This window comes from Klebsiella sp. YJ, assembly GCF_002108615.1.
Lineage (GTDB): Bacteria > Pseudomonadota > Gammaproteobacteria > Enterobacterales > Enterobacteriaceae > Klebsiella > Klebsiella planticola.
The window spans coordinates 171,936-228,835 of sequence record NZ_MTEG01000001.1; the positions used below are offsets into that span (position 1 = coordinate 171,936).

At 53.4% G+C, this 56,900-nt stretch carries 55 protein-coding genes and 5 tRNA genes (1 of these 60 only partly in view); 17 read left to right on the plus strand and 43 right to left on the minus strand.

All coding sequences use genetic code 11. From position 1 onward, the window contains the following. Nucleotides 1–917: the 3' portion of a tRNA 5-methoxyuridine(34)/uridine 5-oxyacetic acid(34) synthase CmoB gene (gene cmoB, locus BV390_RS00805; protein ID WP_032686914.1), read on the plus strand. It extends 97 nt beyond the left edge of the window; only the last 917 of its 1,014 coding nucleotides appear in the window; the start codon falls outside the window, past its left edge; the stop codon is at nucleotides 915–917. Nucleotides 918–1,005: 88 nt separating this feature from the next. On the opposite strand, the gene cutC is transcribed toward cmoB, so the two are convergent. Together cutC and BV390_RS00815 are read right to left on the minus strand one after the other, a co-directional pair. Continuing rightward, on the minus strand, nucleotides 1,006–1,749 hold the full coding sequence (gene cutC / locus BV390_RS00810) for a copper homeostasis protein CutC (protein WP_085396364.1): 744 nt from the start codon (nucleotides 1,747–1,749) through the stop codon (nucleotides 1,006–1,008). Between the two features lie 75 nt (nucleotides 1,750–1,824). Continuing rightward, entirely contained in the window at nucleotides 1,825–2,394 is a 570-nt protein-coding gene (locus BV390_RS00815; RefSeq protein WP_032686912.1) for a VOC family protein, read from the minus strand. A 231-nt stretch (nucleotides 2,395–2,625) separates the two neighbouring features. Between BV390_RS00815 and argS the strand changes: the two genes are divergently transcribed. Continuing rightward, nucleotides 2,626–4,359 (plus strand): arginine--tRNA ligase, encoded by a 1,734-nt coding sequence (gene argS, locus BV390_RS00820; RefSeq protein WP_064384317.1) that lies wholly within the window; start codon nucleotides 2,626–2,628, stop codon nucleotides 4,357–4,359. A gap of 245 nt (nucleotides 4,360–4,604) precedes the next feature. Here argS and bglB read toward each other — a convergent pair whose 3' ends face one another. Together bglB and BV390_RS00830 are read right to left on the minus strand one after the other, a co-directional pair. Beyond that, nucleotides 4,605–5,744, minus strand: a complete 1,140-nt coding sequence (bglB, locus tag BV390_RS00825) for a beta-galactosidase BglB (protein WP_032686909.1) — start codon at nucleotides 5,742–5,744, stop codon at nucleotides 4,605–4,607. A 4-nt stretch (nucleotides 5,745–5,748) separates the two neighbouring features. Then, complete coding sequence (locus BV390_RS00830; RefSeq protein WP_032686908.1) at nucleotides 5,749–7,332, minus strand: MFS transporter; 1,584 nt, start codon at nucleotides 7,330–7,332, stop codon at nucleotides 5,749–5,751. Nucleotides 7,333–7,692: 360 nt separating this feature from the next. On the opposite strand from BV390_RS00830, the gene uspC reads away from it, so the two are divergent. Continuing rightward, nucleotides 7,693–8,121, plus strand: a complete 429-nt coding sequence (gene uspC, locus BV390_RS00835; protein WP_032699333.1) for a universal stress protein UspC — start codon at nucleotides 7,693–7,695, stop codon at nucleotides 8,119–8,121. 34 nt (nucleotides 8,122–8,155) lie between these two features. Here the strand turns inward: uspC and otsA are convergent, their stop codons facing one another. From otsA to BV390_RS00860, 5 genes are all read right to left on the minus strand, one after another. After that, nucleotides 8,156–9,580 (minus strand): alpha,alpha-trehalose-phosphate synthase, encoded by a 1,425-nt coding sequence (otsA, locus tag BV390_RS00840; protein ID WP_032686906.1) that lies wholly within the window; start codon nucleotides 9,578–9,580, stop codon nucleotides 8,156–8,158. Then, entirely contained in the window at nucleotides 9,555–10,358 is an 804-nt protein-coding gene (otsB, locus tag BV390_RS00845) for a trehalose-phosphatase (RefSeq protein WP_032686905.1), read from the minus strand. Before otsB ends, otsA begins: the two co-directional genes overlap by 26 nt. Nucleotides 10,359–10,519: 161 nt before the next feature. Further along, complete coding sequence (gene araH / locus BV390_RS00850) at nucleotides 10,520–11,500, minus strand: L-arabinose ABC transporter permease AraH (protein ID WP_032686903.1); 981 nt, start codon at nucleotides 11,498–11,500, stop codon at nucleotides 10,520–10,522. A gap of 14 nt (nucleotides 11,501–11,514) precedes the next feature. Then, nucleotides 11,515–13,029: an L-arabinose ABC transporter ATP-binding protein AraG gene (gene araG / locus BV390_RS00855; RefSeq protein WP_085396365.1), complete on the minus strand. Its 1,515-nt coding sequence runs from the start codon at nucleotides 13,027–13,029 to the stop codon at nucleotides 11,515–11,517. Between the two features lie 62 nt (nucleotides 13,030–13,091). Further along, nucleotides 13,092–14,072, minus strand: coding sequence for an arabinose ABC transporter substrate-binding protein (locus BV390_RS00860; protein WP_032686901.1), 981 nt, complete (start codon nucleotides 14,070–14,072; stop codon nucleotides 13,092–13,094). Nucleotides 14,073–14,965: 893 nt separating this feature from the next. Between BV390_RS00860 and BV390_RS00870 the strand changes: the two genes are divergently transcribed. Continuing rightward, entirely contained in the window at nucleotides 14,966–15,469 is a 504-nt protein-coding gene (locus BV390_RS00870) for a non-heme ferritin-like protein (protein ID WP_032686900.1), read from the plus strand. Nucleotides 15,470–15,959: 490 nt separating this feature from the next. After that, nucleotides 15,960–17,471 (plus strand): MFS transporter, encoded by a 1,512-nt coding sequence (locus tag BV390_RS00875; protein WP_032686899.1) that lies wholly within the window; start codon nucleotides 15,960–15,962, stop codon nucleotides 17,469–17,471. Between the two features lie 48 nt (nucleotides 17,472–17,519). Here the strand turns inward: BV390_RS00875 and BV390_RS00880 are convergent, their stop codons facing one another. Then, nucleotides 17,520–17,771: a DUF2766 family protein gene (locus BV390_RS00880; protein ID WP_004864113.1), complete on the minus strand. Its 252-nt coding sequence runs from the start codon at nucleotides 17,769–17,771 to the stop codon at nucleotides 17,520–17,522. Nucleotides 17,772–17,850: 79 nt separating this feature from the next. After that, nucleotides 17,851–17,934: a stress response protein AzuC gene (azuC, locus tag BV390_RS30485; RefSeq protein WP_015583995.1), complete on the minus strand. Its 84-nt coding sequence runs from the start codon at nucleotides 17,932–17,934 to the stop codon at nucleotides 17,851–17,853. Nucleotides 17,935–18,141: 207 nt separating this feature from the next. Between azuC and BV390_RS00885 the strand changes: the two genes are divergently transcribed. Next, the gene (locus tag BV390_RS00885; RefSeq protein ID WP_032686898.1) at nucleotides 18,142–19,563 is read left to right on the plus strand and encodes an MFS transporter; all 1,422 of its coding nucleotides are present in this window, start codon (nucleotides 18,142–18,144) and stop codon (nucleotides 19,561–19,563) included. Between the two features lie 50 nt (nucleotides 19,564–19,613). Here the strand turns inward: BV390_RS00885 and BV390_RS00890 are convergent, their stop codons facing one another. Beyond that, complete coding sequence (locus BV390_RS00890; RefSeq protein WP_004864120.1) at nucleotides 19,614–20,252, minus strand: RpiB/LacA/LacB family sugar-phosphate isomerase; 639 nt, start codon at nucleotides 20,250–20,252, stop codon at nucleotides 19,614–19,616. Nucleotides 20,253–20,687: 435 nt separating this feature from the next. Here BV390_RS00890 and ftnA point away from each other — a divergent pair, with 435 nt between their 5' ends. Then, a complete protein-coding gene (gene ftnA / locus BV390_RS00895) occupies nucleotides 20,688–21,185 on the plus strand; it encodes a non-heme ferritin (RefSeq protein WP_004864122.1) in 498 nt (165 codons plus the stop codon). Between the two features lie 36 nt (nucleotides 21,186–21,221). Here ftnA and BV390_RS00900 read toward each other — a convergent pair whose 3' ends face one another. Continuing rightward, nucleotides 21,222–21,461, minus strand: a complete 240-nt coding sequence (locus BV390_RS00900) for a YecH family metal-binding protein (RefSeq protein WP_032686897.1) — start codon at nucleotides 21,459–21,461, stop codon at nucleotides 21,222–21,224. Nucleotides 21,462–21,655: 194 nt separating this feature from the next. Between BV390_RS00900 and tyrP the strand changes: the two genes are divergently transcribed. Continuing rightward, nucleotides 21,656–22,867, plus strand: a complete 1,212-nt coding sequence (gene tyrP, locus BV390_RS00905) for a tyrosine transporter TyrP (RefSeq protein ID WP_064384320.1) — start codon at nucleotides 21,656–21,658, stop codon at nucleotides 22,865–22,867. 25 nt (nucleotides 22,868–22,892) lie between these two features. Here tyrP and BV390_RS00910 read toward each other — a convergent pair whose 3' ends face one another. The 9 genes from BV390_RS00910 to uvrY form a co-directional block, all read right to left on the minus strand. Then, complete coding sequence (locus BV390_RS00910) at nucleotides 22,893–23,594, minus strand: YecA/YgfB family protein (protein WP_463666967.1); 702 nt, start codon at nucleotides 23,592–23,594, stop codon at nucleotides 22,893–22,895. A gap of 52 nt (nucleotides 23,595–23,646) precedes the next feature. Next, nucleotides 23,647–24,222, minus strand: a complete 576-nt coding sequence (locus tag BV390_RS00915; protein WP_032686895.1) for a DUF805 domain-containing protein — start codon at nucleotides 24,220–24,222, stop codon at nucleotides 23,647–23,649. Nucleotides 24,223–24,366: 144 nt separating this feature from the next. Next, nucleotides 24,367–25,332 (minus strand): metallophosphoesterase, encoded by a 966-nt coding sequence (locus tag BV390_RS00920; RefSeq protein WP_085396366.1) that lies wholly within the window; start codon nucleotides 25,330–25,332, stop codon nucleotides 24,367–24,369. 270 nt (nucleotides 25,333–25,602) lie between these two features. Continuing rightward, a tRNA-Leu gene (locus BV390_RS00925) sits at nucleotides 25,603–25,688 on the minus strand. A gap of 13 nt (nucleotides 25,689–25,701) precedes the next feature. Further along, nucleotides 25,702–25,775, minus strand: a tRNA-Cys gene (locus BV390_RS00930). A gap of 39 nt (nucleotides 25,776–25,814) precedes the next feature. Further along, nucleotides 25,815–25,890, minus strand: a tRNA-Gly gene (locus BV390_RS00935). Nucleotides 25,891–26,041: 151 nt separating this feature from the next. Then, the gene (gene pgsA, locus BV390_RS00940; protein WP_004864143.1) at nucleotides 26,042–26,590 is read right to left on the minus strand and encodes a CDP-diacylglycerol--glycerol-3-phosphate 3-phosphatidyltransferase; all 549 of its coding nucleotides are present in this window, start codon (nucleotides 26,588–26,590) and stop codon (nucleotides 26,042–26,044) included. Nucleotides 26,591–26,647: 57 nt separating this feature from the next. Further along, nucleotides 26,648–28,480 carry an excinuclease ABC subunit UvrC gene (uvrC, locus tag BV390_RS00945; RefSeq protein WP_004864146.1) on the minus strand — a complete coding sequence of 611 codons (1,833 nt, stop codon included), beginning with the start codon at nucleotides 28,478–28,480 and terminating at the stop codon, nucleotides 26,648–26,650. Next, nucleotides 28,477–29,133, minus strand: a complete 657-nt coding sequence (uvrY, locus tag BV390_RS00950; RefSeq protein WP_032686893.1) for a UvrY/SirA/GacA family response regulator transcription factor — start codon at nucleotides 29,131–29,133, stop codon at nucleotides 28,477–28,479. Before uvrY ends, uvrC begins: the two co-directional genes overlap by 4 nt. Nucleotides 29,134–29,597: 464 nt before the next feature. Between uvrY and BV390_RS00955 the strand changes: the two genes are divergently transcribed. Continuing rightward, a complete protein-coding gene (locus tag BV390_RS00955) occupies nucleotides 29,598–29,822 on the plus strand; it encodes a DUF2594 family protein (RefSeq protein WP_004864152.1) in 225 nt (74 codons plus the stop codon). 66 nt (nucleotides 29,823–29,888) lie between these two features. Here the strand turns inward: BV390_RS00955 and sdiA are convergent, their stop codons facing one another. Next, on the minus strand, nucleotides 29,889–30,611 hold the full coding sequence (gene sdiA, locus BV390_RS00960) for a transcriptional regulator SdiA (RefSeq protein ID WP_032686892.1): 723 nt from the start codon (nucleotides 30,609–30,611) through the stop codon (nucleotides 29,889–29,891). Nucleotides 30,612–30,756: 145 nt separating this feature from the next. Here sdiA and BV390_RS00965 point away from each other — a divergent pair, with 145 nt between their 5' ends. Then, nucleotides 30,757–32,115: a CoA transferase gene (locus tag BV390_RS00965; protein WP_049268162.1), complete on the plus strand. Its 1,359-nt coding sequence runs from the start codon at nucleotides 30,757–30,759 to the stop codon at nucleotides 32,113–32,115. 3 nt (nucleotides 32,116–32,118) lie between these two features. Here the strand turns inward: BV390_RS00965 and tcyN are convergent, their stop codons facing one another. The 4 genes from tcyN to tcyJ form a co-directional block, all read right to left on the minus strand. Beyond that, on the minus strand, nucleotides 32,119–32,871 hold the full coding sequence (tcyN, locus tag BV390_RS00970) for an L-cystine ABC transporter ATP-binding protein TcyN (RefSeq protein ID WP_032686889.1): 753 nt from the start codon (nucleotides 32,869–32,871) through the stop codon (nucleotides 32,119–32,121). Next, a complete protein-coding gene (gene tcyL / locus BV390_RS00975) occupies nucleotides 32,868–33,536 on the minus strand; it encodes a cystine ABC transporter permease (RefSeq protein WP_004864166.1) in 669 nt (222 codons plus the stop codon). The genes tcyN and tcyL overlap by 4 nt, the downstream gene beginning before the upstream one ends. Nucleotides 33,537–33,551: 15 nt before the next feature. Continuing rightward, complete coding sequence (dcyD, locus tag BV390_RS00980) at nucleotides 33,552–34,538, minus strand: D-cysteine desulfhydrase (protein WP_085396367.1); 987 nt, start codon at nucleotides 34,536–34,538, stop codon at nucleotides 33,552–33,554. 94 nt (nucleotides 34,539–34,632) lie between these two features. Beyond that, a complete protein-coding gene (gene tcyJ, locus BV390_RS00985) occupies nucleotides 34,633–35,433 on the minus strand; it encodes a cystine ABC transporter substrate-binding protein (RefSeq protein ID WP_004864171.1) in 801 nt (266 codons plus the stop codon). A 200-nt stretch (nucleotides 35,434–35,633) separates the two neighbouring features. Between tcyJ and amyA the strand changes: the two genes are divergently transcribed. Continuing rightward, entirely contained in the window at nucleotides 35,634–37,121 is a 1,488-nt protein-coding gene (amyA, locus tag BV390_RS00990) for an alpha-amylase (protein ID WP_032695309.1), read from the plus strand. Between the two features lie 46 nt (nucleotides 37,122–37,167). Here the strand turns inward: amyA and yedD are convergent, their stop codons facing one another. After that, nucleotides 37,168–37,584, minus strand: coding sequence for a lipoprotein YedD (gene yedD, locus BV390_RS00995; protein ID WP_168185400.1), 417 nt, complete (start codon nucleotides 37,582–37,584; stop codon nucleotides 37,168–37,170). A 463-nt stretch (nucleotides 37,585–38,047) separates the two neighbouring features. Here yedD and rcsA point away from each other — a divergent pair, with 463 nt between their 5' ends. Next, complete coding sequence (rcsA, locus tag BV390_RS01000; RefSeq protein ID WP_032699325.1) at nucleotides 38,048–38,671, plus strand: transcriptional regulator RcsA; 624 nt, start codon at nucleotides 38,048–38,050, stop codon at nucleotides 38,669–38,671. Between the two features lie 54 nt (nucleotides 38,672–38,725). On the opposite strand, the gene dsrB is transcribed toward rcsA, so the two are convergent. Beyond that, nucleotides 38,726–38,914 (minus strand): protein DsrB, encoded by a 189-nt coding sequence (gene dsrB, locus BV390_RS01005; protein ID WP_046852147.1) that lies wholly within the window; start codon nucleotides 38,912–38,914, stop codon nucleotides 38,726–38,728. A gap of 184 nt (nucleotides 38,915–39,098) precedes the next feature. Here dsrB and yodD point away from each other — a divergent pair, with 184 nt between their 5' ends. Beyond that, the gene (yodD, locus tag BV390_RS01010; protein WP_032686881.1) at nucleotides 39,099–39,326 is read left to right on the plus strand and encodes a YodD family peroxide/acid resistance protein; all 228 of its coding nucleotides are present in this window, start codon (nucleotides 39,099–39,101) and stop codon (nucleotides 39,324–39,326) included. 289 nt (nucleotides 39,327–39,615) lie between these two features. Here yodD and dgcQ read toward each other — a convergent pair whose 3' ends face one another. From dgcQ to BV390_RS01025, 3 genes are all read right to left on the minus strand, one after another. After that, complete coding sequence (dgcQ, locus tag BV390_RS01015) at nucleotides 39,616–41,289, minus strand: cellulose biosynthesis regulator diguanylate cyclase DgcQ (RefSeq protein ID WP_032695310.1); 1,674 nt, start codon at nucleotides 41,287–41,289, stop codon at nucleotides 39,616–39,618. 107 nt (nucleotides 41,290–41,396) lie between these two features. Further along, nucleotides 41,397–41,576 carry a YodC family protein gene (locus tag BV390_RS01020; protein ID WP_015583987.1) on the minus strand — a complete coding sequence of 60 codons (180 nt, stop codon included), beginning with the start codon at nucleotides 41,574–41,576 and terminating at the stop codon, nucleotides 41,397–41,399. A gap of 76 nt (nucleotides 41,577–41,652) precedes the next feature. Then, nucleotides 41,653–42,564, minus strand: a complete 912-nt coding sequence (locus BV390_RS01025) for a DUF808 domain-containing protein (protein WP_032686879.1) — start codon at nucleotides 42,562–42,564, stop codon at nucleotides 41,653–41,655. Between the two features lie 229 nt (nucleotides 42,565–42,793). Here BV390_RS01025 and yedA point away from each other — a divergent pair, with 229 nt between their 5' ends. Further along, nucleotides 42,794–43,705, plus strand: coding sequence for a drug/metabolite exporter YedA (gene yedA, locus BV390_RS01030; protein ID WP_015583985.1), 912 nt, complete (start codon nucleotides 42,794–42,796; stop codon nucleotides 43,703–43,705). On the opposite strand, the gene BV390_RS01035 is transcribed toward yedA, so the two are convergent. Genes BV390_RS01035 through drpB form a run of 4 tightly spaced genes read right to left on the minus strand, consistent with a single transcriptional unit; the run spans nucleotide 43,680 to nucleotide 46,664 of the window. Further along, on the minus strand, nucleotides 43,680–44,135 hold the full coding sequence (locus BV390_RS01035; protein WP_046852264.1) for a very short patch repair endonuclease: 456 nt from the start codon (nucleotides 44,133–44,135) through the stop codon (nucleotides 43,680–43,682). The two genes, yedA and BV390_RS01035, sit on opposite strands and share 26 nt — an antisense overlap. A 19-nt stretch (nucleotides 44,136–44,154) precedes the next feature. Then, entirely contained in the window at nucleotides 44,155–45,588 is a 1,434-nt protein-coding gene (locus tag BV390_RS01040; RefSeq protein WP_032699358.1) for a DNA cytosine methyltransferase, read from the minus strand. Between the two features lie 56 nt (nucleotides 45,589–45,644). Then, on the minus strand, nucleotides 45,645–46,340 hold the full coding sequence (locus BV390_RS01045; protein WP_046852146.1) for a phosphohydrolase: 696 nt from the start codon (nucleotides 46,338–46,340) through the stop codon (nucleotides 45,645–45,647). Between the two features lie 42 nt (nucleotides 46,341–46,382). Further along, complete coding sequence (gene drpB / locus BV390_RS01050) at nucleotides 46,383–46,664, minus strand: cell division protein DrpB (RefSeq protein ID WP_032686876.1); 282 nt, start codon at nucleotides 46,662–46,664, stop codon at nucleotides 46,383–46,385. 591 nt (nucleotides 46,665–47,255) lie between these two features. On the opposite strand from drpB, the gene BV390_RS01055 reads away from it, so the two are divergent. Further along, on the plus strand, nucleotides 47,256–48,326 hold the full coding sequence (locus BV390_RS01055; protein ID WP_032695315.1) for a porin: 1,071 nt from the start codon (nucleotides 47,256–47,258) through the stop codon (nucleotides 48,324–48,326). 293 nt (nucleotides 48,327–48,619) lie between these two features. Here BV390_RS01055 and BV390_RS01060 read toward each other — a convergent pair. Next, a tRNA-Ser gene (locus BV390_RS01060) sits at nucleotides 48,620–48,709 on the minus strand. 87 nt (nucleotides 48,710–48,796) lie between these two features. Here BV390_RS01060 and mtfA point away from each other — a divergent pair. Beyond that, complete coding sequence (gene mtfA, locus BV390_RS01065) at nucleotides 48,797–49,597, plus strand: DgsA anti-repressor MtfA (protein ID WP_163920771.1); 801 nt, start codon at nucleotides 48,797–48,799, stop codon at nucleotides 49,595–49,597. Nucleotides 49,598–49,697: 100 nt separating this feature from the next. Beyond that, nucleotides 49,698–49,773 (plus strand) — tRNA-Asn (locus BV390_RS01070). 117 nt (nucleotides 49,774–49,890) lie between these two features. Here the strand turns inward: BV390_RS01070 and BV390_RS01075 are convergent. From BV390_RS01075 to BV390_RS01100, 6 genes are read right to left on the minus strand one after another with little or no spacing between them, the layout of a single operon-like run. After that, the gene (locus tag BV390_RS01075; protein WP_032699251.1) at nucleotides 49,891–50,754 is read right to left on the minus strand and encodes a ribokinase; all 864 of its coding nucleotides are present in this window, start codon (nucleotides 50,752–50,754) and stop codon (nucleotides 49,891–49,893) included. Between the two features lie 2 nt (nucleotides 50,755–50,756). Then, the gene (locus tag BV390_RS01080; RefSeq protein WP_032686873.1) at nucleotides 50,757–51,614 is read right to left on the minus strand and encodes a MurR/RpiR family transcriptional regulator; all 858 of its coding nucleotides are present in this window, start codon (nucleotides 51,612–51,614) and stop codon (nucleotides 50,757–50,759) included. Continuing rightward, on the minus strand, nucleotides 51,614–52,585 hold the full coding sequence (locus tag BV390_RS01085; protein ID WP_032686872.1) for an ABC transporter permease: 972 nt from the start codon (nucleotides 52,583–52,585) through the stop codon (nucleotides 51,614–51,616). Before BV390_RS01085 ends, BV390_RS01080 begins: the two co-directional genes overlap by 1 nt. Before the next feature lie 35 nt (nucleotides 52,586–52,620). Continuing rightward, entirely contained in the window at nucleotides 52,621–54,123 is a 1,503-nt protein-coding gene (locus tag BV390_RS01090) for a sugar ABC transporter ATP-binding protein (RefSeq protein WP_032695316.1), read from the minus strand. A gap of 16 nt (nucleotides 54,124–54,139) precedes the next feature. Continuing rightward, complete coding sequence (locus BV390_RS01095; RefSeq protein WP_032695317.1) at nucleotides 54,140–55,180, minus strand: sugar ABC transporter substrate-binding protein; 1,041 nt, start codon at nucleotides 55,178–55,180, stop codon at nucleotides 54,140–54,142. 58 nt (nucleotides 55,181–55,238) lie between these two features. After that, nucleotides 55,239–56,219, minus strand: coding sequence for a TIM barrel protein (locus BV390_RS01100; protein ID WP_032686869.1), 981 nt, complete (start codon nucleotides 56,217–56,219; stop codon nucleotides 55,239–55,241). Nucleotides 56,220–56,900 lie beyond the last annotated feature (681 nt).

Genomic DNA, 56,900 nt, shown 5'->3' on the forward strand with positions numbered 1-56,900 from the left:
AAGCTCTGCACGGCAAATTCCGCGAGTGGGAACGGGCCGTAGAGTTTCTGCCGGAACTGGCTCCGTATCGCCTGGACCTGCTGCATAGCGTCACCGCCGAAAGCGAAACGCCGCTAAGCGAAGGCCATCGGCTGCGCGTAGAGAATCTGCTGAAAAACCTGATGCCCTGGCGCAAAGGGCCATACTCGCTGTACGGCGTGAATATCGATACCGAATGGCGTTCTGACTGGAAATGGGAGCGCGTATTGCCGCACCTCTCCGATCTGACCGGACGCACGATTCTCGACGTTGGCTGCGGCAGCGGATATCACATGTGGCGCATGATCGGCGCCGGCGCGCATCTGGCGGTCGGGATTGACCCGACACAGCTGTTTTTATGCCAGTTTGAAGCGGTGCGTAAGCTGCTGGGTAACGATCAGCGTGCCCACCTGTTGCCGCTGGGCATTGAGCAGCTTCCGGCACTGAACGCCTTCGATACCGTCTTTTCGATGGGCGTGCTGTACCACCGCCGCTCGCCGCTCGACCATTTATGGCAGCTCAAAGATCAGCTGGTCGACGGTGGCGAACTGGTGCTGGAGACGCTGGTGGTCGAAGGGGATGAAAATACCGTTCTGGTCCCGGGCGACCGCTATGCGCAGATGCGCAACGTCTACTTTATTCCGTCGGCCGCGGCGTTGAAAATGTGGCTGGAGAAGTGTGGATTTGTCGATGTGCGGATTGTCGATGTCTGCGCTACCACCACCGAAGAGCAGCGCCGTACCGAATGGATGATTACGGAGTCACTGGCTGACTTCCTCGACCCCGACGACAGCGGTAAAACGCTTGAAGGTTACCCGGCGCCGGTGCGCGCGGTGATTATTGCCAACAAACCCGAAACCCAGCAGTCGCTGGCGAAAAAGTCAGCCGGCTGCAAATAAAGGTCAAAAAAAGACCCCTGTTGAAATTGCAGGGGCCTGGTACGGGCAATCATCATATTGGGCGACATGATGTGCAGCAAAAAACGGTTTAACTTCTCTGCGCAGAAATGATTTGCTTCATTTCTGCCACCGCTACGCCATTCACGGCATAGCGCGAATATTCATCTGCGTCGGCATCGGCGGACATCGACAATCCGGAATGACGGAAGCGCATTGGCGATGGCACCCAGTGCCCGGCTGAGCTGTGGACTTCTTTTACGCCAGCCTGAAGAAACTTCGCCAGGTTGGCCGCTCGAACACCTGCACCAGCCATAATGGTTGGAGTATCCCCCAGGGCAATAAGTTCCGTAATTAATGAAAGACCTTTTTCCGCGCTGGCCTGCTGACCCGATGTCAGGATACGGGCCACGCCGGAATCGGCCAGCGTGCGATAAGCCTGATACGGATCCGCACACATATCAAAAGCCCGATGGAACGTGACCGCCAGCGAACCGGCCGCCGCCATGATTTTTTGTATGCGCGCGATATCGACCCGACCATCCGCATCTAACACGCCAATGACCACGCCGGGAAAACCCAGCTCCCTGACCGTCACCACATCATCGAGCATCGCCGCAAACTCGCTCTCGGTGTAGCAAAAATCACCGCCGCGCGGGCGAATAATCGGATGCACCGGAATGGTCACCGTTGCGCGTACTGTTTTCAGCACACCCAGCGACGGGGTTAATCCCCCTTCATGTGGCGCGGCGCAGAGCTCAATGCGATCGGCACCACAGCGCTGCGCCTCTTGCGCACAGGCCATGCTGTAACAGCAGACTTCCAGTAGCGTCATTTCCTTCTCCTTTACGCTGCGGGCAACACAGCATGTCATGATTTATCCGTTCAAAAACCGCGTCGCTTCACACTGTTACGCATCAGATTGTTCGCTGGCGACAATTTGCTCAATTGACCACGGGTGAAATTTAATCGTGACGCTGCCGTCCGTCACCGCCAGAGTCGGGTTTGGCAGCCGTTCGCGCTCCCCTTTCGGCGAGCTGGTTTTGACAAAAATCCCCGGCTGACTTAATCCCTCATCAGACAGCAGCGCCAGCGCGCGAGCATTGAGCGCATCCGCCTCGCCCGGCAGCACGATTTCAACGTGCTCCCATCCTTCATGCGGATAGCGCTTTTCACCCGGCCACGGCAGCTCAACCACGCTGAAACGCCAGTGGGCCACCGCAACCGGCTCATCCAGTTTGAACAGGCAGATAGGTCGACCGTTGATGGTGTTTTCCGACAGCAACGTGCCGCATTGTTCAAAACCGCGACGCCAGCGCTCCGCCGTGGCGTTTTGGTGACAGCGCAGGGAAATATGGTCGGCATCCAGCGGGGCGATATCCAACCCAAGTCGCCTGGCCAGACCGCTTAACGCGTCGGTGAAACGCGGCAGATCCGCGGAAATATCGTTAAGCTCATCAATTTGCTGCCAGTTTGCCATATTGCACCTCAATGCAGGTCAAAGGGGGGGTAATTTATCGCGTTTCCCGGCGGCGACCAACCGGGAATCTTCTGTCGGGTTCGTCGAGTGGCTATTCATTAAGCGTGCCGCCCGGCAACGCGCGCGCGGTGCTGACGCATGGGCGCAAATGCAGTATACTCCTGCCCTAATTTGTCCACATTCCGGCGCCGCCCCGCAGGGGTTATAGCGCCTTAAACGTAAGGTATTCCGGTGAATATTCAGGCTCTTCTCTCAGAAAAAGTCAGCCAGGCCCTGATCGCGGCAGGTGCGCCTGCCGATTGCGAACCTCAGGTCCGCCAGTCAGCAAAAATCCAGTTCGGCGACTATCAGGCCAACGGCGTGATGGCAGTAGCGAAAAAGCTGGGTATGGCGCCGCGACAACTCGCAGAGCAGGTACTGTCTCATCTCGACCTTAACGGGATTGCTAACAAGGTTGAAATCGCCGGGCCCGGCTTTATCAATATTTTCCTCGATCCGGCCTTTTTAGCGGAAAATGTGAACAGCGCGCTGGCGTCAGAGCGTCTGGGCGTCGCCCGGCCGCAGGCGCAAACTATCGTCGTTGACTACTCCGCGCCGAATGTCGCCAAAGAGATGCACGTCGGCCATCTGCGTTCCACCATCATCGGTGACGCTGCCGTCCGTACGCTTGAGTTCCTCGGTCATAAGGTGATCCGCGCGAACCACGTGGGCGACTGGGGCACTCAGTTCGGTATGCTGATCGCCTGGCTGGAAAAACAGCAGCAGGAAAACGCCGGTGAAATGGCGCTGTCCGATCTCGAAGGCTTCTACCGCGATGCCAAAAAGCATTATGACGAAGATGAAGTCTTTGCCGAACGCGCCCGTAACTACGTAGTAAAACTGCAGGGCGGCGATACTTACTTCCTGGAGATGTGGCGCAAGCTGGTTGACATCACCATGACCCAAAACCAGATTACCTACGATCGTCTGAACGTCACCCTGACCCGCGATGACGTAATGGGTGAAAGCCTGTATAACCCGATGCTGCCAGGCATTGTTGCCGATCTGAAAGCTAAAGGTCTGGCCGTCGAGAGCGAAGGCGCAACCGTGGTGTTCCTTGATGAGTATAAAAACAAGGAAGGCGAACCGATGGGCGTCATCATCCAGAAAAAGGATGGCGGCTACCTCTACACCACGACCGATATCGCCTGTGCGAAGTATCGTTATGAAACGCTGCACGCCGACCGGGTACTCTACTACATCGATTCCCGTCAGCACCAGCACCTGATGCAGGCGTGGACGATCGTGCGTAAAGCGGGCTATGTGCCGGAATCCGTGCCGCTGGAACATCACATGTTCGGCATGATGCTGGGCAAAGATGGTAAGCCGTTCAAAACTCGCGCCGGGGGTACCGTGAAGCTGGCGGATCTGCTGGATGAAGCGCTGGAGCGCGCGCGCCGCCTGGTGGCCGAGAAGAATCCGGACATGCCTGCCGCTGAGCTGGAACAGCTGGCCAATGCGGTCGGTATTGGCGCAGTGAAGTATGCCGATCTGTCCAAAAACCGCACCACCGACTATGTATTTGACTGGGATAACATGCTGGCGTTCGAAGGCAACACCGCGCCGTATATGCAGTATGCCTATACCCGCGTGCTGTCCGTCTTCCGTAAAGCGGAAGTTGACGAGCAGGCGCTGGCTGCGGCGCCGGTGATCATTACCGAAGCGCGTGAAGCGCAGCTGGCCGCGCGCCTGCTGCAGTTCGAAGAGACGCTGACCGTTGTGGCCCGTGAAGGAACGCCGCACGTCATGTGCGCCTATCTCTACGATCTGGCCGGCCTGTTCTCCGGTTTCTACGAGCATTGCCCGATTATCACCGCCGAGAGCGATACCGCACGCAACAGCCGTCTGAAGCTGGCGCAGCTGACGGCCAGAACCCTGAAACAGGGCCTGGATACGTTGGGTATTGAAACCGTCGAGCGGATGTAAGTCAGACGGGTGATTTGTCGCCCCGGCAAGCCGCGCGCCGCCGGGGAATCGCCTGATGGCGCTGCGCTTATCAGGTCTGCAATCGTTTCACCTGGCATCGACGCCGTCGAACGTCGCTAAGAGCAAAACCCGGCCATGGCCGGGTTTTTGTATGCGGTTTTGTCACCCCGGCAAACCGTGCGCCGCCAGGGAAGTACCTGATGGCGCTGCGCTTTTCAGGCCTGCAAGGACGATCAAATCCTGTCTTAGAAGTATTTGCGCAAATACTCCGTCAGACACAGGATCGCCATTGCCTGACCATACGGCATTGAGGTCAGCGGGATCTCACGATAAAAGTCGAGATTGCCGCCCATCCCGGTACCAAACGAGGTCTGCAACAGCTCGCCTTCCGGGGAGATATTTTTCACCACCCCGCGAATCGCCTTCTCCGCCACCTCGGCATACTCCGCAGCAACATAGCGCTTACGCACCGCTTTCAGAATGCCATAGGCAAATCCGGCGGTGGCCGATGCTTCCAGGTACGAGTGCGGATCGTCCAGCAGCGTATGCCACAGGCCGCTGTCATCCTGACATTTTGCCAGCGCGGCAATTTGCGCGTTCAGCACCTGGATCAAATAGCGTCTGACCGCGCTGTGCTCAGGTAAATCAACCAGTTCCAGGAAATCGGGGATCACCATCGTCAGCCAGCTGTTACCCCGCGCCCAGCGAGCGCGGGCGAAGTTATGCTGACCGTCATAGCTCCAGCCGTGAAACCACAGCCCGGTTTCCCTATCCATCAGGTTCTGAACGTGAAGTAAAAACTGATACACCGCCTCTTCCACATACTGCGGACGATTGAGCAATTTTCCGATTTTAGCCAGCGGCAGTACGGTCATCATCAGCGTATCGTCCCACATCTGCTGATGGTTCTCTTCCGCCAGCGTGATGTGCTGCATTCCCCCATGCTCCGTGCGCGGCATCTCATGCATCGCCCACTCCGCCCAGCTCTCGAGCCAGGGCAGATATTCCGCTCTCCCGGTCTCTTCATAGCGCCAGGCCAGCGTCAGGAATGGCGCCATAGTATTCACGTTTTTCGTGGTCGCCCCTTCGGCGAAGCGGTCGGCAAACCAGCTGTCGATAATATCGCGCATCGCCGCATCCCCGGTCTGCTGGTAGTACTGATGAATACCGTACAAACCTACGCCATGCGTCCACTCCCAACCGGCCCACCCTTTGGTATCAATGACCCGCCCGTCGTCCAGCCGCAGCAGAAACGTCCCCGCGTCATCCCGAATATTGACCAGATTATGGGTCACTTTTTCGATCAGCGACTGCAGTTCATGGCGGCTGATAAAATGCGCCGGCTGACGCAGTAACGGGCTATGTTTGACAGGCCACACCTTCATCTCTCTACCCTCTGTTGTATGTCGATTTCATTTCAGCACCCTGCTTCAGCGATGGCGCGGCAGGTTTGTTGCGGTTCAGATAACCAATATTGTTATTTCCCCACAGCGTGTCGTACGGCATGCCGGCCAGCATCTCAACCACCGCGCGATCTTCCGCTGTCGTCAGCTCTGGCTGTGCGCAGCCCGCCCGACGCATTTTGAGCGTCTCCGCCCGCAGCACGCTATGCGTGGCAAGATTGAGCTTGAAGCGCAGGGAGACCAGGAAACCGCAGGCCAGCACCAACAGCGTGCCTACGCTCAGTATTAACAGGATGGTATGGCTCACTTCATAGGGCTGGGTCTTCTGCCCGGAAACAAACCCGGAGAGCTGCATAATAATGCCCACCAGCATAACCGCACCGGCCTGAGAGGCTTTGCGCGTCAGGGTCATAATGCCGGCAAAAATCCCTTCCCGGCGCTGTCCGGTAATGACCTCATCCACATCCGCGATATAGGTGTAGGTATTCCATGGCACGTAGTTGATTCCGCCACGACCCAGTCCCGCGATGGCAGAGACCAGCAGCAGCAGCGAGTAGACATCGCTCAGCCCGGCGTAATAGAGAATCGCGTAGGACAATGAGCTCAGACCAAATAGCACCACCACCATACGATAGGAAGGGGCGGGCCCGAAGCGAATACAGAGCGGAATCATGGCGATAACGGCAATAAACTGGAAGATAGCCATCGTGCCCAGCAGGTTGGACGCCATTGAGGCCTCCTGCATCAGCACAAACACCACGTAGTAGGTAAAAACGGCATTAAAGACGTCCTGGGCGATATAGCCGCCAAGGTACATCCCCAGGTGCTGGCGGAAAATCTTAATCCGCAGCGTCGAACTCAGCTCAATAAACAGGCGGTTGAGGCTCTGAGCCAGAGACAAATGGCGCTTCTCTTCTTCCGCCCGCAGTGCGGCCTCCGACCACTCTTCCCGCGGACGTTCCCAGGTAAAGAACCAGACGAAAGTCAGCATCAGCGCGCACAGCACAGAGAACACGAGGCTTGCGTAGAAAAAGGAAACCGCATTGTCCTTTCCAAACTGGGTCAGCAGAATGCCCGGCAGGAATGACGCCAGAATGGCCGACATCTGCGCCATCGAAATACGCGCGCCGGAGAATTTGGTTTTTTGTTTAAAATCATCCGTCATTTCCGGTACCAGCGTTTCATACGGCACCAGAATCATGGTGTAGACGATATCGAACAGCAGATAGGTGAGCAGGTAATACCAGAATCCCATATCGCCAACCCACATGATGGAGTAGCTGAACACGCAGGGGATGCCGAGCAGAATAAAGAATTTACGTCGGCCAAAGCGTTTGCCGAGCCACGTTGTGCCGAAGTTATCGGTCAGAAAGCCCATCAGCGGGCTGATCACCGCGTCCAGCACCCTTGCTGTGGCAAAAATCAATGTTGCTTCAATGGGGGAAAGGCCGCAGAAGGTGGTGTAGAAGTAGAGTAGCCAGGCCGCGGTCAGTGCGGTTGTCCCGGCGCCAAGGAAGTCGCCCGAGCCATAGGCCAGATAATTAACTAAACCGATTTTACGTGTTTTCATCGCCGTAAATCCTGTGTCTTTTTTTTAGTGAACTCCGACAAGCTTTCTGGCTTAGCCAAAAGGGAGTGGATACACGGCTACAGTAGAAGTATAGGAAAAGGGTTACCTTTTCATTTTTGCCAGCCCGCTCCCGTCCATGGCAAAAATACAAAGAGTCGACGGACAGGCATCACCTATTTATAAAACGATATTTCCTTTATAACAAAACGCATGACCAAAAATAAAATCTGGCAGGCAAAAACGTGATTTATCTCCACCAGAAATCAGTCGTTTAATGTGTGATGAACAGGTCTTGCGGGAGATAAAAAATGAGAGTAAAGAAAGTATGAAGGGTTATTTCGCGTATCTGAAGGAGGCCTGATGTCTTATTCTCATCTGCTCGTTGCCGTCGCCCCAACGCCGGAAAGCCGCGTGCTTATCAATAAGGCGGTCTCGATCGCACGCCCGCTGGATGCCAGAGTCAGTCTGATCACGCTGGCCACCGACCCGGAGTTATATAACCAGTTTGCTGCGCCGATGCTGGAAAACCTGCGGGACTTGATGCATGAAGAAACGCGAGATTTTCTCTCCGGACTGGCGAAAGAAGCCGATTACCCTATCGACAACGTGACGATCGCCAGCGGCGAACTTAGCCACCACATCAAGGATTTTTGCCGGCAGCATCGCGTGGATCTGGTGATATGCGGCAATCACAACCACAGCCTGTTTTCGCGCGCCACCTGCTCGGCGAAAAGCATCGTCGGCAGCAGTGGCGTAGACGTTTTACTGGTCTCCCTGGAAAAAGGCTGACGCCTTTGGCGTCAGCCTTTTCCCTCTCACCGCGCTACGCCAGTTTGGGGAAAGTCGAGACTTTGCGTTGCAATCGGCTCTCCTCACTACGCGGTTCTACCTGCTGCAAATCGCTGATAAACCGCTCCTGCCAACGATGAATATCGTTATCCTTGATTACCGCCAGCATCTCCGCATGACGCGCAATGCGCTCCGCCAGCGGCATCGTCAGACCGCGATCCAGCGCCGCGGCCACTTCATCGCGATCGTAGGGATTGACGATCAGCGCGCTGGTCAGCTCATTCGCCGCCCCGGCAAACTGCGACAGGACCAGCACGCCGGGGTTCTGCGGATCCTGGGCAGCAATAAACTCTTTTGCCACCAGATTCATGCCGTCGCGGAGAGGCGTCACTAACCCGACATCGGAATAGCGGAAGATCTTCATCAACAGTTTGCGTTCAAAATGTTGATTCAGGTAGTACAGCGGCGTCCAGCCCAGCTGTCCGTACTGGCCATTGATTCTGCCGCTGGCGGTCTCCAGCTGGTGGCGAATATCCTGATAGGCCTGCACTTCGCCGCGGGAGGTCGGCGCAATCTGCGTATAGCGAATCTTGCCATGATGCTGCGGGTATTTCTCCAGCAGGGCTTCATAGGCGAGAAAGCGCTCCGGCAGGCCTTTAGAGTAATCCAGTCGCTCGACGGAGAAGATATTTTTTACCCCGTTAAGCTCGCTTTTCAGCTGTGCCAGTTTGGGCGGCAGCGGCCCTTTCGCACTTCGTGCAATCTCGTCAGGATCGATGCCTATCGGGTAAACCTCGGTGCGGAAATGTTTGCCCCATGCCTCATGGTGTCGACCCTCTCGCGTCACCACCCGGGTCTGTAGCGAGACGCTATCAAGAAACGCCAGCCTGTCGTTATCGGTCTGGAAGCCAAGCAGATCGTAGTCACAGAGCTGCTCAAGAAGCTCGGCATGCGGAGGCAGCGCGTTAAAAATCTCTGGCGTCGGGAACGGAATGTGCAAAAAGAAGCCGATACGGTTATTGACCCCGAGCTTGCGCAGCTCGCTGGCAAAAGGCAGCAGATGATAATCATGAATCCACAAAATATCATCGGGCTCAATCAGCGGCAGAAGCTTTTTCGCCAGGTTGGCATTGACCCGCAGATAGCCGTCCCATGACGGACGCTGGAAGTCCACCAGATCCAGGCGATAGTGGAATGCGGGCCACAGCACGGCGTTGGAAAACTGGTTGTAGTATTCGTCATGATCCCGTTCATTGAGCGTAAACGAGGCCCAGGTGATATTGCCTCGCGTCACCGTGTTTAGCGGCTTCTGGTCATCCCCAATTTCTCCGCTCCAGCCAAACCATAATCCACCGGCGGCCTTCAGTGCGCCCAAAATGCCCACGGCCAGGCCACCCGCGCTGGCCTTTTTATCATCCGGTGGCGCAATACGATTAGATATTACGACTAAGCGCCCCATAACCCTCCCTCCTGTCATTTTGCGCATCAGGTTGTTGCTTATTATTTGCGATGCTGATTAACCAATGCTGAACGGCCGCGACATCCGGCAGACGCCATTGCGCCTGGGTGTCGCCCTTGCCCACTTTTACCGACATGCCGCCGAGTTGATTCACGACGCTGAACCCGGCTTCGTCCGTCAAATCGTCGCCAACGAATACCGGTTTGCGCCCCTGAAACGGCGCCTCCTGCATAAACGTCGCAATCGCTTCCCCTTTATTAACCCCACGCGGCTTAATCTCCACCACGCACTTACCCAACTGCAATGCGAGGATGGGGTAACGTTTGACAATCCCCTGCGCCAGCGACAGCGCCGCGCTCTGGTACGCCGGCGCCTGGCGATAGTGCAGCGCAAACGCCATGCCTTTGTGTTCCAGTTCACACCCCGGCATCGTCTCCAGCGCCGCTCGTAGCTGCTCATCCAGTTCCCGGAGCAGCGCATCAGGAAGCGTGACGATGTGCGTTTTACCATTGATATCGCGGCGTTCTGCCCCGTGAACACCGGCCAGCGGCAGCCGGTATGGATGGGTAAGCGCATCAAGCTCAACCATTGAGCGCCCTGAAATCAATGCCACCGCCCCACTATGCTGGTGCGCAAGCTGCCGCAGCGCCTGAAGCGCCGGTGTGGGGATAACAACCTGATCGGGATGAGGTTTGATATCGGCAAGCGTGCCGTCGAGGTCAAAGAAAAATGCATGATGTTCGGTTGGCACAGGCGGTACAGATATCTTGTCAGCCACCCTGTTCTCCTCCTTTCATGGCCAGCGCAACGCTGGTTGTTAACGGATTGTTAGCCATGTAAGTATAGACAGTGTGACCGGGATCGCCATTTTTGATAGCTATCGCCAGCGCAGCGGGCGCTGGCGATAATCAGGGATTAGACTAAAAGGTTGGGGGATTATTAAGCAGCCCGTTTTGCTTTTTGTTTATAACGGTCGAAGATAACCGCCGCCAGCAGAATCACCCCGCGCACCACGTACTGAGAGAACGGCGAGATATTGAGCAGGTTCATGGCGTTCTCTACGGTGCCGAGGATCAAGATCCCGGCGACCACATAAGAGATCTTGCCGATCCCGCCTTTCAGCGACACGCCGCCGAGCACGCAGGCTGAAATGACGATCAGCTCATAGCCAATCGAGGTCATCGGCTGGCCGCTGGTCATACGCGAGGCGAGAATGATCCCCGCGGCGGCAGAAACCAGGCCTGAGATCACGAAAATAATGATTTTGGTCCGCACCACCGGCACCCCCGCCAGCCGGGCCGCCTCTTCATTGCCACCGATAGCCAGCGTATTGCGGCCAAAGGTGGTTTTGTTGAGCAGTAAACCAAAAACAATCAGGCAGGCGACGGTCAGCCAGATAGGAGCCGGCAGGCCAAACCAGTTGGCATAACCTAAGGTAAAGAAGCGCTCATCTTCGATGCCGACCGCCTTCCCGTCGGAAATAATATACGCCAGGCCGCGCACAATCTGCATGGTGGCCAGCGTCGTGATCAGGGCGTTAATTTTCAGCCGGGCAATCACGAAGCCGTTAACCAGCCCGCTGATTGCCCCCAGCAGCAGACCGGCGGCAATCCCTATCCACATGCTTTCCGTCAGATTAATCACCACTGCCGTGGTTACGCCAGCGCAGGCGATGACCGATGCCACCGACAGATCAAAATCCCCGGATGCCAGGCAAAACAGCATGCCGCAGGCCACCATACCGGACATTGAAATCGCCAGCCCCAGCCCTTTCATATTGATAAACGAGGCAAAATTGGGCACAAAAATCACGCAGCCGATAAACAACACGGCAAAAACAACCAACATGCCAAACTGATCCCAGATTCGGGCAAAGCTCAACGAAGTCTGGCGGGCATTAGGGGTAGTAACAGAGGACATCATTGACTCCTTACTCAGGCGACCGCCTGGCTCACTTTTGGCATCGCAAGGCTTAACGCCTGCTGTTCATTGGCATCGTCATGCAGCAGTTCGCCCGCCACCTCACCTTCGCGCATCACCACGATACGATCGGCCACGCCGAGCACTTCGGGCAAATCGCTGGAGGCGAAAACGACGGCGACACCGGAGGCCGCCAGGGAATAGATAACGTTATAAATTTCATGCTTCGCGCCCACATCAATGCCGCGGGTCGGCTCATCCAGCAGGATCACTTTCATCTCTTCCGACAGCCAGCGCCCCAGAATCGCCTTCTGCTGGTTGCCGCCGGAGAGATTCATAATCAGCTGTTCGGGCCCCGGGGTTTTAATATTGAGCGACTGAATATGCCGATCGGCGTTGTGCGCTTCCCAGCCGTTGTTAATGATGCAGCCCGCGTGAATATGCCGGCGACGCGCGCTGATATTGATATTGTCGCGTACAGAATGGACCGGAATAATGCCCTCCGCTTTGCGGTCTTCCGGGCACAGCATCATTCCGGCCGCGATGGCCTGTGCCGGTTTGCGAATATCGATCGCCTGCCCGTCGATATACACCTGACCGCCGGTAATACGGGTTCCGCCAAACAACCCTTTCATCAGCTCGCTGCGCCCGGCCCCGACCAGCCCGAACAGGCCGACGATTTCCCCGCTGCGCACCGACAGATCTACCGGCGTGCGGACGCCGGGCGCTTTGACCTGCTGCAGGCGCAGACGCTCTTTGCCATACTCACGCGGTTTCCAGCCGTAAACATCGCCCAGCTCGCGTCCGACCATCGCCTGCACCAGCGCGTCATGACTCACCGCCTGCATATCATCGAAGGTGCGTACGTAGCGGCCATCTTTAAATACGGTGATCGCATCGCTGAGCGCAAAAATCTCCTCCATGCGGTGCGAAACATAAATAATTACCCGCCCTTCCTCGCGCAATTCGCGGATAACGCGAAACAGATGGTCGATCTCGCGCGCCGAAAGAGAACTGGTCGGTTCATCAAAGGCGATAACCTTTGCGTTACGGGTGAGCGCCTTGGCAATCTCTACCATCTGCCACTGGCCGATAGAGAGGTATTTCAACGGCGTTTCCGGGTCGATATCCAGCCCCAGATGTTCCAGCTGCAGCCGCGCTTCGTAGTTGAGCAGCGAGCGGTTCACTAACCCGTACTTATGCGGGATTTGGCCGAGGTAGATATTTTCCGCGACGGTCATTTCCGGAATCAGGTGCAGCTCCTGATAAATAATTGCCACTCCGGCGTTAAGCGCTTCGGTGGTGTGGCTGAATACGCGCGGCTGGCCACCTATCAGCAGGTCGCCGGCGGTGGGGATATAGTTGCCGCTGAGAATCTTCAGCAGCGTCGATTTTCCGGCACCATTTTCCCCCATCAGGGCGTGGATCTGTCCGCTGTAGCAGTCAAAGCTAATATCGGAGAGCGCCTTAACGCCGGGAAAGGTCATGGTAATGCCGCGAAATGAGAGATAAGGGGTAGACTGTTGCATAACAACTCCGCTCTTCTATGCTCAGCCTCCCACAACGTGCGGGAGGCAGGGTCAACCAGGCCTTACAGCCCTTTTTTCGCCAGCTCTTCTTTGAAGTTGTCGCGCGTGATCAGCACCACATCGGTGACCGCCGTGAATTTCGGCGGTTCTGCGCCTTTGGTCACCCAGTTGTAGAGCATCTCGCTGGTTTTATATCCGTGGATATCCGGGCTAGGCAGCAGAGAGCCGTAGAAACCGGTCGCCTGCGCTTTAGAGAGTTCGTTAACCGCATCCACACCATTAATGCCAATGCCAATCACATCTCCGGCTTTAAAGCCCTGACCTTCGGTGGCGCGCACGCCGCCCAGCACGGTATTGTCATTCATCCCCACGATCAGCCAGTGCTTCACCTGAGGATGCTGCACCAGCATCGAGTTACCGGCGTCGAAGGCGCCCGGAATATCGTTGGATTTAGTCGGAACGCGGTAGATCTGTTTGTCCGGGAAACCGGCCGCTTTCAGCGCATCGATGGAACCCGTGGTACGGCGACGGGCGGTATCGAGTTCATCGGCGGTAATCGCCATCACGCCGGTATCCTTCACATCCCAGCCGCGTTTTTGCATCTCTTTGTACAGCTCCTGACCCTGACGGGCGCCAATTTCACTGGCGGCCATCATCACCAGCGGTACGCTCTCCATCGGTTTACCTTTCGCATTAACGAACTGGTCATCGACGGTGATGACTTTCATATCGTATCCGCGCGCTTTGGCGACAATCGCCGAGCCGAGTTTCGGGTCAGGTGTGCAGATAACGAAGCCTTTTGCCCCGCTGGCCGCCAGGCTGTCGATGGCATTCAGGGTTTTCTCACCATCCGGGACCGCAATTTTAATCACCTCAAAGCCCAAATCTTTGCCGGCCTTATCGGCAAATTTCCACTCGGTTTGAAACCAGGGTTCTTCCGGTTGTTTCACCAGAAATCCGAGTTTAAGCGTTTCAGCCATAGCTGATTGTGACATAACCGCAGCGAGACCGATCGCCGCCAGCGCTTTAGTAAATTTGTGCATGGTAAACTCCAGCTTTATTTCGCTTTTCTGTAGGGAAGTATCGGACTTAATTTTTTTATCGGACGTAAAACAAGGCATTAGAAAAATTGCACACCGCACTGCCGTTGTTCATTAAGTAATAACCGGAAATCAATTCTCCATACGAGAGCATTATCACATCGCGGAATTACAGTAATTGCGTGCATAGATTTAGCGAAAAATGACATAAAAAAAGAGCCAATTGTCAGACAATTAGCTCTGCATATAGCAATATTATCCATATCATCAGCAGACTTATCCTTGTGGCTACAGCCGTCCCCCTTTCAAGGGATTTGCCGAAAGCGCTGCGCCCCCCTTCTTCAGCCGTTTCCCTTAGCGATTCGACTTCTCACAAGATGAAATATCGCTCAGGGGAATTTTATTACCGTTAATAACAGAATATACCTCCCCTCCCCATTTATCTGCTCCTGTAAAAATGACGTCACTGCCCTTTCCCGTGATTTCTTTTTTACCGAATGGTTGATGCGACATGACCGAATTATGAATCCAGGATTAAATTCATATTTAATTAATATGTCGTAGACATCATCCATATCACAAAAAATGCCGGCAAAATAAATTCAATAAAATCATAATTATATAGGCATTTAAATCAAAGAACAGACAAAGACAACACACTTTATAAGGATGTTGTAACGAAACGTAAACAGACGCACTTGAGAGTTTTCTTAGTCTACTATTAAGGGTATTCTATATATATCGGCAGGCGCTAATTAATTACCGATACACATAGGGAAAGTGCAAATTCATTATTTTGCCGACAATGTTACGCGTAAAGAGTCTCGCATTTTATCGTTCACCGGCGAAGATTCCCGACGCGTGAATGATATCTCCAGCTTAATAAGGATATTTTTATGGTCGTTCCAGGAATGGCTCAAAAACTCAATAATCAGATGAACCTTGAGTTTCATGCCTCAAATTTATATCTGCATCTCAGCGAATGGTGCGAACAGCACCGTCTGAACGGCACCGCCATCTTTTTGCGCTCCCGGGCACAATCGCACGTGACGCAGATGATGCGCGTATTCGATTTTATGAAGACCGGCGGAAACTGGCCGATCGTCAAAAACGAAGGCAGTTACCACCATAACTGTCACTCCCTCGAAGATCTGTTTACCACCACTCTGGCCGATTATGAACAGCGTAGCAGCATGCTGTCCGGGCTGACCGAAGAAGCTAAAGCGCAATGTGACGACACCACCTGGCGCTTCCTGACGCTGCTAGAGAAAGAGCAGCAGCAGGACGGCGTACTGCTGCAAAGCGTGCTTGAAGAGGTCCGTAATGCGGATAAAGCCGGCCTGGGTATGCTGCAGACCGATCGCCGCCTGCTCAGTCTGGTGACACGTCGCCAGGATTAAGGCCGCAGCGGCGGGCACCACATCCGCCGTTCCCTCCGTGAGGCTCAATCCTGAGGGAACGGCTTCAGCGCCGCATGATAGTGCTCACCCTGACTGGCGTAACCGCGCAGCGATGGCAATTAACCCCGCGCGGAGATGTCCTGCAAACGCTTCTGGCCACAGATCCGCATCGCGGATAAACGACACAAGGTCATCAATCCCCCGCTTCACGCCCCCGACCATCGTGAATAACGTTCCAGCGTTCGCTATTTCTAAACATCATTTCCAGCGCTCAGGCGCCGTTCTTATTCCTGAAAAGCATTAAAAACTTTTAAGCCGATCGCATTCCTACCCCAGGAAAGCGCGCAGCGGATGATTAGTGACGACGATCACTTTTCGTCATCGACTTTAAGAATATAAAAACAGCGTTTCAAAAATTTAAAACACGAGGTTTATATTAATGGCAGGATACGCGGCTTCAACCTCACAAGGGTTGCAGGGAAGACCGATTTTGTTACGCCATCAGCTCGCCTACGGCGGCGGTAATTTGCTGGGGAGCGGCGCGCTGGCGATCAGCGGCGCCTGGTTACTTTATTTTTACACCACCTTCTGCGGACTGACGCTGATTGAAGCGTCGTTTATTTTTTCCGTCGCCAGCATCATCGATGCGATCAGCAACCCGTTAATGGGTTACCTGACCGATAACTTCGGTAAAACGCGGCTCGGCAAACGCTTCGGACGCCGACGTTTCTTTTTATTGATCGGCATACCGCTGATGATGTTTTACCCGCTGCTGTGGGTTGAGGGGCTTGGTTTCTGGTACTACCTCTGCACCTACGTCGTCTTTGAGATTATTTATACCTCAGTCATGGTGCCTTATGAAACCTTAGCCACTGAAATGACCGACGACTTCTCATTACGCTCTAAACTGACCGGCTATAAAGCCATTTTCGGCAAGCTCGCCAACTTCCTCGCGGCATTCATCCCTGGTCAGTTTATCCTGTTGTACGGCAAAGACTCCGCCACACCGTTCTTCCTGACCGGGCTGACCTACGGCGCTATTCTGATTATCGCCATCTCCTGCCTGTGGTTTTGCAGCTGGGAGCGTCCGCGTGAAGAAGAAGTTCGCGTGAGCGAGAAAAAAGGCCTGTTCTCGACCCTGCTGATGCTGGCGAAGGATATGCGTTCGACCTTCTATCTACGCGTGTTCCGCAAACATCTTGGGATGTATCTCTGCGGTTTCGGCGCAGAATGGCTGTTTGCCTCGATCTTTACCTACTTCGTTATCTTTGTCCTGCAGCACGATCCGGCGATGGTTGCCGGGCTGAACAGCCTGAACTCGATTCTGCAGCTGCTCTCTACGGCGCTGTTTATCGGCCTGTGCGTGAAAAAGGGGTTCAGCAAGCCCTATATTCTGGCGCTGAGCATCGTGATTTTCTCCGTGTTGCTGTACACCTCGCTGTGGTTTTTCCATCTACCTGCCCATCTGGCAACCATCCTGATGTTTGGGATCACGGTGCTGTTTGGCCTGGGTACCGGCGGCGTGTACTACATTCCATGGACCGTTTACACCTTCCTCGCCGATGTTGATGAGATCTATACCGGCCGCCGCCGCGAAGGGATTTACGCGGGTGCCATGACCTTCTCCGGAAAAATCCTGCGTTCGATTATTGTCTTCACGATGGGAGCCATTCTCAGCTTCTACGGGTTCCAGTCTAAAGCGCATACGCAACCAGAAAGCGCCGTGACCGCCATTGCGGTGGTGTTCTGTAGCGGCGTGATCCTGCTGGCGCTGGCGGCCATTGTCTTCAGCAAGCAGATGAAACTGGATCGCAAAGCGCACCTGGTCGTACTGCAGGAAGTGGCGCGGATTAAAGCCGGCGGTAAGGTTAGCGATATTCCGCCCGATGTGCGCATCATTGTGGAGGATTTAGTCGGCCACCGTTATGAAGAGTGCTGGGGCAACAGTAAGCTCTTTAAGGATCAGCAGCCGGCGCCGGCAAGGACCGCTATCTCTCATTAACGTCTGGTTCTCGCCCCGCCATCGACAACGATAGCGGGGCGAAACAACTTAGTGTGCTTCACCCTGCGGCGTAAACTTAAGCTCAATCAGCGCAATCGCTTTTTGAACCGCGCGCAGCGTCACCGGATCGGCCGAAGCCGGATGGCTGGCAAAATCGATGGCTTTCAGTTGGGTGGTCATTTTTTCGCGCACTTCAACAGGGGCGATGACATCAATGACGTCGAGAATCTGTTTGATAACCAACTGGCAGGCGACAACGTCAGAAACCAGTTCGTCTTGTTCGGTGAGATGTTGAGACATTTATTACTCCTTTTTCGAGGAGCGTAATAGTAACCTAAATCCCGAGAGATAAAAAAACCTGCCGCAGCAGGTTTTTTTATCAGAACATACCGGCAGGCGGTACATCTTTGAATGTTTTGCAGTACTGCTCGAACATGCTCTTCAGAATTTTGCGCAGTTTCATGAAGCGACTCCGGTTTTGTTATGCAGGTGTTACTGCTGATGGGCTTATAATATGACTTGCATCACATAAATCAATAAAAATATGCGGCAACTCACAATTTTTTCACAAAAATAATTTATAAATTAAACAAAAATGAGGGAAATCGCAGAGTTAAGAGCCTGCCGGTTTTTCCTGCGATCATAACCTCACCAGCCGATGGCAGACACAATGAGTACAGATATCTCTTCACGAGAAGGCCGCGCCTTCTCCGCTCCCGCGCTGCTGGTTGCCGGGGCATTTTTCATGGAGTTTCTTGACGGGACGGTAATCGCTACCGCGCTGCCGGACATGGCAAAGGATTTTGGCATTGCGGCGGTTGACCTGAATATCGGTATCAGCGCCTACCTGATTACGCTGGCGGTATTGATCCCGGCCAGCGGCTGGATTGCCGATCGCTTCGGCGCGCGTCAGATCTTCACGCTGGCGTTGGCCATTTTTACGCTGGCCTCAGTTTTTTGCGGCTTTGCCAGCAACGTGGACACCTTTGTCGCTATGCGTATCCTTCAGGGAATGGGTGGCGCGCTGATGGTGCCCGTCGGCCGTCTGGCGGTGCTGCGGACCACGCCAAAAGATCAGCTCATCAAAGCCATTGCCACATTGACATGGCCGGCGCTGGTGGCGCCGATCATCGGTCCACCGCTGGGTGGCTTTATTACCCGCTATGCCAGCTGGCACTGGATATTCTTTATTAATGTTCCTCTGGGATTGATAGCCATTGCGCTGTCGCTGCGTATTATTCCCGCTATCCGCGAAGAGGAGCGACGTCCCTTTGACCTTCCCGGCTTCTTTGCGACATCGGTTGCCATGGTGAGCCTGGTGAGCGCCATGGAGTTGCTTGGCGATACCCGGCCGCAAGGCTGGGCAACCCTGCTCCTGCTGGGGCTCGGTACAGGATGCATGCTGTTCGCTCTGCGCCATTTCCGCCGGGCAGAGTGGCCGATGGTGCGTCTGGATGCGCTACAGGTGCCCACCTTTCGGGTTACGATGTACGGAGGGTCGCTTTTCCGCGCTTCCATCAGCGCCGTTCCCTTTCTGTTGCCGCTGCTGTTTCAGGTCGGCTTTGGTATGGATCCTTTCCATTCCGGGCTGCTGGTGCTGGCGGTGTTTGTCGGCAACTTCACCATTAAACCCGCGACCACCCCGCTCATTCGTTGGCTCGGCTTCCGTCGGCTACTGTTGATAAACGGGGCGCTAAACGTCATCTCACTGCTCGCCTGTGCTTTTTTAACGCCACAGACTCCGATCTGGCTCATTTGCATGATCCTGTACCTCGGCGGCGTATTCCGCTCGATTCAGTTTACCGGCGTGAGCACGCTTGCTTTTGCCGATGTTCCGCCCGCGCAGATGAGCTACGCCAATACGTTGTTCAGTACCGCGTCGCAGCTGGCCGTGGGTCTGGGGATCACGCTCGGCGCGATCGGCATTCGCATGGGTGAAAAAGCCAGTGAGTGGTTAAGCCTGACGGCAGTGCCGGGAATCAGCTTCCGGCTCTCCTTCGTCTTTATTGCCTTCATTTGTCTGGTGGGAATGGTGGATAGTTTGCGGTTGAGTAAAGATGCCGGCAGCAGCGTCTCGGAGAGAAAAAAATAAAAGTAAAAAGGCCAGCGGAAGCTGGCCTTATTGGAAAAAAAACCGAGGGCTTAGCCGACTATCTGGCGGACAAAAGCTTCGATCTCTTTATCCTGGCAGTTCTCGAAGAAGCACTGCTGGAAACGCGGGCCGGAGACAGCCGTTTTGACCAGTTCCGGATCGATAGCGCGCAGAGTATCCAGATAGTTATCTTTCACCACGGCAGCTTTCACCGTATTCAGGATCCCGGCATTACGCACCTGCGGCTCCTTGCGCTCCGGCGGGTAACCTTCGCCATTGCGACCGGTGAAGGCTTTTTCAAAAATAAAGCGCACGTTCAGCTCGGCGCCCCAGCCAAAACCTTTGGCAAAAGGCAGGGACAGCGCGTTACCGTTATTAATCTGCGCAAACAGGAAGGCATCAGCCGGATCAATACAGTAGCCGCACACCACGCCAGGGTGGATGTTCAGCGACATCAGCGCTCCCTGCCCGGTACCACAGCCGGTTACCACGAAATCAACCGCTTTCGAATTCAACAGAATGCTGGCCATAATGCCCAGATGAATATAGGTCAGATGATGATCGTGCTCATCGCTCATCCCGACGTTGTATACCGGGAACCCTTTTTCATCGGCAACGGCGTTTAGCTCGTTGAGGATGATGGCGTTTTTGCTGGCCTGGCTGTTTTCCATCATCAGTGCAATTTTCATGCTTTACTCTCCTGAATGCTGCGCGGGCGCTCCCGCGATAGTTCGTTAGCGTTATGATGGACTCTACTACTTAACAAACACACTTTCAAATTTTATGAAAAGTTGTTTTATAAATTACGTAGCGCTTCACATTTTTCGCCTTTGGCCTGCCGCCTCCCGGTGCCAGCCGCCACAGGTAGCGACGAAGTCCGCTGCCTGGCAGCCCATCTTCCAGCCAACGCCAGACACCTTATTTCTGTTTTATATTTTGATAGTACGAACTGGCTAAAATATTAAACAGAAACCATTCTCATTACATATTAAATTGCCAATGCGTTTTATTCCCATTTTCATTTTTAATAAATAAGTTTTTAAATTTACTTTTTGCAAATAAATTAATAACAAATTATAGTGGCGACACCATTATGTTAAGTCTTTATTTTCGGAGCACACGCGATGCTGAAAACAGAAATGATCGATAAACTGAATGAGCAGATGAATCTTGAGCTTTATTCTTCTCTGCTTTATCAGCAAATGAGCGCATGGTGCAGCTACCACAGCTTTGAAGGCGCCGCCGCATTCCTCCGCCGTCATGCGCAGGAAGAGATGACCCATATGCAGCGCCTGTTTGATTATTTGACCGATACCGGCAGCCTGCCTTGCATCAACGCCATCTCCTCGCCGTTTGCCGAGTATGCATCGCTGGATGAGCTATTCCGCGTCACCTACGAACACGAACAGCTGATTACCCAGAAAATTAATGAGCTGGCCCACGCCGCCATGACCAATCAGGATTATCCGACGTTTAATTTCCTGCAGTGGTATGTGGCTGAACAGCATGAAGAAGAGAAATTATTTAAATCTGTTATTGATAAGCTGACCCTCGCCGGTAAAAGCGGCGAAGGCCTGTACTTTATTGATAAAGAGCTGGCGACGCTCGACACGCAGAATTAATTATCCCGGTGGCGAAGTTTCGGCTTCGCCACGAAATTAATGCTGGCAGATTTTACTCTCACGCGTATTAAACCCCGCCTCTACGGCAACAAACTTCCCCTTTTTCTGTAGAAACGCCACCAGCTCCGCCGCGCTTAAATTTTCTGCCGAGCAGGTATGAAAACGTGCATCTGCGCCGAAGCGCGCGATGATTGCCGCTTCAAGACTGGCCGTCGAGTAAGGTTCGCCCGAGGCGATCATCATCTGCAGCACTTCATGACCATGAATCGATTGCATAGCTCCTCCTGTAAAACGCCCAGAATAGCCCGGCGGACAACAGCAAGCTTTGCGCCAACGCAGCCTTCAGGCGACCTTCGCGGAGTGTAAATATTTAATTACAACCACTGTAACCCTCATTTGACGAAAATGATAATTTCACATACTCTGCGCGACATATTTTATTGTTAATTCCTTCATGGATAGAGAGAAACGTGAAGAACCGCACTCTGGGTAGTATTTTAATCGTGGCCGGAACCACAATCGGCGCAGGGATGTTGGCAATGCCGCTGGCTTCCGCGGGCGTGGGTTTCGGCGTCACCTTCTGCTTACTGATCGCGCTGTGGGCGCTGATGTGCTACACCGCGTTATTACTGCTGGAGGTCTATCAGCACGTGCCCGCCGATATGGGACTCGGTTCGCTGGCGGCACGTTATCTCGGACGCTACGGGCAGTGGGTGACCGGCTTGTGCATGTTATTCCTGATGTATGCGCTGACCGCGGCCTACATCAGCGGCGCGGGCGAACTGCTGGCCTCTAGCCTCAATCAGTGGCTGGACTGGTCGCTTCCTCCTGCGGGCGGCGTGTTGCTGTTTACCGCCATTGGCGGCGCGGTAGTCTGCCTCGGCACATCGCTGGTTGATCTGTTTAACCGCTTCCTGTTTAGCGCCAAAATCATTTTTCTCGCCATTATGCTGGTGCTGCTGTTGCCACATATTCACCGGATCAATCTGCTGACGCTCCCGCTCCAGCAGGGCCTGGCGCTGTCGGCGATCCCGGTGATTTTTACCTCTTTCGGTTTCCACGGCAGCGTGCCGAGCATCGTCAGCTATCTCAACGGCGATATTCGTAAGCTGCGCCGGGTCTTTATCATCGGTAGCTTTATCCCGCTGGTGGCCTATATTTTCTGGCAGCTGGCGACGCTCGGCAGTATTGACTCACCGGCATTTACCGCGCTGCTGGCGAAAAATGCCGGCCTGAACGGGCTACTGGAAGCACTGCGCGAAGTCGTGGCGTCGCCGCACGTTGAACTGGCCGTGCATCTGTTCGCCGACCTCGCGCTGGCCACCTCGTTCCTTGGCGTGGCGCTTGGGCTGTTTGATTATCTGGCCGATCTGTTCCAGCGCAAAAACAGCCCCGGCGGTCGTCTGCAAAGCGGAGCAATCACCTTCCTCCCGCCGCTGGCGTTTGCCCTGTTTTATCCGCGCGGCTTCGTGATGGCGCTGGGCTATGCCGGTGTCGCGCTGGCGGTGCTGGCGCTCATGCTGCCCTCGCTGCTGGTGATGAAGAGTCGGAAACAGCACCCTGACGCTCCCTGGCGGGTCGCAGGGGGAACACCGGCGCTGTGGCTGGTGCTGCTATGCGGTATCGCGATTGTCGCTATTCAGTTTTGCATCGTCGCGGGTCTGCTCCCGGCGGTAGGATAAAAAAAGGGGCCATCAGGCCCCTTTTTTATTTCGCTAAGCAACACTGCTTATATTTTTTACCGCTGCCACAGGGACAGGGATCGTTACGCCCGACCTTGACTTCATTGCGGATCGGTTGCTGTACGATTTCCGGCTCAGCATGCTCAGTCCAGTATTGGTACAACGAGAGCGCTGCCGGGCGGATATGGTCCACGCTGGCGATAAACTCATCGACAGAGAGCGCCTCAACCGCCGTAAACTGCGCTTCTGTGCCGTGTAAAGCAATGCTGTTCAGCGCCGACTGCGGCTCTTCCGGCAGAGCAGGCCAGTTTCCGAGAGCGACGCCGCGCATATAGCCGAAGCACCACTCCTCAACAATCGTCAGCTCCTGACCTTCCTCTTCGCGGGTCCCAAACAGCGGTTCAAATTGATCGGGATACTCGTCCAGACGCTCGGCAATGTCGCTCATATGCTGCAGAGTCAGGTTAACAAAATGGTCACGCTCGCGGTCGTTCGCCCAGCGCGGCACATTGTCCGCTCCGCCCCAGATTGCCAGCAGCCACTGAGCCGGTTCAATCTCTTTCGGGCCGGAGAGAATGGCCGTCAGCAGGCCGTCAAGCTCTGAGACATCAAGGATGGCGCCCTCGGTGGCGTATTTCGACAGGATATCGTCCAGCCATTCAAGTTCGCTTTCGTTCAGGGGTCCGGTTTTCATAAACAGGCTCGTCGTGGTAGAAAAATGGCGCATACAGTAGCGGAAATGCCGGGAGAAAACCACCCGGCAGCGTACTCAGCAAGCGTTAAATATCTTTAATGATGCTGGCGCGCATCGTTTCGTATTCGCTCTCGGTAATGGTTCCGTCATCGAACATTTTTTTCGCCTGCGCAAGGCGTTCCCGCACATCATCGGCGGAAGAGAGCGGCGCGCTCTGCCGGGCAGCTAGCGGGCTGTATTCACTCTCTTGCTGAATGTCGCCATAGCGGTTGACGCCATCGGTGCCGCGGGCAAACAGCAGCCAGACAGACAACGCCAGCGCCGCCATGCCTCCGGCCGCCGCGATCCATACCCAGACGGCCGCCTCACCGTTATCAACGGTGGCGATAATGCCGATAAAGCCAACCAGCAGAACAGCATAGGGTGACAGCAGCCACCAGCCTGATTTGTTCAAATCGTGCAGACGGCGCACCGCAACCGCGATACCGGGGATAATGATGATCAGGCCAAACAGGCCGCCCACGATCGGAATCAACCCCAGTACGGCCGAAAGCACAAAGTTGGCGACGGTAAAAACCACATACTCCTTGCGCGCCGAACGCCCGCGAAAGGTGGCATATTTGCGGAAGCAATCACCGTAGCTTTCAAGCAATGTAGCCATAAGATCCCTCATTTAAATTGTTTTTATTGCCATAACGGCGTTCCGTTCCCAAAGGATAATAGTCCGGCGAACCGGAGCGCTATTTTACCGCAGTTTGGCCATGCCGCGCCTGAGAAAAATGGGGGGGAACGCTGAATACCGGCGCTAGCCGGCTGGGTGGCGGCAGGAGGCAGTGGGCTTGCAGACAAAGGTTCCCGTTACCGCGCGTCGCGGGCCAGGTTCCTGAATCCAGGCGTAAAGCGGGTTATCGGCTTTCGCCGCGTTGTAATCGACGCAGACAACACGCTCGCTCAAGGAGTGAGGTTCGCCGGATAACGTGTAGTGACCGATCACCACCGGGACATCGGTGGTGCCAGGAGCGGTCTGCTCCAGAGGAATATCCGGGATCCGGCTGACCATCTCCGCCTGAACCTGGGCTATCTGGCGATAGGTTTTCGCATCATCCCGCCACCAGCGCACACGAATATGGCGGCGCTCGACGCCGGTCTTATCCACGAAACTAAAGCCCGCGGGGAGTTTCAGTTCCGGTCCTTTAAGCACGGTCTCGATCATCCGGAACAGAGGATGCTGTTTATCAAAAGCGGCGACCCAGCTTTCGGGTTTCAATCGATTCTGTTCATCCAGCCACGGCCGTAGCCGGGCAATTGTCTCATCTTCCCAGCAGGCATGTACCGCCCGAATATCGCCATAATCAACAAACAGCGGCAGGGTTTTAAACCAGTCGATCCAGAAATTATGCCGCGGAGTGTCTTCGACAACATCGGCCAGAAACGCCTGATGCTGACGTCGATTATTCGGTGAATGCGGCCGCAGGGGCTGAGCGCTCTGCGGATGGCGCATTGACCAGCCAACGGCATTAAATTCATGATTGCCCATCAGGCATATCGCCCGCCGCGATTCCACTTCCGCCCTCACCCGCTCCAGTACCGCCAGGTGGTCGATCGGCGCCCCAGGCTGATTATCAATCAGATCGCCGACAAAGATCAGTAAACGCTCATCCCGTTGGTACAGAGCATCAAGATGATCCAGCAAAGCGGAGAGCTTATGGTACTGACCGTGGATATCGCCGATGAAGATTCTATGCCTCTCCGGCAGGCCAGAATGCAGCATATGAACACCTTTTTCGAGGAACAGAGATGTTGATGATATCAGTTTCAACGGCCGGCCTGGCGGGATTTCGCCCGGCGTAGAATTACCCCGTCATGACATGAAATGGCCCGGTATGGCAGGATAATTGCGGTCGCTCCGTCAGGCGGTGGACCGTGTGACAAAAAGATATAATGCCGCGAGATCATGAAAGGGGGGATTTCAGAAATGAAAAAACCACCCGTAGGTGGTTTCACGACACTGCTTATCATTGATTTTATTCAATAATCCCAATGGTACCCGGAACGAGACTTGAACTCGTACAGCCTATGGCCGAGGGATTTTAAATCCCTTGTGTCTACCGATTCCACCATCCGGGCTCGGGATGTAAATTGGAGGCGCGTTCCGGAGTCGAACCGGACTAGACGGATTTGCAATCCGCTACATAACCGCTTTGCTAACGCGCCTTAATACTTAAACACCCGCATCTGCCGATGTTTTTAATCTGGAGCGGGAAACGAGACTCGAACTCGCGACCCCGACCTTGGCAAGGTCGTGCTCTACCAACTGAGCTATTCCCGCATCATCAAGCAAATTTGCTAATCACTTGATTTTGTTATCGTCTGGCAAGCTGTGCTGCCGTTCGATGCGTTGCATTCTACTTACCTGGCGAAATGAGTCAACGATATTTTTTAAATCCTTGTGTCGTTTGCTGAAATTTGCGGCGAAACGATCACTGATCAAGCAAATCTCCGCGCGCGGCGTTCAGATACTGCAGCATAGACCACAGCGTCAGCACCGCTGCCACGAGGAACAGGGCGATGCCGGCCCACTCTACCCAGGCGTTTGGTCGCCACAGCATCCACACCAGTGCCGTCATCTGCGCGGTTGTTTTCACTTTGCCGATCCAGGAGACCGCCACGCTGCTGCGTTTACCCAGTTCGGCCATCCACTCACGCAGCGCAGAAATAATAATTTCACGGGCAATCATGGTCGCGGCCGGCAGGGTTACCCACCAGGTGTGATAGTGCTCAACCACCAGCACCATCGCAATCGCCACCATCACTTTATCGGCCACCGGGTCAAGAAAAGCGCCGAAACGGGTGCTCTGATTCCAGCGGCGGGCCAGATAACCATCAAACCAGTCGGTAACGGCAGCGACAAAAAAGATCAGGGCGCAGGCAAAAGGAGCCCAGACGAAAGGCAGATAAAACGCCAGCACAAAGAACGGTATCAGGATGACGCGAAACAGAGTAAGCAATGTAGGGATATTAAATTGCATAGTGACAGGTAACTATCTGTTAGAAGTAAAAATTAGCCCTATGTTGCTACAGAGCCCCTAATGTTTCAACGAGTAGAAGATCTTTTCTGCCAGACCGTGAGATATACCCGGTACTTTGGCTATCTCCTCGACGCTGGCTTGCTGTAACCCTTGCAATCCGCCCATATACTTCAGCAGCATCTGGCGGCGTTTCGGCCCTACCCCTTCGATAGTCTCCAGTGAACTGGTGCTTTTCACTTTTGCCCGTTTTTTACGATGCCCGGCAATGGCATGATCGTGGGATTCATCGCGAATATGCTGAATAACGTGCAGCGCAGGCGAATCAGGCGGCAGGTTAAACCCCTCACCTTCTGGTTCGAAGAATAACGTTTCCAGCCCGGCTTTACGATCGCTGCCTTTCGCCACCCCCAATAAGAGAGGATGCTGTTTGTCCCAGGGCACATCCAGCCCGGCAAAGACGCTTTTCGCCTGCCCAAGCTGCCCTTTACCGCCGTCGATCAGGATAACGTCAGGAATCTTGTTCTCTTCTATTGCCTTACCGTAGCGGCGACGCAGAACCTGGTTCATCGCCGCATAATCATCGCCCGGCGTAATGCCGGTGATATTGTAGCGTCGATACTCGGCGCGCAGCGGCCCGTTACTGTCGAACACCACGCAGGAAGCCACCGTCTGTTCACCCATAGTATGGCTGATATCAAAGCATTCCATACGTTTAACGGCCGGCAGTTTAAGTACGGTAGCCAGGGCCTGCAGACGTTGATGGATCGTCGACTGTTGGGAAAGCTTCGTGGTCAGGGCCGTGGCCGCATTGGTACGCGCCAGCTTGAGATAGCGGGCGCGATCGCCGCGTGGTTTCGTCTGAACATTCACCCGACGCCCCGCCAGTTCGGAGAGGGAATCCGCCAGCAAGGTTTTATCGCCAAGATTAAAATCGAGCAGAATCTCTCCCGGCAGAGTACGCATCTGGCTGCCCTGCAGATAGAACTGACCGACGAACGTCTCCACCACTTCGCCGAGCTCAGTACCGCCTGGCACTTTCGGAAAATAGCTGCGACTACCGAGGACCTTGCCCTGACGAATAAACAGAACGTGGACGCAGGCCATGCCCGCATCAAAGGCGACGCCGATAACGTCGAGGTCATCCCCGGTATTCGAGACGAACTGTTTCTCGGTCACCCGGCGTACGGCCTGAATCTGATCGCGAATGCGCGCCGCTTCCTCAAACTCCAGCGCCTGGCTGGCCTTCTCCATCCGGGCAATGAGCTGCGTCAGCACCTGATCATCTTTACCCGCGAGGAAAAGACGCACATATTCAACCTGCTGCGCGTACTCCTCTTCGCTCACCAGGCCTGACACACAGGGCCCAAGGCAGCGGCCAATCTGATACTGCAGGCACGGACGCGACCGGTTACGGTACACGCTGTTCTCGCACTGACGCACAGGGAAAATTTTTTGTAGCAGTGCAAGCGTCTCGCGAACCGCATAACCATTCGGGAAAGGACCGAAATACTCGCCCCTGGCGTGTTTCGCACCGCGGTGCATTGCCAGGCGTGGATGGGTATCGCCGCTCAGGAAAATGAAGGGGTAGGATTTGTCGTCGCGCAGCAGCACGTTATAGCGTGGCTGATACAGCTTGATGTAGTTGTGCTCCAGCAGCAACGCTTCCGTTTCCGTATGGGTTACGGTCACGTCGATTTGCGCAATCAGTGCCACCAGCGCTTCGGTTTTACGCGAAGCCAGGTTGCTCCGAAAATAGCTGCTCAGCCTTTTTTTCAGATCTTTTGCTTTGCCGACATAGATGACGGTGCCGCCAGCATCATACATGCGATAGACGCCCGGCTGGCTGGTTACCGTTTTCAGGAAAGCTTTTGCGTCAAAAACATCACTCACTGACTTGCTAACGACTCCGCATTGCACAAACCATGACGAATGGCCAGGTGGGTCAACTCGACGTCACCGTGGATGTTTAATTTACTGAACATCCGGTAGCGATAGCTGTTCACGGTTTTGGGACTCAGATTTAACTGCTCTGAGATCTCATTCACCTTCTGACCCCTGGTGATCATCAGCATAATCTGCAATTCGCGTTCAGACAAACTGGCAAAAGGCGATTCTGTCTTTTCCGGCTCAATCTGGCTAAGCGCCATTTGCTGGGCGATATCGGAAGCAATATAACGTTGGCCGGATGCCACGCAGCGAATGGCATTCACCACTTCCTGCGGCGCAGCACCTTTACTCAGATAGCCTGCGGCACCCGCCTGCATGACTTTTGCCGGCAGCGGATTTTCGGTATGCACGGTGAGCATAATCACTTTGGTATCGACAATGGAACGCGCAATCTTGCGCGTGGCTTCCAGGCCACCAATTCCAGGCATGTTCATGTCCATCAGAACAACATCAACGGAATTGGCGCGACACCATTTCACAGCATCCTCGCCGCAGCAGGACTCACCGACAACTTTAATCCCTTTTATATCTTCCAGAATGCGTCGTATCCCTGCGCGCACTAGCTCGTGGTCATCAACAAGAAGGACGTTGATCAAAGGAATAATCTCCAGAATTAGGGATAACGCTACGGATAGCTTATCTCATACATATTACCGGGTTTTCTCGTCACTTTAAAAGCCAAAAAAATGCCCTACGGAAAGTTTCTTCCCCGGATATGTCAATTTGTCTGCACAGTAAGTGGAAACTTATAGATAACAGTAAGTTGTATTACGCTTCATTTTTAACATTTGCCCTACAAAAACACCGGCATGGCGCCGCGATAGCGCATTGCTAAATAGGAAACAAAATATGTAACAATAATTAACGATGAAAACACACCAGCGCAAAATTAACCTGCGACACGCGTGCAGAGTACGTATTATTCAGGCAATTAATGCACCTACACCTCTGATGAGAGAACACAAATTACGCGCTCCTTTTTTTCCCGTCGCTTGTGGTATACTGCGCCGCCTTAACATTTAGTATTGCGCAAAAGCGCCGATAGCAAACGAGGATATCGATGAGCACTCCAGATTTTTCCACTGCAGAAAATAATCAAGAACTGGCGCAGGAAGTGACCTGCCTGAAAACGCTGCTGACGCTGATGCTCCAGGCAATGGGCCAGGCGGATGCGGGTCGGGTGATTATTAAAATGGAAAAACAGATCACGCAGATGGAAGATGAGGCTCAGGCTGCCGTATTCTCCAGCACCGTTAAGCAAATTAAACAAGCTTACCGCCAGTAACAGTCAACCGGCTGTGAGTTCAGCACAGCCGGTCCCCACGTCTGACACGCAGAACACCCTACCTGCTCAAATTAAACCGGTCGCCACCGCGTAACAGGCGATTTGCGTTTTATTTGGCGCATTGAATTTTCGTTGCATATTCTTTTGATGGAAATTAACGGTATTTTCTGAGATAGAGAGAATAATCGCCACTTCAGCCGATGTTTTTCCCTCCGCCGTCCATTTCAATATTTCCAGTTCACGGCGACTAAACTTCATTTCCGGCGGCATGACCATCGCATCTTCCAGCCGCAGTAACGTCAGCAGGCTCAGCTCGGTCAGCGTTCTTAAGCGCATCTCCTGCTCGTCTTCATGAAACGGCCCTGCGCTACGGCTGCGGCCGGAAACGGACAGAAATCCCTGAGCATGATTAGGCAAGGTCAGACACTGGGTAACCCCCTTGTTCAGCCCATGATCTCGTGCACCATCCCACAATTCCGGCGTATCACGAAAGAGTCTGTCATCCCACGGCAGATGGCCACGGAGAAAGTTTTCGGGACGCAATACCGGATCGATAGCAAAATAATTCTCAGCCTGGTAGTGTGTCATCCACGCCTGTGGGTAGGTCGATTGCAGCGTAATCCTGGGCCGGGTAAAAGGCACGGGGTGGCGTACGCAAAGCGCAAAATAGTCATATTCCAGCCCTTCCGTTTGTTGTTGCAGGAGATTATAAACTTCCCCTCCCGTGGTGATTGACTGAAATTGTTGCAGCATTTCCCGCCGCCAGCTGAAAAAATCAATGTCCCTCATAACCGACCAAATAACTCCTGAGTAATAATCATTATTAGAAATACAGAAAACTAACACATAAATCTTATTTATATGTATAAAATATCGTATGCATCGCACTTATTAGACCATGACTGGCGCTCCTCACCCGTTACAGGAGAAAAGTATGTCGGATCCTTTATCGCTAAACACGATATATTCCCGGCTATGGCAGGCCTTTAGTTCCCACCCGGCCCCGGAAGTCGAATTTACCCAGGCGGGGGCGCTGCATTCCTGCTTTGCCGTCACCGATTTTGCCTCAGCGTCTATCGCCGTCGCCGGCGCTCAGCTGGCGCAACTCTCAGGTAATCCCTCGCCGCTCCGGGTCGACCGGCGCCTCGCTTCTTACTGGTTTAATCATAGCCTGTATCCTGTAAACCGGCCGCCCCAGTCGCTGTGGGATCCCCTGGCCGGCGACTACCCGACTCAGGAAGGCTGGATCCGTTTGCATACCAACGCAGCCCACCACCGCCGGGCCATGGCACGTGTTTTAGGTGAACACGACTCCCGGGCTTCTCTGGCATCAGCGGTTCGCCTGTGGCAGGCTGAAGCGCTTGAACAAGCGGTCGTCGAAGCAGGCGGTTGTGCGGCGGCAATGCGCAGCGCCCGACAATGGCAGGCGCACCCGCAGGGCGTGGCGGTCAGTCAGGAACCGCTGCTCATCGAAACACCTTTACCGCCTGGATCCCCCGTCGACTGGCGTTTGGCTCGCAGCAGACCGCTGCTCGGCATTCGGGTACTCGATCTGACGCGGATTATTGCCGGACCGGTGGCCACCCGTCTGCTCGCCGGCCTCGGAGCGCAGGTGCTGCGGATCGATCCGCCAGACTGGTGTGAGCCGACGCTCGCCGAGGAAATCACGCTCGGCAAGCGCTGCGCACGACTGAATATTAAAACAGCGATCGATAAGCAACGTTTAATAGATTTGCTCTGTCAGGCTGATGTTATCGTACACGGCTACCGTGCCGATGCGCTGGACACCCTGGGATTAGATAGTGAGACGCGGGCTCGACTCAGACCAGGGCTGGTCGATGTGTCGCTGAATGCCTGGGGATGGAGCGGTCCGTGGCGCAACCGCCGCGGTTTTGACAGTCTGGTGCAGATGGCCTGCGGGATTGCCGCAGCCGGTCAACGGTGGCGGCAGGCGGATAAACCGGTGCCTCTGCCGGTTCAGGCCCTGGATCATGCTACCGGTTACTTAATGGCTGCCGCGGTACTCAAAGGTCTTTATCGCCGTGCGACCTGCGGCGAGGGTTATCGCGCGCGCCTGTCGCTGGCTCGGGTGGCGGCATGCTTAATGCAGTATCCCACGCCAGACAGCCCCCTCTCTTTTCGTGAACCGCAACGGGGCGATTTCCAGCCGGCGCTGGAATGGTCAGCTTTCGGCCTGGGCGAACGTCTGCGCTTTCCGTTACAGCTGGCGGGAACACCGGTGGTCTGGTCGCGGCCGTCCTCGCCACTGGGGACGGCCGCCGCGAGCTGGTAAAAATTACTGCATCAGAAATTTTTCAAGGAACTGGCGGGTGCGCGGCTGCTGCGGGTTGGCAAACAGCGCTTTCGCCTCGCCCTGTTCGACGATACGCCCCTGGTCCATAAAAATCGCGCGGTCCGCGACATCGCGGGCAAAGCTCATTTCATGAGTCACGATGACCATCGTGCGCTTCTCCTGCGCCAGCTGGCGAATGGTGTTCAGCACCTCGCCAACCAGCTCAGGATCGAGAGCCGACGTCGGCTCATCAAACAAAATCACATCCGGGCGCATCGCCAGCGCACGCGCGATGGCCACACGCTGCTGCTGACCGCCGGACAGACGACGAGGATAGCTGTTTTCTTTACCGCTCAGCCCCACTTTCGCCAGCAGCTCCCGGGCGCGAACAATGGATTCGTTTTTATCCTCACCCTTGACGATAACCGGCCCTTCAATGATGTTTTCCAGTACCGTACGATGCGGGAACAGGTTGAAACTCTGGAACACGAACCCCACATGCTGGCGCAGGCGGCGAATCAACCCTTTTTGCTGGCTGAAGCTGCGCGCGGTATCAATGGTCACATCGCCCACCCGGATGGTCCCGCTTTCCGGCTGTTCCAGCAGATTAATACTGCGCAGCAGCGTCGTTTTACCGGACCCGCTGGGGCCGATGATCGCCACCACTTCCCCCTCCTGGACATTGAGGTCGATACCGTGCAGTACCGTCTGACCGTGAAATTTTTTCACCAGGTTTTTGACTTCAATGGCACTCATTTTGGATCACGCTCCTGGCGATTCAGCTGGTTTTCAAAATAGTTCTGCAATGAGGACAGCACCGTCGCCATCACCCAGTAAATCAGCGATGCGGCCAGATACATGGTGAACACCTCCAGGGTGCGCGAGGTGATCAGCTGCGCCTGACGGAACAGTTCCGGAACCTGAATGGTGGCCGCCAGCGAGGTATCTTTTACCAGACTGATAAAACTGTTGGAGAGCGGCGGCAGCGCCACGCGCGCAGCCTGCGGCAAAATCGCCCGGCGCAGAGTTTGCCACGGCGTCATACCGATACTGGCCGCAGCTTCCCACTGCCCTTTGTCAATCGAGGCAATCGCCGCACGCAGCGTTTCCGCCGCGTAGGCCGCGGTGTTAAGCGACAGACCAATCATCGCCGCCGGGATCGGGTCAAGCTCAATACCAAACTGCGGCAGACCGTAATAGATCATAAACAGCTGGGCAATCAGCGGGGTACCGCGGAAGATGGAGATATACATTCTCGCCAGCCATTTCACCGGCCACAGAGGCGACATCCGCATCAAAGCGAGGATAAAGCCCAGCACCAGGCCAAAGAACATACCGCCGATGCTCAGCTGTAACGTAAACACCGCGCCTTTCAGCAGATAAGGCGCGGAATCGATAACCAGTTGGATACTCTCTTGCATTCTGTATGTTCTGCTTTAGATATGGGGATGATAGGCAAACAGCGCCGGCGCTCCACCCGTGTGGATAAATAAAATCGGCCCTTCATCCTTAAAGCGCTTCTGATTAATGCCGTCAATCAACCCGGCCATCGCTTTGCCGGTATAAACCGGATCCAACAGAATGCCTTCCAGCTGCGCCAGCAGCTTCACGGCTTCCATTCCTTCGTCGTTCGGCGTGCCATATCCCGGCGCAAAATAGTCATCCCACAGCTTAATCTCCGCATTGGCCTGGAGCTCCAGGCTGTTCGCCACCGCCTGCTGAAGCGCGACGACTTTCGGCAACTGCTCCGCCACCTTGCGTGATACGGTAACGCCAATCAGCTCAGCCCCAGGCATCAGCTGTTCCAGTCCTACGGCCAGCCCGGCATGGGTACCCGCGCTCCCGGAGGCGACCACCACGGAAGAGAGTTCGACGGCGCCTTCGCACTGCTGGGCGATTTCGAGGGCACTTTCGACATAGCCCAGCGCGCCAAGCGCATTGGAGCCCCCCACCGGAATGACGTAAGGCCGATAGCCCTGCGCTTCAATGCGGGTTGCCAGCTCTTCCAGCTGAACATCGGGTTGGGTCAGCGCATCGCACATCTCAACCTGGGTATTAAACAGATCCAGCAGCAGGCGGTTACCGTTGGTCAAGTAGTTCTCGGCGCGAGTGCCGATAGGGTTTTCCAGCAGCGCCACACAGTGCAGACCCAGTTTCGCGGCCACCGCCGCCGTTTGACGAACGTGGTTCGACTGAATCGCGCCGGCGGTGATTAACGTATCCGCGCCTTCACGCAGCGCATCTGCCGCCAGGAACTCCAGCTTACGCAGCTTATTGCCGCCCATCGCCAGCGGGGTCACGTCGTCACGTTTAATAAAAATCTCGCGGCCCAGATGATCGGACAAGCGCGGTAGATATTCCAGCGGCGTCGGCGCGCCAATCAATTCCAGGCGCGGGAAGCGCGTTAAATTTTGCAGTGACATGGTACCTCCTGACTGAGTTATCTTTATTATGCACACACTGGCGTACGAAATAAAAAAAGGCGCTATCAATAGCGCCTTTTTTCACCGCCAGCCGTTACATCGTCACGTCGGCGCCAAACCATTTTTCCGACAGCGCTTTCAGGCTGCCATCTTTCTGCATATCAGCAATAGCGCCATCAACCGCTTTCAACAGGTCTTCGTTGCCTTTACGCAGCGCCACGCCAGACTCCTGACGGGAGAACGCTTCGCCGGTCACCGCCAGGGTATTGCCGGTTTTCTTCACCAGATCCAGCGCCGCCAGGCGATCGACCAGAATCGCGTCAATACGACCCACGCGCAGATCCTGATATTTAGTCGGGTCATCATCATAGGTACGAATATCTACGCCCTGGACGTTCTGGCGCAGCCACTCTTCGTAGTTGGTGCCCAGACCGACGCCGACTTTTTTGCCTTTCAGGTCAGCCGCGGTTTTGATAATGCCTTCGTTGCCTTTTTTCACCAGCGCCTGAATACCCGACACCGTATAGGGGGTAGAGAAGTCATACTTTTGCTTGCGCTGATCGGAAATGGTGACCTGGTTAATCACCACGTCAATACGTTTGGAGTCGAGGGAAGCCAGCATGCCGTCCCATTTGGTCGGTTTCAGATCGGCCTTCACGCCCAGATGTTTCGCCAGCTCATTAGCAAAATCAACCTCGAAACCGGTCAGCTTACCGTCGTCGCCCTGATAGCTGAACGGCGGATAGGTCCCTTCCAGGCCTACGCGCAGCGTCCCGCGCTCTTTAATCTGCCCCAGCAGATTTTCCGCAGCAAACGATTTTGCGCTGACGCCGGCCATTAAAACTACAGCCATCGCGCCCATCAGCGCCTGACGACCCAGAAGTGCTAATTTCATAGATGCCCCTGATAAGTGATATTTTCCAGTAGTGTAAGGCGTTTAGTTTCGCTCACCAACACCTATACGCTACATCTTATTCCGAAACATTATATACGCAGCGATTTAAGACATAGCGAAAAGAGAACCAAAATTCATCGGATTTGCTGGAGATATCTCATACTGCAAAGGTCAGCTTGATGACGTCTGGAGCATGGAAGATGAAAAACCCCACGTTACTACAGTGCTTTCACTGGTATTACCCCGCCGGCGGCGAGTTGTGGCGCGAGGTCGAAGCCCTGGCCCCGAACCTGAATGAAATTGGCATTAACATGATTTGGCTACCGCCGGCTTACAAAGGCGCGTCCGGCGGTTACTCCGTCGGCTACGACAGCTACGATCTGTTTGATCTCGGTGAGTTCGACCAAAAAGGCTCCCTTGCCACGAAATATGGCGATAAAGCCCAGCTCCTTGCCGCCATTGCGGCCCTTCACCAGCACGATATCGCGGTGCTGCTTGACGTGGTGGTCAACCACAAGATGGGCGCAGATGAGAAAGAGCAAATTCGCGTGCAGCGCGTCGATGAGCAGGACCGGACGCAAATTGCTGAAGAGATTATCGAATGCGAGGCCTGGACACGCTACACCTTCCCCGTCCGGGGCGGGCAGTATTCTCAGTTTATCTGGGACTACAAATGTTTCAGCGGCATCGATCACATCGAGAATCCCGACGAGGACGGCGTTTTTAAAATTGTTAACGATTATACCGGCGAAGGCTGGAGCGATCAGGTCGATGATGAAATGGGTAATTTCGATTACCTGATGGGCGAGAATATTGATTTCCGCAATCATGCGGTCGCCGAAGAGCTGAAGTACTGGGCCCGCTGGGTTATGGAGCAAACCGGCTGCGACGGTTTCCGTCTCGATGCGGTTAAACATATTCCCGCGTGGTTTTATAAAGCGTGGATCGACCATGTACAGGAAGTGGCGACAAAACCGCTGTTTATCGTGGCTGAGTACTGGTCGCATGAAGTTGATAAGCTCCAGCAATATATCGAGCGCGTCGACGGTAAAACGATGCTGTTTGACGCCCCTTTGCAGATGAAGTTTCACGAGGCGTCACGCCAGGGGCGCGACTACGATATGAGCCAGATTTTTAGCGGCACGCTGGTTGAAAGCGACCCGTTTCATGCCGTTACGCTGGTGACCAACCATGACACCCAGCCCTTGCAGGCGCTGGAGGCCCCCGTCGAACCGTGGTTCAAACCGCTGGCCTATGCGCTCATTCTGCTGCGCGAAAACGGCGTTCCCTCGGTTTTTTATGCCGACCTCTTCGGCGCCAGCTATGAAGATACCGGTGGTGATGGCCAGACCTATGCCATTGAGATGCCGGTGATTGAACAGTTGCATGAACTTATTGACGCCCGCCAGCGTTTTGCTCACGGCGTCCAGACGCTGTGGTTCGATCATCCCAACTGTATTGCGTTCAGCCGCAGCGGCACCGATGAAGATCCGGGATGCGTCGTTGTATTGTCTAACGGCGATGAGGGAGAGAAGCTGCTGACGCTGGGTGCCAACTATGGCAATAAGCGCTGGAAGGATTTTCTGGGCAATCGTCAAGAGGTGGTGGAAACCGACGACGAAGGCTGCGCCACCTTTACCTGCAACGGCGGAAGCGTCAGCGTTTGGGTCATTGAGGAGGTGCTGTAGTCGTTGGAAGCACGCGGGCTGAACGTCGTCTCAGCCCGCAGCGGCATTAGTTCACGCTTTTCCCTGCCGCGGCTTTTTTCCACGCCTGCTCGCACTCGGCGGTCAGGCGGTCAACGCGGGTCAGGGTCATGCGATCGTATTGCAGCGTGTTACCTGAACGCTCAACAGGATACACATCAAGTCTGGAGGTGACGTTATAGACCTGCTCATCATGCAGCATTAATTTACCCGGCGTGGCGATGACGCGCTGCCACTGTCGACAATCGAGGGTATCGCCATTTTTCGTCACAATCAGGCTGGCAATCGCGTCCGGGCTCATCATTTCGCTCTGCGGGCCTTTTGACTGCCAGTATCCCTCTAACCCGGCGGGCGCTGGCGCTTTGACGACGGTATCGTAATTATCAACCTGGACACATCCCGCCAGCATCAACAGCGCACCGGCAATCACTAACTTTTTCATCATCCATCCCACAAACCGATAAAAAAGTATTGTGGCATTAAAGCGTTAAGCCCGCCACCCCTCCCGCTGACCCGCGTCAAACTGGCCAACATGACCCTACGTAAAACGCCACCGTCGCCCTCGGAAAAAAATGCCGCCGCATTATTAATTAATAACGATAATGAAGCAGTGATGACAAAATGCTGGCTATTTACGCAATCAACATAAGGAAAATCCTAAAAATATTTATTATTTGGGGCCCTCGCTCTCCGGGAAAGAGGCAATTTTGCTTTTAATTCCCTCACATAACCCGGACCGCACATTACTTTGGGAGTATTCCTGGCAAATTATGGGCAATATTACGGAATAGTTTAGACTCTCTGATGGTTCCTGTGCTGAACCGGGTTTTTATTACCCACTTAAATGGATTTCATCGCACTTGTCGGCGAGGGATAAATTGTCGTTACGTGTTGATTGAGGATGGGTCATGTCAACGATTATCATGGATTTGTGTAGCTATACCCGGCTGGGATTGTCCGGGTATCTGACAAGCCGGGGAATAAAAAAGCGTGACATTAGTGAAGTACATTCTGCGGAATGCCTGAAAGAAGCCTGTGAATTCATGCATCCGGCAGTGGTATTTATCAATGAAGATTGCTTTATTCATCATCCGGACAGCAATCAGCTTATCCGGCATATCATTAACCAGCACCCTGGGACGTTATTTGTTATCTTCATGTCGTTAGCTAACATTCATTTTGATCACTATCTGCTGGTGCGCAAGAATTTACTTATTAGTTCCAAATCGCTGACACCAAAAGACCTTGATGAAATTCTGGGTAATCGTCTTAAATACGATAATTACAGCAGCGCCCGCATCAATATACCGACACTTTCGCTAAGTCGTACCGAATCGAATATGTTGCAGATGTGGATGGCGGGCTATGGTACGGCGCAGATTTCAAGCCAAATGAACATCAAGGCGAAGACGGTTTCGTCGCATAAAGGAAATATTAAAAAGAAAATTCAGACTCACAATAAACAGGTGATTTACCATATCGTGCGCCTGGCGGAAAACATTACCAGCGGAATACACGTTAACCTGCGCTGAACCATGCGCAGGCAAAACTGGCGGTGCTCTCCGCCAGTTCAGATGCCTCACGAACTAATCTTCTTTCTCAACAAAGATCCCGTCCGGATGCCCTGCTTCGTTAAAAAACCAGATCCCCAGCGGGTAGTCTTCCAGCGAAACCAGATACATTGTCCCTTCACTAAACGACTCTATTGCCAGAACTACACCCGATCGACGTGGGCCACCGTCGGTCTTCACCGTGACACGATCGTTCACCTGCATAACTTATCTCCTCTATTTTTGAGCCAGTGTAGAACAAAACTGCCCGCTGTGCAGCGCCCTGCCCGGTGAGTGGCGTTTTTATAGACCATCCGCCATTGCGGCTGCCCCTGATGCTGCGCGACCATCCTCTGATTTTATGCCTATACTTAAACAGGCACGATCTGAGCCAAGCGAGGTAGCCATGATGAAAACCGCCAAAGGTAGTGGATATGAGGGAAGTCGCGGGGTGAATGTCGATGTAGATGCCCTGCTGGCGGCGATTAATGAAATCAGCGAGAGCGAGATACGGCGTTCGCGGGACGATCCGCATCACGTCAGCGTTGATGGCCGCGACTATCACACCTGGTGCGAACTAGCGGAAGCGTTTGAACTCGATATTCATGACTTTAGCGTCACGGAGATCAACCGCTAGGTACAGGTGAAAAAAATCCCGACTCGCAGGAGTCGGGATGAAACTTGCTAATGCAAGAAGCACTTGAAAATTCGTTACACCGGGATATCCGTTGCGGGAAAACATTATCCTCAATTATTTTGCATGACAAGAGCTATTCATGAAGAAAATAATTGAGAAATGGGATGAACTTTCTGTCACTCACCCAGGATGCTGATGGCGCAAGGGTTTATTGCGTTCTTTTTCCCCCTATCGCTCACTGACCTCGGGTGTTTTTTTAAGATAAATCTCATTTCCCAAAAGCGACGCACTACAGCAAATCGGTAAAGCAGACCTGGTTGCGTCCATTTTGTTTGGCGAGGTAGAGCCGGTGATCGGCCGTTGACTGCAGGTTCTCAAAATTAAACCCGGCAGAATCATCGCTGCTGCTCACCCCCAGTGAAGCACTGATCCGCAAACTGGTGTCGTTGCAGAGGAGAATTTCACGGCTGTAAATGCGGATGCGGATACGTTCGGCGATGGCTGTCGCCATCTGTAAGGTGGTGTCAGGCATCACAACACAAAACTCTTCACCGCCGACACGTCCAGCCAGATCGCCTTCACGGATGTTGCTGGCAATGGTACTGGCAACCAGCGACAGCACGCGGTCACCCGCCTGGTGTCCATGCTGGTCATTCACCTTCTTAAAGTAATCGAGATCGAGCTGAATCACCGAGATCGGCCGACCTGTCCGCTCGCACATTCTGGTGGTGGCAATCGCCCTTTCAAATAAGGCGCCGCGATTCAACAGGCGGGTTAACGCGTCATGCCAGGCCTGCCACTCCAGCGACTTTTGCAGAACACTCATGTTGCGCACCATCCGCAAAATCACCTGCCAGGAAATAAGCAGCATCAGCGTAAAGAGTAGCCACATCAGCGTCAGCGCGATAGTAATGGTCCCGAAAGCACCGCGCACGCCTTCCTGGAGCGTATGGATTCTCAGCAGCATGCCATCAAAGTTGTTTAATTTCTGCCAGCTGATATAGCGCGTTAATAAGCGAATCCCCCCCTGGTTTTCATGCAAAAACGCGTAGCTAAGCATTGCCCGTTCACGGGCAGACAACAGGCTCAATACATTCCCCGACGCTGAGGAAGCTATCAGGTTCAACCGACTGTCATACAGCTGGTATTCCCCCTCCTGGCCTCCCTTAATGGCGCTGACCAGAAACGCTTTCATCTCTCGCACCGAAAAATCCATCGACAGCACGCCGAGCCAGTCATGTCGGAAATCAAGGGGAATAGAGGCCGTCACCACCGAATCATCGTTTTGCGCGCGCTCATCGAAAACGGTCTGCCAGATAACCCCGCGATCGGGATTGTTCCGCTGCGATTGCCGGATAAACCACGAGGCGGCGATCGCATGGGTATAGAGCGTCTGGGCCTGTACCGCGCTCTTTGGCAATTCGGTGCTGGTAAAAAAACCGCTGCGCGAAATGTACAGCATGCGTTCGTTAAAGCCACGATTATCGTTGACCAGACGCAGGAGATAGCCCAGCTCCAGAACCGCCATCAGCTCATTACCGGTCAGGGCATCGTTACGCGAGAGCGCGCTCTGACTGTCGACAAAGTCATCGGAGACGCCATACACCGGGAGAGTACGCCGGTTATGTAACGCCACGGACCAGATAGGTTCATGGCGTTTGCTCATGTATTCCTGCTCTGCATGACGCAAAATCTCAAAATCCAGCGGCGTTTCAAGCGCCGACTGCATCCCGTTGCGGAAAAACACCATTCTGTCGATGTTGAACAGCAGCAGACTGTCCATTTCATGGGCGACGTTTTCAAGATTGTTGCGCTGGTTGGTAACGTAGGCCCCTTCCAACACCATCACTTCGCGCCAGATCAGGAGCGTAGAAACAAAAAGTACTGCGACAAAACAATAATTAACCACATGTCCCGGGCTAGAAACGCGGCGAAGTTTTCTTACCCACTGTGGTTTATCCATTGTTCTCTCGCAGTACCATCAAAGCAACAAACGTCATCAACGCTCCCTGTTGGTTAAATAAGCAGTATAACGACAAAGCGCCCGGCTTTTGCCGGGCGCTACAGGAGTCAGGCACTCTTCTGTCGCTGCCCTTCCCCACGAACTAACTCATCTTCACGGAACGCCTCGCGTTTAACGACATAACCGTCATACCAACGACATTCAACCATTCCGCTGGCGAAGCCCGTCACAACCATGCGCGGCCCTCCGCTCTTTCGCCTCACTTCATCACTGACCAACAATACCATTTTTTAGTCCGTCATCTGGGAGAAACTGTTTCACCATAGACGAAGCTGAGCGATTTTGCATAATCAGCGGCAGATTTTACTCCGCCGTAGCGCGAAACCCGGTGATAACCTTCACGCCAGCCAGCACCACCGCGCCGACGATAAAGCCTAGCACCAGGTTGACGCCGGTCGGCAGCAGTGAGGCGATGAGGGCGGACTGCTCCCCTGCCCAATGTTCAACCGCATGATGAAGGGGCGCGATGCCGTGTACGATAATGCCGCCGCCGACCAGAAACATCGCCAGTGTCCCGACGATGGAGAGAAGCTTCATCAGGCGCGGCGCAACCGCCAGTAACCCGTTACCGACCCAGCGCGCCAGCGCGCTGCTCTTCTTCACCAGCCAGTAGCCCATATCATCCAGCTTCACGATAATCCCGACCAGGCCGTACACGCCAACGGTCACCAGGATCGCAATCCCGGAGAGAATCAGAATCTGATTGAGCAGCGGCGCATCGGCCACGATACCCAGCGTAATGGCCACGATTTCAGCGGACAGAATAAAGTCTGTGCGTATCGCCCCTTTCACTTTATCGCGTTCAAATGCCAGCGGATCTTGCTGCGCCAGCGCCTCCAGACGCTGCTGACGGGCCTGCGGATCTTCCTTGTGTTTGCGCGCCTGCAGGCTGTGCAGCACTTTCTCAACGCCTTCATAGCACAGGAATGCGCCGCCCAGCATCAGCAATGGCGTAATCGCCCAGGGAATAAACGCGCTGATCAGTAAGGCCAACGGCACTAAAATCACTTTATTGACGAACGATCCCTTTGCAACGCCCCAGACAACGGGGAGCTCACGATTGGCCCTAACGCCCGTCACCTGCTGGGCATTAAGAGAGAGATCGTCTCCCAGCACGCCGGCCGTTTTTTTCGCTGCCAGTTTCCCCATCATGGAAATATCGTCCAGCAAGGTGGCGATATCATCCAACAGCGTTAAAAGACTACTTCCTGCCAAAATTGTATTCCTTCATTTATTGAGGGTTAATCCCCAGGCGCTCCGGCTGCAGCCTGAACGCTTAGCGGCCATGTCCGCATAAGTATGAGGTAAAAGTGCTTTTTCGCCCAGAGGTGCACAGAGTCAATATAAATTTAACAATTATCGATCAATTAAAGCACTCGCCAGCGCAGTAGTTTTCACGTTTACTATATGTCTCCTTTCTATCTCTGTACCGTCGTGAGGACGTATGTCTACCCGCCAGCTTCTGCCCCTTATCGGAGCCCTGTTTGCGCTTTATATCATCTGGGGATCGACCTATTTTGCCATTGCCATTGGTGTTGCCAGCTGGCCCCCGTTGATGATGGCCGGTATCCGCTTTCTCTCCGCCGGCGGGCTACTGCTCGCTTATCTGCTGGCAACCGGTCACTCGCTTCCGCCGCTCCGACCTCTGCTCAATGCGGCACTGATCGGCATCCTGCTGCTGGCCGTCGGAAATGGTTTTGTCACCCTGGCCGAGCACCAGCATGTGCCTTCTGGCATTGCAGCGGTCATGGTGGCGACAGTGCCGCTCTTCACGCTCTGCTTTAGCCGTTTTTTTGGTATCACCACCCGCAAGATTGAGTGGCTGGGGATTGCCATCGGTCTGGCGGGCATCATTCTGCTTAACAGCGGCGGGAATCTGAGCGGTAATCCGTGGGGGGCGCTGTTGATTCTTATCGGTTCCATGAGCTGGGCATTTGGTTCCGTTTACGGTTCCCGGATTGAGCTTCCGACAGGCATGATGGCCGGTGCGATTGAAATGCTCGCCGCGGGAGTCGTCCTGGCGGTCGCCTCCTGGGCGACCGGCGAAACCCTGAGCCAAATGCCGTCGTGGTCAAGTATTTTTGCCGTTGCCTATCTGGCGATTTTTGGCTCTCTTATCGCCATTAACGCCTACATGTATTTAATTCGTAACGTCACCCCCGCCGTCGCCACCAGCTACGCTTACGTGAATCCCGTGGTGGCGGTCCTGCTGGGGACCGGATTTGCCGGAGAGAGCCTCTCGTCCATCGAATGGCTGGCGCTGGGGGTAATTATTTTTGCCGTTGTGCTGGTCACGCTGGGGAAATACCTGTTCCCCGCCCGAGCTGAAGTTACGCCTTGTGAGGTGGAGAAGTAAGCTGTAGCTCACCAATGCCCAGAGTGTCGATCTGCGCGCGGTCACCACCGCCGCAGATCCACTCTTCCAGGCGCTCACTCAACGCCTCATCGCTCAGCTTTAATCGCCCGCGCAGCGCACATTCCCAGACGATCAGCACCCGCCACCCTCGCTCCTGCAACCGCAGGATATCGCGGCTATCGCGCGCGACGTTCTTGCCGATTTTATCCAACCAGAATTCCGTGCGCGTCGCGGGCACTTTAAACAGATAGCAACGATGGTGATGCCAGAAACAGCCGTGGGTAAAAATCACGCAGCGGTACTCTGCCACGACAAAATCGGGACGCCCCGGCAAAGTCGCATCCTGAACAGTAAACGTAAATCCGCCCTGAGCGAGCAGCGCGGCGAGCCGTTTTTCGATTGCCGTATCGCGCTGGCCAATCGCCCGCATGTTTTTACTGCGCGTGTTTTTATCGTGGACGTCCACCGTCTTGATCCTCGGATTCACGCTGCGCCACGGCCTGCTCGATTCGCGGCGCAAGTAATTTCGCGACGGCCGCAAACACCGGCACCACGACTGAATTACCGAACTGGCGATAGGCCTGGGTATCGGAAACCGGAATGCGGAAGCGATAGCCCTGCGGACTTTCAAACCCCATCAACCGTGCGCATTCGCGCGGCGTCAGCCGACGCGGACGACGAAGCTGATTTTGCGTATCGTCGAAGTGTTGTTCGCCCAGCGGGCGATCCCAGCCGCGATCGACCAGAATCTCGGCACCGTCTTTGTAATAGCGCGCGGATAGCGTGCGCGCCACGCTCTGAGGATTGCGTGGATCAACCAGGCCGTAACCAAACCCGTTGCCCAGCGCCTGATGCTTGCGCGCATAGTGATACAGATACTTCCACAGCACCGGCGTCAGAATAAATTTAGCATCCACCGTCGGTTCCAGCAGATCGCCAAAGGTCGGGCGCGCGGTCGGGTAAAATTTTGAGATATCGCGCAGGGTAAAACCGTCGTGCAGCTGGAGATCGCGACGGAAGCCCACCAGCACAATACGTTCGCGGTGCTGGGGTAAGAAATGACGTCCATCGATCACTTTCGGATCGTCTGCGCCGCTGTGGTCGGCATCGGAGACTTCATAACCCAGCTCATCCAGCGTCTGCATGATAATGCGGAATGTCCGTCCTTTATCATGGCTTTTCAGGTTTTTAACGTTCTCCAGTACAAAGATGGCAGGCCTGCGGGCAGCGATAATTCTGACCACATCAAAGAACAGCGTTCCCTGGGTTTCACACGCGAAACCGTGGGCCCGGCCCAGCGCATTTTTCTTCGATACTCCGGCCAGCGAAAAAGGCTGGCAGGGAAAGCCCGCGAGCAGAACATCGTGCGGAGGAATCGTATCGCGAATATGCTGCGCGGCTTGTTCATCGCTCACATCCGGGCGATGGCTGAGGGTAATATCACGAATATCTTCGTTAAAGCGGTGCTGATTCGGGTCACAATACCAGTTGGCTTTGTAGGTGCGCACCGCATGCTTATTCCATTCACTGGTGAAAACACACTGTCCGCGGATCGCCTCAAAGCCGCTGCGGATCCCGCCGATTCCGGCAAACAAATCGACGAACCGGAAAGCATAATGGGGATGATGGGCCGGCGGTGGCGGCAGCAGCGTTGCCAGACGGGCATACTCTTTGGCCGTTATACGGTTAGCTGCCCGCTCAACCGTCGCCACGCGTTTTAATATAGCCGGGCTCCAGTGACGATCGCCAACGGCCAGCAGAAATGCCACCAGCGTTTTTACATCGTATATTGCCATCAGCTGGCGCAGCAGCGCCTGAGCCTCTTCCCCGGCATGTTCCGGTGGCAACAACAGGCTCTTTTCCTTCGATAAATTTTGCGGCATACCCTCAACCAGCCCGAACAATTTTGCAGAGATTACCATAAATCATGCGGGCAGTTTCAGGCCAGTGGCTCAAAGCGCCTTAAAACCGCCTCATCGACCGACTGCGGGTCGCCGCGAAGCTCAGCGCTAAGCTTGGCCATAAATTGCACGAGGAAGCGCGCATTGTGTAGCGCCATCTCTTTGCCTTTGTCCGTTTGCATCGTCTCGGGTAATCGCAACAGCTTGCACTGGAAATGGTCCAGCGCATATTTTTTGTCATCCAGCTTACGCCGGTCAGCAAAGGGATCGTCAGCATCAAACAAGATGTTGTTCAGTGCCCCGGACACCGCGAAGACGCGGGCCAGTCCAATTGCGCCGAGTGCCTCCAGCCGATCGGCATCCTGGACAATTTTCGCCTCTGCGCTTTGCGGGGAAATACCGGCACTGAAACTGTGCGCTTCAATCGCATGATAAACGGCAGGATAGCGGTCGCGCGGAAAGTCCGGGAATGACGACTGGAGAATAGCCAGCGTTTTTTCTGCCGCCATCACCGAGGAGCGGCTGCGCTCGGGATGGTTTTTCGGCAGGCTAACAATGTCATGAAAATAACAGGCGGTCAGAATGACCAGACGATCGACTTGACTCTCTTCAGCCAGCCGCTGTGCGGTTCCCCACACGCGCCGGAAGTGCGAAATGTCGTGCGCCGAGTCGCCCTCGGTGAGATGTCCCGCAAGCCACGCTTCAAAGCGTTGCTGCCAGTCAAGTTGTTGCATACACGTTCCTCTGAGAGAAGGTCAGCGTTGAGCATAGCAACTTTAATCGTGTTGTTCATGCATCCCGGGGTCAGGGCGGGTGTACCAGGCTATCGCCCCGAGGATGGCGCCGACAACGCTCAGCACAAGAAAACCGAGCAGAGCACCAAGCCACTTACCTGACGTCGATCCCAGATCGCCGTCAATTGTTGCACCGGGGACACTTTCAATTTTACCAACGACCCACCAGTAGCGCGCCATTGCCCACAGAAAGTAACCACAAAAGGCATAAAAGACCCACAGGGCAAGTTTCCCGCCCGGGCTTCGTTTCGCTTTCTGCTCCATTAACTCCTCTCCTTTAACTGACAACGAAACCGCAGCACATGGCCAAAAAAAGTGATGCGCGTCACATTATACTGTGAAAAAGATAACGAAACAGCACCTTCCGCCCGTGAACAACCGCGTTTAACCATCGCGAGATAGCGATGCTTTCGCGCCAGCATCTCAGGATTTATTGTTCATCGTCGTAAAGCCGCGACGGAGAATAATAGCAAGATACCTGAGGGATATTTTTCCATCGTCAAAACCTGCATCAATCCGAACGCGTATTTCAGCCTGTGTTATTACCCATGAGTTAAATAATCCACCCAAATCATTCAAACAACAGCCATAATTCATAGAAATAAAATCAGTGACATAAATATATCAACAAAAACACTTAACGTATTGTTATTGAGAACAATAAACAACAAAAATACATCATTCCAAAATGATAACTTTTTAATATAAAAATTCAAATAGAAACATTTTGTAATATTGGATATAACTTATTTACATTTTTATTTTAAATAAAAGTGAACCTTACCGATAGTATGAAATTGTTTTCTGCAATACTCATCTCCATTCATATTAATGATGATTAAAAGGGAATATATAATGAAAAGAAAAACACTGGCACTTCTGGTTCCGCCATTACTATTGGCCGGAGCAGTTAATGCGGCAGAAATCTACAATAAGAACGGAAACAAGCTCGATTTCTACGGCAAAATGGTAGGTGAACATATTTTCACCGACACCGATCGCAACAACAGTGACAACAACTCCAGGGATACCACTTACGCCCGTTTCGGCGTCAAAGGTGAAACCCAGATTAACAGTGACCTGACTGGCTATGGCCGGTTTGAGTACAACATCAAAGCGGATAAACCAGAAGGCGAACAGGGTAGCGCTACGCGTCTGGCGTTTGCCGGTTTAAAATTCGCCAACTACGGCTCATTTGATTATGGTCGTAACTATGGCCTGGTTTATGACGCGGCGGGTTACACCGATATGCTGGTCGAATGGGGTGGCGATGGCCTGGTGGCGACCGACAACTTTATGACGGGTCGTACCAACGGGATCGCCACCTACCGTAACAGCGACTTTTTCGGCCTGGTTGACGGCCTGAATATCGGGCTGCAATACCAGGGTAAAAATAATAACCGCGATCGTTTAAAAGCTAACGGTGACGGCTATAGCACATCGGTCGATTACAGTATCGATGGATTTGGTTTTGCCGCCGCCTACAGTAATTCAGACCGTACCGACGAGCAGACGGCAGACCGTAAAGGTGAAAACGCAGAAGTCTGGAGTTTAGCCGCGAAGTATGACGCCAATAGCATTTACACGGCGGTGATGTATGCCGAATCGCATAACATGACGCCAATGGCCAACGGCGTTTTCGCCAACAAAACGCAAAATATCGAGGCCGTCGTTCAGTACCAGTTTGATTTCGGTCTGCGCCCTTCTCTCGGCTATGTCTATGCTCAAGGCAAAGATCTCGGCACAAACGGCGGCAAGGATGCTGAAATTATGAATTATATCGAACTGGGTACCTGGTACTACTTCAACAAAAATTTCAATGTCTACAGTGCTTACAAATTTAACCTGATCGATCACAAAGACAGCATCATCACGGGTGCCGCCGAAGACGATCAGTTTGCTGTCGGTATTACCTATCAGTTCTGATACGATTTACGCTTTAAAGCCCGCCGTGTGCGGGCTTTGTTTTTCAGATTCGACTTCTGCTCTGCCCGCCGCGTCTTCCCTTAACGTCAGTAAACGCCCTTCTCTTCTCGATAGTGATGAAGACAGAAATCTTCCGCTCGCAGGAAGCATTCCGATATCATCGAGGTGAGCTCTTCCCGTCAACGAGAAATCAGAGGATGATGATTGATGGACATTCGACGCTCGGTTATACCAACACAATAGAAGTGTGTGACGCGGGTCGTTGAAAGGAATTGTCGTAAGTGTTTGAATAGTGGCGGAGAGAGGGGGATTTGAACCCCCGGTAGAGTTGCCCCTACTCCGGTTTTCGAGACCGGTCCGTTCAGCCGCTCCGGCATCTCTCCGCTGAGGTTGCTATAATGCCAGGTTCTTTGGCACTTTAATAGTTCCTGTCTCTTTAATGATGTTCAAGTGACGACTTTGCGAGCAATATGATGTTTAAATGGCCCTGGAAAGTAGATGAAGAGTCCGGCAACGCAGAAATGCCCTGGGAACACGCGCTTGCCATTCCTGTTTTAGCCAATCTTTCTGCACAAGAACAGCAGGAACTGGTGCAGATGGCGGCACGCTTTCTGCAACAAAAACGTCTGGTTGCCCTGCAAGGGCTTGAACTCACTCCGCTGCAAAACGCCCGCATTGCAATGCTGTTCTGTTTGCCGGTTCTTGAGCTTGGCATTGAGTGGCTGGATGGCTTCCACGAGGTGCTAATCTACCCTGCCCCATTTGTGGTTGACGATGAATGGGAAGACGATATTGGTCTGGTCCACAGTCAACGGGTCGTCCAATCCGGCCAGAGCTGGCAACAAGGGCCAATTATCCTGAACTGGCTGGATATTCAGGACTCTTTCGATGCATCTGGTTTCAACCTTATCGTGCACGAAGTTGCACATAAGCTGGATACCCGCAATGGCGATCGCGCCAGCGGCGTGCCGCTGATTCCGTTGCGCGAAGTCGCTGGCTGGGAGCACGACCTCCACGCGGCGATGAATAACATTCAGGATGAGATCGATCTGGTTGGGGAGAGCGCCGCCAGCATTGACGCCTATGCGGCGACCGACCCGGCCGAATGTTTTGCCGTGTTATCTGAATATTTCTTTAGCGCACCAGAGCTGTTTGCTCCGCGCTTTCCGGCGCTTTGGCAGCGTTTTTGCCATTTCTATCGTCAGGATCCCTTACAAAGATTACGTGAGAATGGCCAGCTGGATACAGACGACGGGCATCTTGTGCACTAAAACAACGAGTTGATTTAAATTTAGCCATTTGAATCAGTGAGTTAATTTTAGTGTTGACACAAAAATGCCAGGCCAGTAGTATGCGCCTCGTTCACACGATTCCTCTGTAGTTCAGTCGGTAGAACGGCGGACTGTTAATCCGTATGTCACTGGTTCGAGTCCAGTCAGAGGAGCCATATTTAAGAAGCCCGCTTAAGGAAACTTAAGCGGGCTTTTTGCTTTTCATTCTTCTTCTGAAGAAAAATCAGCTGCTAATTTTGCCATACTGAGGCTCTGGATGACGGAATACTTCTTTATGCCCGGGGCTGAGAGACATGGCGGGCGGCAGCTTCATTCGCCCGAAATACCGCATCGCTAAGCACCTCTCCATGCATCAGGCTGGTGCATAAAACCCCCATAAAACAATCACCAGCGCCATGAGTACTCACCAGCGTTATCCGCCTGGCGGCTAAAGTCGAGCCCGCAATGCCCGCTTCACAAAACGCGACACCATGTTCGCCGGCTGTGACAACAACCTGAGAGAAACGTTTAGCCAATAATTCCGCAGCTTCCAGGGCTGAGGAAAGGTCGTTCACCGTCACTCCACACATATCACGTGCCTCTATAGCATTAACCACCAGCAACGTGATGCAGCTTTCCAGCTGCGGGCTCAGTTCTCTGGCCGGCGCCGCATTGATACAGACAGGAATCCCCCGCTTGCTGGCTTCGATGGCCGCATACAGATTTATCGTTTCCGGAACTTCGTTCTGGAGAACCAGCATTCCGGCATCTTGCCAGATGTCACCCTGTTGAAAGAGTTTTGCAGGAATATGCTGATTCGCATTTGAGACGACAACCGCACCATAATCACCATCGACATCAGAAATCGCCACGCTCATCCCGGAAGGGATCTCATCTATTGTGGCGACCGATCCGATATTGACTCCGGCATCACAAAGCGTCTGCAGAAGAAACGCCCCTTGCGCATCAGCCCCTACTGCACCAATAAAAATGACGTTCCCTCCCGCACGAGCAGCGGATATGGCTTGATTGCCCCCTTTACCGCCAAATTTGTAAGTGCAGCCCGAGCCCATTACCGTTTCACCTTTTTCCGGACGATGGTGCGCATCCAGCATAATGTCGTAATGAAGGCTCCCCGCTACAACAATTTTACTCATGGTTAATATTCCCGCAGGTCCTGAACCGCATGCTGGGTTTTCATCAAATTCTTCTCCGCCTGCTTCAGATCTTTCTTGGCAATGGCCACAAACAATGCATCCAGAATATTGAGCTGAGCAATGCGTGACGCGGCGTTTTCCCCTAACAAATGCGATCCCTGAGAAGTTGAATTGAGTACCACATGCGCGTTACGCGCAATAGGCGATTCGGCATAATTCGTAATCGCAATCACTTTGGCACCATTGCGTGCCGCCAGTTTTACCGGATCGTTAACGGCACGCGTTGCGCCAGAGTGACTGATTGCAAGTACAGCATCGTCGTCAGATAGCACCGCAGCGGACATCAACATAATATGGGCGTCATCATATACCGTCGACTTAATACCAATTTTTAAAAGCTTGTGGGATAAGTCACGTGCTACCGTGGCGGAACCACCGACAGCATATAAGTCAATATGTCGAGCCTTGAATATAATATCCGCAGCGCGGTCGAACTCTGCAATATCCAGAATAGACATCGTCTCTTCAATAGCCTGAATTGATGTTCTGAATACTTTTGACAACAGTTGTTCCGATGAATCATCAGGCTCAATTTCCGCGTGTAAACTTGCCACCTCAGATTGGTTATAATAAATCAAACCAGTTCTGAAATTTCTAAAACCTGAAAAGTTAAGCTTCTTGGCTATTTTGACAATCATCGCCTCTGAAACATTATTCTCGTGGGCAATTTCTTTTAGAGAAGTTTGCTCAGTAATATCAGTTCGGGCGATGATAGCCTCAACCACACGTCGCTCTAAAGGTGTCAGCTGGGGTAGTCGCATACGTATTTGAGCACCAATGGCTCGTGGATCCTGCTTCATTACTTGCCTCTGGTCGCTCTGTCAATCAACATCGCTATGATAATAATAAGACCAGTCGCAAGCAATTGGTAAAAAGCCTGGATATTAAGTAACGTCAGGCCATTGCGTAGCGCACCAAGAATGATGGCGCCGATAATTGTACCTACTACGCTACCTTTCCCTCCCATCAGAGACGCGCCGCCAATAGCCGCCGCGGCAATGGCATCCAGTTCCCACAGATTGCCAATCGTTGGTTCCGCTGCACCTAACCGACCAATCAAGATCAGTGAGGCCAGAGAGGCCAGGGTTCCTGAGATAACAAATACCGTGACTTTGGTTCTTTTCACCGGCACGCCGGCAACGCGAGCCGCTTCTTCATTGCCGCCGACAGCCAGAATATATTCTCCTAACGGCGTTTTATTCATGACGGTCCACAGTACCAAAGCAATAACGGCAACAATAACGATAGGCGTTGGAATGCCAAAAATTTCACTGTTAATCAGGCTACGAAATTCCGTCGGGATACCAAATACCGGATTGCCGCCGGTATAAATCAGTGCGATAGCACGGAACAGCGACAGCCCCCCGAGGGTAACAATGAAGGGTTGCAATCCGGCATAGGCCACCAGCGAACCGCTAAAGACACCGCAGATAGCCCCAATTCCCAGCGTTGCCAGAATGGCCAACGGCACGGGGACTCCGGCAACCATCATGGTTGCCCCTAAAACCGCTGATAATGCTGCAGCCGGCCCCACCGAAAGATCGATACCTCCGGAGATAATGACCAGGGTCATCCCGAGCGCAATTAATGCGTTAATGGATGATTGCTGTAAAATATTCAACAAATTAGGAATAGTGAAAAACACCGGTGATAAAAAAGAAAACGTAATAATGATAATAAGCAAACCAATTAAGGTTCCGGCATCGCGAAGGTTAAATTTAAACGGCAGTGCACGAAGCTTTTCTGGCCGGGAATTACTTTGTGAAATCATGATTATGGCCTTTCAAATTAATAAAGGTAAGAAATTCAAATGGTCTCTTCGACATCTTTAATGGCATAGCGTGCAATATTATCTTCCGTGATGGCGTCACCTTTCAGTTCCTTAGTAATCTTCCCTTCACGCATAACCAGTACTCGGTCAGAAATACGAATAATCTCTGTCATCTCTGAAGAGACAACAACAATTGCCTTGCCTGAACGGGCCAGTTTTTCTATCAGATTATAAATTTCTGATTTCGCCCCAATATCAATCCCTCGGGTTGGTTCGTCAAACAGAAAAACCTGAGCATCTGCGGCAACCCAGCGTCCAATAATAACTTTCTGCTGATTACCGCCACTTAATGTGCCAATCGTTTTATCAATGTTCAGTGGTCGTAGCTTCAAATCGCTCATGACTTCATGCGCAACCCGGTTAAGCTTAACTTTGCCGATCATCCCGGCAATGGTGAAGTTACGCATCGAAGGCAGTGCCATATTCATCTTCACCGCACGCTCTTTGATAATCCCTTCTTTCTTACGGTCCTCCGGGACCAGGCCAATGCCTGCCCGAATCGCGGCACTGACGTTGTGATTACGCACCGCCTGGCCATTAACAAACACGTTACCGCTGCTGCGTTTATCAATACCGGCAATCAGTTTCATCAGTTCCGTACGCCCGGCGCCGACCAGACCCGCAATACCGAGCACCTCACCCGCACGGACGGTGAAACTGGCATCGCGCACAGCGCCACCACGCGAGAGATTCTCAACGCGAAGAACTTCACGATCGGTCACATATGAGTTGTGCTCAAGTTTCTCAATCTTGCGTCCGACCATTTTTGAGACAATGCTTTCTTCATCCTCATCACAAATGTTCACCACCCCAACCTGCCTGCCATCACGCATAATAGTGGCCCGGTCGCAGACTCTGAAAATTTCGTTCATCTTATGAGAAACATAGATAAGCGATACCCCCATAGACTTCAGATCCGAAATGAGTTCGGCCAGCCGGTCAAACTCTCTCGGCGTCAGACTGGATGTCGGCTCGTCCATGGCGATGATTTTTGCATCGTCCAGCATGGCGCGAGCAATCTCCACGATCTGCTGCTGTGAGACTTTCAGGTTCTTGATCGGCTCATTGGGATCAATTGTCGGATCCAGCTGTTTGAGAATCAGCTTCGCTCTTTCCAACTGAGCGTGTTTATCCACCCATAAACCTTTTGCCCTGGTGAGCGGCCGACCAAGAAACATATTCTGCGCAACGGAGAGTTCCGGAACATGCTGTAATTCCTGATGAATCATGGCAATACCGGCATGACGGGCGCTGAGCGGATTCTTCATCTGAACGGTCTGTCCGTTCACGCTAATCTCGCCGCTATCGGCCTCTCGTACACCTGAAAGAATATTTAACAGCGTGGATTTTCCGGCGCCGTTTTCACCAATCAGGGCATGAACCTCGCCAGGTTTGACCGAAAAGTCCACGTCCTGTAATGCCGCCGCGTTACCGTATGTCTTACTTATCCCACGCATCGTTAAGCGATACTGTTCCATACACCCTCCGCCTGACTTACTGTTGAGCCAGCAGCTGACGCAGCTTGTCGTTATCTTTGGTCGAGAAGGCATCCGCGTTATCTTTCGTGATCAAGGCCTGAGGTGTAGAGACCACGCGGGAAATTTTCTGCCCGTCAATCAGGCGCAGCATAACTTCCATTGCGACTTCCCCGGTCAGTACCGGGAAGCTGTCCACCGTACCCGTCAGTTCGCCGCGTTTAATCGAGGCATAGGCATCTGAGATACCATCGGTACCAAATACAGCCACCTGCCCGGCTTTATTCAGCGAACGAACAGCTTCCACCACACCCAGCGCCATGGTGTCGTTATTTGCGTAAAAACCAATCAGATCGGGATGCTGCTGCAAGATTGTTGAGGCCGCATTAAACGCCTGTTCGCGACTCCAGTTCGCCGGTACGCTGGCAACAATATTGAACTTGCCGTTGGCCTGTAGCGTCTCGTTGAAACCGCGGGTTCGCTGGCCAGCGGCATAAACGCCAGGCTGCCCCTCGATCACTGCAACTTTACCGCCCTGAGGATGGTGTTCGATGAACCATTTCGCCACCCGCACGCCGTTATCTTTCTGCACGTTCCCGACGTAATACGGTGCATTTGGCATCACCGCATCGTTAACATTGACCACGGGAATTTTTTTGCTGGTGGCACTTTCCAGAGCGGGTTCAAGGTTGATATCGGTCTGAGGTGATACCAGCAGCCCGTTAAAGCCCTGGGAGATAAGCGTTTCCGCTATTGATAACTGACCCAGTTGATCGTCTTCATTGGCGGCAGCCTGATAAGCTACGGTGAAGCCATATTTTTTACCGACGTTCTGGTAACCTTCGCCGAGTGAACGCCAGTATTCATTGGTCAGCGTTTTCGATACGCCGCCAATTTTAAGTTTGCTGTCGACTTTCGGCATTGGACCATATTTGCTGCTGAGCTGCGTCCAGTCTGTGCGATCCGGTTCAGTATCCGATTTCAGCGGGGCTAAATCAGCGGCGTAAGCCATCGAGCACAGTAAAGAAGAGGCGAGTACAGAGAGTATGAGCTTTTTCATTTTTCAGCCTTTTATTTTTGCGTCAGGGTATTTTTCTAATGTTTGCTTATTTTTTGCGCTATCTGGCTAGCATAATGTCATTAACTATCCGCTGAGAGGCAACGGCATCCTGGCGACTAATGGCCGCTGCCAGTTCATCATTGCCGTCCAGTTGTTGGCACAGTTTGAGTAATCGGGTAACGGTCGCAATATTGATTTCAGCTTCACGAACCGGATCGAGGCCACTGGCATCCGGGAATGTGTCAAAGTAATAGGCCCCCTGATACCCATCACGCTGCATCTGCCAGAGGAATTCCAGCGTGGCGCGCGGGTTAACCGAGCCCACCATCAAACCATCATCACGTTTCCCCCAGCCGTCATTGAGATCAAGCCCCAGCAGGCGTGAACGGCGGGCTACCATCGCCGCAGCATAAGCCGGAATTTCATTGGCAAACAGCACGTGAGCAAAATCAAGCGTGATCCCCAGATTCGGACAGCCGGCTTCTTCTACTGCCAGTAAACATGTCGTGGCATTGGGGAAAATACTGTAAGCACGCGGCTCATTCGGTTTGTATTCGATACTGATATCCACGTCCGGCGCATATTCGGCAATTTCACGGACTGCGCTCACCGCATCGTTCCAGATTTTTTTGTAATCCGCCTGGAAGCAGTAATCATAACCATCCTGCCCCATCCACAGCGTCATCAGACGTGATCCAAATTCGCGCCCGGCATCAATCCCGCGTTTTGTCAGCTCAATGGCCTCACGACGGATCTGTGGGTTGGGGTTAGTAAAAGCCCCAATCTTAAATTGCGGTGCATCCCAGCGCATTTGCATACCGTTGACCGCCAGTCCCGCATCCTCAATGGCCTGGCGCAGCGTTTGAATATCAGTCGTGATGTGCTGCGGGTAGTTCAGATCAAGATGGGTTAACCCTTTTACCTCACCGGCACGGGCAATCATCTGCAGCACAGAGGGTTTCCCCTGAAGATCCGGCCAGTAGAGGTTCGCTCCTGAGGCAAAAGAGTTTAAACGCGTGGCAAATTTCAATTCCGACATGGGGGTGGATCCTTCAAACGAGTTTGTGATGTACTTTCCTTCTTCACAATTATTTGTGAAGTTATGCTTTAGACTACACTCCGCCACATAGTTATCAAGCGTGACAATTCGAATAATGAATAAAATGAGAGATGAATCACGAAATAAAGGAGAGTATGTGTCGATGAAATGGGCTTGAGGTGAAGAGCGAAATACAGGCAGTAAGGGTTTACTTCATCAGATGGGTCAGGGAAAAAGACTGTATGCTATTGTTTATCATCACATTTAAAGGAGGACAGTGAAACCGGCAGCCCCTGCGGAAGCGTTGCTCTGCACAAGGCAGTACGACCGTTTCCGCTGTGTCAGCGTAAGCACACCCGTTTTATTTTGAGGTTTCCGGGAAGAGATCACTATCGACTCAAAGGGCAATTCAAAAGCACAAGCGTACAGGGATAGTGATACGGGGACGGTAGGTCTTACATGTCTGTCGCCTCTCTTTGACCACGGCATATTTTCACGATAAAAATTAACTCCATTTGTAATGGGGAAAAATCTTATTCGCGGCCACTATTCCCGCTCATCATAAAATCAATTCAATCCATTAATTGATTTTAAAAATCAAATAATTACAAAAACAACCTGGCAAAACTCAAGTGTAATAAAGAGAAATATAATATGTGCGTTTTGTCATAAAATTCAGTT

Excerpts from the sequence above, each read along its gene's own strand:
- BV390_RS01075 (WP_032699251.1), bottom strand. The coding sequence starts at position 50,754 with ATGAGTAAAATTGTTGTAGCGGGGAGCCTTCATTACGACATTATGCTG.
- BV390_RS00815 (WP_032686912.1), bottom strand. The coding sequence starts at position 2,394 with ATGGCAAACTGGCAGCAAATTGATGAGCTTAACGATATTTCCGCGGAT.
- yedD (WP_168185400.1), bottom strand. The coding sequence starts at position 37,584 with ATGATGAAAAAGTTAGTGATTGCCGGTGCGCTGTTGATGCTGGCGGGA.
- drpB (WP_032686876.1), bottom strand. The coding sequence starts at position 46,664 with ATGGAGCAGAAAGCGAAACGAAGCCCGGGCGGGAAACTTGCCCTGTGG.
- BV390_RS00900 (WP_032686897.1), bottom strand. The coding sequence starts at position 21,461 with ATGCAATCGATTCATGGTCATGAAGTGCTGCAGATGATGATCGCCTCG.
- BV390_RS01100 (WP_032686869.1), bottom strand. The coding sequence starts at position 56,219 with ATGTCGGAATTGAAATTTGCCACGCGTTTAAACTCTTTTGCCTCAGGA.
- BV390_RS01055 (WP_032695315.1), top strand. The coding sequence starts at position 47,256 with ATGAAAAGAAAAACACTGGCACTTCTGGTTCCGCCATTACTATTGGCC.
- tcyL (WP_004864166.1), bottom strand. The coding sequence starts at position 33,536 with ATGCAAGAGAGTATCCAACTGGTTATCGATTCCGCGCCTTATCTGCTG.
- araG (WP_085396365.1), bottom strand. The coding sequence starts at position 13,029 with ATGCAACAGTCTACCCCTTATCTCTCATTTCGCGGCATTACCATGACC.
- BV390_RS00860 (WP_032686901.1), bottom strand. The coding sequence starts at position 14,072 with ATGCACAAATTTACTAAAGCGCTGGCGGCGATCGGTCTCGCTGCGGTT.
- BV390_RS00880 (WP_004864113.1), bottom strand. The coding sequence starts at position 17,771 with ATGTCTCAACATCTCACCGAACAAGACGAACTGGTTTCTGACGTTGTC.
- BV390_RS00890 (WP_004864120.1), bottom strand. The coding sequence starts at position 20,252 with ATGAAAATTGCACTGATGATGGAAAACAGCCAGGCCAGCAAAAACGCC.
- dcyD (WP_085396367.1), bottom strand. The coding sequence starts at position 34,538 with ATGTCACTGCAAAATTTAACGCGCTTCCCGCGCCTGGAATTGATTGGC.
- BV390_RS01035 (WP_046852264.1), bottom strand. The coding sequence starts at position 44,135 with ATGCGGGCGATTGGCCAGCGCGATACGGCAATCGAAAAACGGCTCGCC.
- otsA (WP_032686906.1), bottom strand. The coding sequence starts at position 9,580 with ATGGGGCGCTTAGTCGTAATATCTAATCGTATTGCGCCACCGGATGAT.
- BV390_RS00885 (WP_032686898.1), top strand. The coding sequence starts at position 18,142 with ATGAGTACAGATATCTCTTCACGAGAAGGCCGCGCCTTCTCCGCTCCC.
- BV390_RS01020 (WP_015583987.1), bottom strand. The coding sequence starts at position 41,576 with ATGGTATTGTTGGTCAGTGATGAAGTGAGGCGAAAGAGCGGAGGGCCG.
- BV390_RS00915 (WP_032686895.1), bottom strand. The coding sequence starts at position 24,222 with ATGGCTACATTGCTTGAAAGCTACGGTGATTGCTTCCGCAAATATGCC.
- BV390_RS01080 (WP_032686873.1), bottom strand. The coding sequence starts at position 51,614 with ATGAAGCAGGATCCACGAGCCATTGGTGCTCAAATACGTATGCGACTA.
- pgsA (WP_004864143.1), bottom strand. The coding sequence starts at position 26,590 with ATGCAATTTAATATCCCTACATTGCTTACTCTGTTTCGCGTCATCCTG.
- amyA (WP_032695309.1), top strand. The coding sequence starts at position 35,634 with ATGAAAAACCCCACGTTACTACAGTGCTTTCACTGGTATTACCCCGCC.
- BV390_RS01045 (WP_046852146.1), bottom strand. The coding sequence starts at position 46,340 with ATGCAACAACTTGACTGGCAGCAACGCTTTGAAGCGTGGCTTGCGGGA.
- ftnA (WP_004864122.1), top strand. The coding sequence starts at position 20,688 with ATGCTGAAAACAGAAATGATCGATAAACTGAATGAGCAGATGAATCTT.
- yedA (WP_015583985.1), top strand. The coding sequence starts at position 42,794 with ATGTCTACCCGCCAGCTTCTGCCCCTTATCGGAGCCCTGTTTGCGCTT.
- BV390_RS00830 (WP_032686908.1), bottom strand. The coding sequence starts at position 7,332 with ATGAAAACACGTAAAATCGGTTTAGTTAATTATCTGGCCTATGGCTCG.
- BV390_RS01095 (WP_032695317.1), bottom strand. The coding sequence starts at position 55,180 with ATGAAAAAGCTCATACTCTCTGTACTCGCCTCTTCTTTACTGTGCTCG.
- BV390_RS00920 (WP_085396366.1), bottom strand. The coding sequence starts at position 25,332 with ATGCTGCATTCTGGCCTGCCGGAGAGGCATAGAATCTTCATCGGCGAT.
- BV390_RS00870 (WP_032686900.1), top strand. The coding sequence starts at position 14,966 with ATGGTCGTTCCAGGAATGGCTCAAAAACTCAATAATCAGATGAACCTT.
- tcyJ (WP_004864171.1), bottom strand. The coding sequence starts at position 35,433 with ATGAAATTAGCACTTCTGGGTCGTCAGGCGCTGATGGGCGCGATGGCT.
- BV390_RS00910 (WP_463666967.1), bottom strand. The coding sequence starts at position 23,594 with ATGCGCCATTTTTCTACCACGACGAGCCTGTTTATGAAAACCGGACCC.
- tcyN (WP_032686889.1), bottom strand. The coding sequence starts at position 32,871 with ATGAGTGCCATTGAAGTCAAAAACCTGGTGAAAAAATTTCACGGTCAG.
- BV390_RS01085 (WP_032686872.1), bottom strand. The coding sequence starts at position 52,585 with ATGATTTCACAAAGTAATTCCCGGCCAGAAAAGCTTCGTGCACTGCCG.
- mtfA (WP_163920771.1), top strand. The coding sequence starts at position 48,797 with ATGATGTTTAAATGGCCCTGGAAAGTAGATGAAGAGTCCGGCAACGCA.
- cutC (WP_085396364.1), bottom strand. The coding sequence starts at position 1,749 with ATGACGCTACTGGAAGTCTGCTGTTACAGCATGGCCTGTGCGCAAGAG.
- rcsA (WP_032699325.1), top strand. The coding sequence starts at position 38,048 with ATGTCAACGATTATCATGGATTTGTGTAGCTATACCCGGCTGGGATTG.
- uspC (WP_032699333.1), top strand. The coding sequence starts at position 7,693 with ATGTCTTATTCTCATCTGCTCGTTGCCGTCGCCCCAACGCCGGAAAGC.
- dgcQ (WP_032695310.1), bottom strand. The coding sequence starts at position 41,289 with ATGGATAAACCACAGTGGGTAAGAAAACTTCGCCGCGTTTCTAGCCCG.
- araH (WP_032686903.1), bottom strand. The coding sequence starts at position 11,500 with ATGTCCTCTGTTACTACCCCTAATGCCCGCCAGACTTCGTTGAGCTTT.
- BV390_RS01090 (WP_032695316.1), bottom strand. The coding sequence starts at position 54,123 with ATGGAACAGTATCGCTTAACGATGCGTGGGATAAGTAAGACATACGGT.
- bglB (WP_032686909.1), bottom strand. The coding sequence starts at position 5,744 with ATGAAGGTGTGGCCTGTCAAACATAGCCCGTTACTGCGTCAGCCGGCG.
- dsrB (WP_046852147.1), bottom strand. The coding sequence starts at position 38,914 with ATGCAGGTGAACGATCGTGTCACGGTGAAGACCGACGGTGGCCCACGT.
- BV390_RS00955 (WP_004864152.1), top strand. The coding sequence starts at position 29,598 with ATGAGCACTCCAGATTTTTCCACTGCAGAAAATAATCAAGAACTGGCG.
- BV390_RS01040 (WP_032699358.1), bottom strand. The coding sequence starts at position 45,588 with ATGCCGCAAAATTTATCGAAGGAAAAGAGCCTGTTGTTGCCACCGGAA.
- sdiA (WP_032686892.1), bottom strand. The coding sequence starts at position 30,611 with ATGAGGGACATTGATTTTTTCAGCTGGCGGCGGGAAATGCTGCAACAA.
- azuC (WP_015583995.1), bottom strand. The coding sequence starts at position 17,934 with ATGAAACTGCGCAAAATTCTGAAGAGCATGTTCGAGCAGTACTGCAAA.
- BV390_RS00965 (WP_049268162.1), top strand. The coding sequence starts at position 30,757 with ATGTCGGATCCTTTATCGCTAAACACGATATATTCCCGGCTATGGCAG.
- yodD (WP_032686881.1), top strand. The coding sequence starts at position 39,099 with ATGAAAACCGCCAAAGGTAGTGGATATGAGGGAAGTCGCGGGGTGAAT.